The sequence below is a fragment of the Desulfonauticus sp. genome (assembly GCF_055126295.1).
Map to the genome: position 1 here is coordinate 1 of NZ_JBSRHE010000010.1, position 56625 is coordinate 56625.

At 40.0% G+C, this 56625-nt stretch carries 58 protein-coding genes, 2 tRNA genes and 1 pseudogene (1 of these 61 only partly in view); 37 read left to right on the forward strand and 24 right to left on the reverse strand.

Annotated elements, in window-relative coordinates:
• Window positions 1-719 (forward strand): sensor histidine kinase (locus ACTCIM_RS07285; RefSeq protein ID WP_472314754.1); only part of this gene is annotated, 719 nt, incomplete at its 5' end.
• Between the two features lie 12 nt (window positions 720-731).
• On the forward strand, window positions 732-2159 hold the full coding sequence (locus ACTCIM_RS07290) for a sigma-54-dependent transcriptional regulator (RefSeq protein ID WP_472314757.1): 1428 nt from the start codon (window positions 732-734) through the stop codon (window positions 2157-2159).
• An 11-nt stretch (window positions 2160-2170) separates the two neighbouring features.
• Here ACTCIM_RS07290 and ACTCIM_RS07295 read toward each other — a convergent pair whose 3' ends face one another.
• The 14 genes and pseudogenes from ACTCIM_RS07295 to ACTCIM_RS07360 all read right to left on the reverse strand — a co-directional run bounded on the left by ACTCIM_RS07295 (window position 2171) and on the right by ACTCIM_RS07360 (window position 13810).
• Window positions 2171-3421 (reverse strand): PEP-utilizing enzyme, encoded by a 1251-nt coding sequence (locus ACTCIM_RS07295; protein ID WP_472314848.1) that lies wholly within the window; start codon window positions 3419-3421, stop codon window positions 2171-2173.
• 45 nt (window positions 3422-3466) lie between these two features.
• Window positions 3467-4746 (reverse strand): annotated as a pseudogene (locus ACTCIM_RS07300) (PEP/pyruvate-binding domain-containing protein); the annotation flags it as partial.
• Between the two features lie 11 nt (window positions 4747-4757).
• A complete protein-coding gene (locus ACTCIM_RS07305; RefSeq protein ID WP_029965658.1) occupies window positions 4758-5111 on the reverse strand; it encodes a sulfite exporter TauE/SafE family protein in 354 nt (117 codons plus the stop codon).
• An 86-nt stretch (window positions 5112-5197) separates the two neighbouring features.
• The gene (locus tag ACTCIM_RS07310) at window positions 5198-5905 is read right to left on the reverse strand and encodes a hypothetical protein (RefSeq protein ID WP_472314760.1); all 708 of its coding nucleotides are present in this window, start codon (window positions 5903-5905) and stop codon (window positions 5198-5200) included.
• Between the two features lies 1 nt (window position 5906).
• Window positions 5907-7157 carry a sulfite exporter TauE/SafE family protein gene (locus ACTCIM_RS07315; protein WP_029965656.1) on the reverse strand — a complete coding sequence of 417 codons (1251 nt, stop codon included), beginning with the start codon at window positions 7155-7157 and terminating at the stop codon, window positions 5907-5909.
• On the reverse strand, window positions 7150-7530 hold the full coding sequence (locus ACTCIM_RS07320; RefSeq protein ID WP_472314762.1) for a response regulator: 381 nt from the start codon (window positions 7528-7530) through the stop codon (window positions 7150-7152). The genes ACTCIM_RS07315 and ACTCIM_RS07320 overlap by 8 nt, the downstream gene beginning before the upstream one ends.
• A gap of 3 nt (window positions 7531-7533) precedes the next feature.
• On the reverse strand, window positions 7534-7971 hold the full coding sequence (locus ACTCIM_RS07325; RefSeq protein ID WP_029965654.1) for a response regulator: 438 nt from the start codon (window positions 7969-7971) through the stop codon (window positions 7534-7536).
• Window positions 7961-9673 carry a sensor histidine kinase gene (locus ACTCIM_RS07330; RefSeq protein ID WP_472314764.1) on the reverse strand — a complete coding sequence of 571 codons (1713 nt, stop codon included), beginning with the start codon at window positions 9671-9673 and terminating at the stop codon, window positions 7961-7963. The genes ACTCIM_RS07325 and ACTCIM_RS07330 overlap by 11 nt, the downstream gene beginning before the upstream one ends.
• Window positions 9674-9994: 321 nt before the next feature.
• Window positions 9995-10071: transfer RNA gene (locus ACTCIM_RS07335), tRNA-Asp, on the reverse strand.
• A 9-nt stretch (window positions 10072-10080) separates the two neighbouring features.
• A tRNA-Val gene (locus ACTCIM_RS07340) sits at window positions 10081-10156 on the reverse strand.
• An 18-nt stretch (window positions 10157-10174) separates the two neighbouring features.
• Window positions 10175-10963: a glycosyltransferase family 2 protein gene (locus ACTCIM_RS07345; protein ID WP_472314767.1), complete on the reverse strand. Its 789-nt coding sequence runs from the start codon at window positions 10961-10963 to the stop codon at window positions 10175-10177.
• On the reverse strand, window positions 10954-12132 hold the full coding sequence (locus tag ACTCIM_RS07350; RefSeq protein WP_472314770.1) for a DegT/DnrJ/EryC1/StrS family aminotransferase: 1179 nt from the start codon (window positions 12130-12132) through the stop codon (window positions 10954-10956). The genes ACTCIM_RS07345 and ACTCIM_RS07350 overlap by 10 nt, the downstream gene beginning before the upstream one ends.
• 20 nt (window positions 12133-12152) lie before the next feature.
• Window positions 12153-12788, reverse strand: coding sequence for a dTMP kinase (gene tmk / locus ACTCIM_RS07355; protein ID WP_472314773.1), 636 nt, complete (start codon window positions 12786-12788; stop codon window positions 12153-12155).
• Window positions 12764-13810 (reverse strand): HD domain-containing protein, encoded by a 1047-nt coding sequence (locus ACTCIM_RS07360; protein ID WP_029965649.1) that lies wholly within the window; start codon window positions 13808-13810, stop codon window positions 12764-12766. Before ACTCIM_RS07360 ends, tmk begins: the two co-directional genes overlap by 25 nt.
• 107 nt (window positions 13811-13917) lie before the next feature.
• Here ACTCIM_RS07360 and ACTCIM_RS07365 point away from each other — a divergent pair, with 107 nt between their 5' ends.
• Genes ACTCIM_RS07365 through gap form a run of 6 tightly spaced genes read left to right on the forward strand, consistent with a single transcriptional unit; the run spans window position 13918 to window position 18529 of the window.
• On the forward strand, window positions 13918-14175 hold the full coding sequence (locus ACTCIM_RS07365; RefSeq protein WP_472314776.1) for a 4Fe-4S dicluster domain-containing protein: 258 nt from the start codon (window positions 13918-13920) through the stop codon (window positions 14173-14175).
• 3 nt (window positions 14176-14178) lie between these two features.
• Entirely contained in the window at window positions 14179-15324 is a 1146-nt protein-coding gene (locus ACTCIM_RS07370; RefSeq protein WP_472314779.1) for a 2-oxoacid:acceptor oxidoreductase subunit alpha, read from the forward strand.
• Between the two features lie 4 nt (window positions 15325-15328).
• A complete protein-coding gene (locus ACTCIM_RS07375) occupies window positions 15329-16159 on the forward strand; it encodes a thiamine pyrophosphate-dependent enzyme (protein WP_029965645.1) in 831 nt (276 codons plus the stop codon).
• Window position 16160: 1 nt separating this feature from the next.
• Window positions 16161-16748, forward strand: a complete 588-nt coding sequence (locus ACTCIM_RS07380) for a 2-oxoacid:acceptor oxidoreductase family protein (protein ID WP_464279564.1) — start codon at window positions 16161-16163, stop codon at window positions 16746-16748.
• A complete protein-coding gene (gene surE / locus ACTCIM_RS07385) occupies window positions 16733-17494 on the forward strand; it encodes a 5'/3'-nucleotidase SurE (RefSeq protein WP_029965643.1) in 762 nt (253 codons plus the stop codon). Before ACTCIM_RS07380 ends, surE begins: the two co-directional genes overlap by 16 nt.
• Window positions 17495-17527: 33 nt before the next feature.
• Entirely contained in the window at window positions 17528-18529 is a 1002-nt protein-coding gene (gene gap / locus ACTCIM_RS07390) for a type I glyceraldehyde-3-phosphate dehydrogenase (RefSeq protein ID WP_472314782.1), read from the forward strand.
• Window positions 18530-18631: 102 nt separating this feature from the next.
• Here gap and ACTCIM_RS07395 read toward each other — a convergent pair whose 3' ends face one another.
• Window positions 18632-19213: a VOC family protein gene (locus ACTCIM_RS07395; RefSeq protein WP_472314785.1), complete on the reverse strand. Its 582-nt coding sequence runs from the start codon at window positions 19211-19213 to the stop codon at window positions 18632-18634.
• A 90-nt stretch (window positions 19214-19303) separates the two neighbouring features.
• Between ACTCIM_RS07395 and metF the strand changes: the two genes are divergently transcribed.
• From metF to ACTCIM_RS07415, 4 genes are read left to right on the forward strand one after another with little or no spacing between them, the layout of a single operon-like run.
• On the forward strand, window positions 19304-20176 hold the full coding sequence (gene metF / locus ACTCIM_RS07400) for a methylenetetrahydrofolate reductase [NAD(P)H] (RefSeq protein ID WP_472314788.1): 873 nt from the start codon (window positions 19304-19306) through the stop codon (window positions 20174-20176).
• Window positions 20177-20197: 21 nt separating this feature from the next.
• Complete coding sequence (locus ACTCIM_RS07405) at window positions 20198-21223, forward strand: aspartate-semialdehyde dehydrogenase (protein ID WP_029965637.1); 1026 nt, start codon at window positions 20198-20200, stop codon at window positions 21221-21223.
• Between the two features lie 12 nt (window positions 21224-21235).
• Window positions 21236-22174 carry an aminotransferase class IV gene (locus tag ACTCIM_RS07410; RefSeq protein ID WP_029965636.1) on the forward strand — a complete coding sequence of 313 codons (939 nt, stop codon included), beginning with the start codon at window positions 21236-21238 and terminating at the stop codon, window positions 22172-22174.
• A complete protein-coding gene (locus ACTCIM_RS07415) occupies window positions 22174-23232 on the forward strand; it encodes a glycosyltransferase family 4 protein (protein WP_472314790.1) in 1059 nt (352 codons plus the stop codon). Before ACTCIM_RS07410 ends, ACTCIM_RS07415 begins: the two co-directional genes overlap by 1 nt.
• Before the next feature lie 18 nt (window positions 23233-23250).
• On the opposite strand, the gene ACTCIM_RS07420 is transcribed toward ACTCIM_RS07415, so the two are convergent.
• From ACTCIM_RS07420 to ACTCIM_RS07450, 7 genes are read right to left on the reverse strand one after another with little or no spacing between them, the layout of a single operon-like run.
• Window positions 23251-24900 (reverse strand): two-component system sensor histidine kinase NtrB, encoded by a 1650-nt coding sequence (locus ACTCIM_RS07420; protein ID WP_472314793.1) that lies wholly within the window; start codon window positions 24898-24900, stop codon window positions 23251-23253.
• Window positions 24901-25692 (reverse strand): FIST signal transduction protein, encoded by a 792-nt coding sequence (locus ACTCIM_RS07425; RefSeq protein WP_472314849.1) that lies wholly within the window; start codon window positions 25690-25692, stop codon window positions 24901-24903.
• The gene (locus tag ACTCIM_RS07430) at window positions 25685-26011 is read right to left on the reverse strand and encodes an FIST N-terminal domain-containing protein (RefSeq protein ID WP_472314796.1); all 327 of its coding nucleotides are present in this window, start codon (window positions 26009-26011) and stop codon (window positions 25685-25687) included. The genes ACTCIM_RS07425 and ACTCIM_RS07430 overlap by 8 nt, the downstream gene beginning before the upstream one ends.
• Window positions 26008-26673, reverse strand: a complete 666-nt coding sequence (locus ACTCIM_RS07435) for a PilZ domain-containing protein (protein ID WP_029965631.1) — start codon at window positions 26671-26673, stop codon at window positions 26008-26010. The genes ACTCIM_RS07430 and ACTCIM_RS07435 overlap by 4 nt, the downstream gene beginning before the upstream one ends.
• A 10-nt stretch (window positions 26674-26683) precedes the next feature.
• Window positions 26684-27547, reverse strand: a complete 864-nt coding sequence (locus ACTCIM_RS07440) for a GGDEF domain-containing protein (protein WP_464279571.1) — start codon at window positions 27545-27547, stop codon at window positions 26684-26686.
• A gap of 8 nt (window positions 27548-27555) precedes the next feature.
• Window positions 27556-27909, reverse strand: coding sequence for a response regulator (locus ACTCIM_RS07445; RefSeq protein WP_472314798.1), 354 nt, complete (start codon window positions 27907-27909; stop codon window positions 27556-27558).
• Window positions 27909-29351: an ATPase domain-containing protein gene (locus ACTCIM_RS07450; protein WP_472314801.1), complete on the reverse strand. Its 1443-nt coding sequence runs from the start codon at window positions 29349-29351 to the stop codon at window positions 27909-27911. Before ACTCIM_RS07450 ends, ACTCIM_RS07445 begins: the two co-directional genes overlap by 1 nt.
• A gap of 256 nt (window positions 29352-29607) precedes the next feature.
• Between ACTCIM_RS07450 and ACTCIM_RS07455 the strand changes: the two genes are divergently transcribed.
• From ACTCIM_RS07455 to ACTCIM_RS07490, 8 genes are all read left to right on the forward strand, one after another.
• Window positions 29608-29934: a hypothetical protein gene (locus ACTCIM_RS07455; RefSeq protein WP_472314803.1), complete on the forward strand. Its 327-nt coding sequence runs from the start codon at window positions 29608-29610 to the stop codon at window positions 29932-29934.
• Window positions 29935-29936: 2 nt separating this feature from the next.
• On the forward strand, window positions 29937-31892 hold the full coding sequence (locus tag ACTCIM_RS07460; protein WP_464279573.1) for an ATPase domain-containing protein: 1956 nt from the start codon (window positions 29937-29939) through the stop codon (window positions 31890-31892).
• Between the two features lie 4 nt (window positions 31893-31896).
• A complete protein-coding gene (locus ACTCIM_RS07465; RefSeq protein ID WP_472314806.1) occupies window positions 31897-33858 on the forward strand; it encodes an ATP-binding protein in 1962 nt (653 codons plus the stop codon).
• A 2-nt stretch (window positions 33859-33860) separates the two neighbouring features.
• Window positions 33861-34931 carry a flavodoxin-dependent (E)-4-hydroxy-3-methylbut-2-enyl-diphosphate synthase gene (gene ispG / locus ACTCIM_RS07470; protein ID WP_472314809.1) on the forward strand — a complete coding sequence of 357 codons (1071 nt, stop codon included), beginning with the start codon at window positions 33861-33863 and terminating at the stop codon, window positions 34929-34931.
• Window positions 34932-37001, forward strand: a complete 2070-nt coding sequence (locus ACTCIM_RS07475) for a methyl-accepting chemotaxis protein (protein WP_472314812.1) — start codon at window positions 34932-34934, stop codon at window positions 36999-37001. It abuts the gene before it with no gap.
• Between the two features lie 79 nt (window positions 37002-37080).
• The gene (locus ACTCIM_RS07480) at window positions 37081-38106 is read left to right on the forward strand and encodes a DUF1786 domain-containing protein (RefSeq protein WP_464279576.1); all 1026 of its coding nucleotides are present in this window, start codon (window positions 37081-37083) and stop codon (window positions 38104-38106) included.
• 13 nt (window positions 38107-38119) lie between these two features.
• Window positions 38120-38491 (forward strand): acyl-CoA thioesterase, encoded by a 372-nt coding sequence (locus tag ACTCIM_RS07485; protein ID WP_029965621.1) that lies wholly within the window; start codon window positions 38120-38122, stop codon window positions 38489-38491.
• On the forward strand, window positions 38488-39417 hold the full coding sequence (locus ACTCIM_RS07490) for a patatin-like phospholipase family protein (RefSeq protein WP_472314815.1): 930 nt from the start codon (window positions 38488-38490) through the stop codon (window positions 39415-39417). The genes ACTCIM_RS07485 and ACTCIM_RS07490 overlap by 4 nt, the downstream gene beginning before the upstream one ends.
• 16 nt (window positions 39418-39433) lie before the next feature.
• Here the strand turns inward: ACTCIM_RS07490 and ACTCIM_RS07495 are convergent, their stop codons facing one another.
• Both ACTCIM_RS07495 and ACTCIM_RS07500 read right to left on the reverse strand, forming a co-directional pair.
• Entirely contained in the window at window positions 39434-40864 is a 1431-nt protein-coding gene (locus tag ACTCIM_RS07495) for a UTP--glucose-1-phosphate uridylyltransferase (RefSeq protein WP_472314818.1), read from the reverse strand.
• Between the two features lie 12 nt (window positions 40865-40876).
• On the reverse strand, window positions 40877-42172 hold the full coding sequence (locus ACTCIM_RS07500; RefSeq protein ID WP_029965618.1) for an ATP-dependent 6-phosphofructokinase: 1296 nt from the start codon (window positions 42170-42172) through the stop codon (window positions 40877-40879).
• 172 nt (window positions 42173-42344) lie between these two features.
• Between ACTCIM_RS07500 and ACTCIM_RS07505 the strand changes: the two genes are divergently transcribed.
• From ACTCIM_RS07505 to ACTCIM_RS07585, 17 genes are all read left to right on the forward strand, one after another.
• On the forward strand, window positions 42345-42791 hold the full coding sequence (locus tag ACTCIM_RS07505) for an Hsp20/alpha crystallin family protein (protein ID WP_029965617.1): 447 nt from the start codon (window positions 42345-42347) through the stop codon (window positions 42789-42791).
• A 16-nt stretch (window positions 42792-42807) separates the two neighbouring features.
• Window positions 42808-43659 (forward strand): zinc metalloprotease HtpX, encoded by an 852-nt coding sequence (gene htpX / locus ACTCIM_RS07510; RefSeq protein WP_472314819.1) that lies wholly within the window; start codon window positions 42808-42810, stop codon window positions 43657-43659.
• Window positions 43652-44983 carry a trypsin-like peptidase domain-containing protein gene (locus tag ACTCIM_RS07515; RefSeq protein WP_472314820.1) on the forward strand — a complete coding sequence of 444 codons (1332 nt, stop codon included), beginning with the start codon at window positions 43652-43654 and terminating at the stop codon, window positions 44981-44983. Before htpX ends, ACTCIM_RS07515 begins: the two co-directional genes overlap by 8 nt.
• A gap of 162 nt (window positions 44984-45145) precedes the next feature.
• Complete coding sequence (locus ACTCIM_RS07520; RefSeq protein WP_472314822.1) at window positions 45146-45661, forward strand: RsbRD N-terminal domain-containing protein; 516 nt, start codon at window positions 45146-45148, stop codon at window positions 45659-45661.
• Window positions 45662-45692: 31 nt separating this feature from the next.
• The gene (dsrM, locus tag ACTCIM_RS07525) at window positions 45693-46715 is read left to right on the forward strand and encodes a sulfate reduction electron transfer complex DsrMKJOP subunit DsrM (RefSeq protein ID WP_472314824.1); all 1023 of its coding nucleotides are present in this window, start codon (window positions 45693-45695) and stop codon (window positions 46713-46715) included.
• A gap of 5 nt (window positions 46716-46720) precedes the next feature.
• Window positions 46721-48337, forward strand: coding sequence for a sulfate reduction electron transfer complex DsrMKJOP subunit DsrK (dsrK, locus tag ACTCIM_RS07530; RefSeq protein ID WP_472314825.1), 1617 nt, complete (start codon window positions 46721-46723; stop codon window positions 48335-48337).
• A 3-nt stretch (window positions 48338-48340) separates the two neighbouring features.
• The gene (gene dsrJ, locus ACTCIM_RS07535) at window positions 48341-48724 is read left to right on the forward strand and encodes a sulfate reduction electron transfer complex DsrMKJOP subunit DsrJ (protein ID WP_472314827.1); all 384 of its coding nucleotides are present in this window, start codon (window positions 48341-48343) and stop codon (window positions 48722-48724) included.
• Window positions 48724-49476, forward strand: a complete 753-nt coding sequence (gene dsrO / locus ACTCIM_RS07540; protein WP_472314828.1) for a sulfate reduction electron transfer complex DsrMKJOP subunit DsrO — start codon at window positions 48724-48726, stop codon at window positions 49474-49476. The genes dsrJ and dsrO overlap by 1 nt, the downstream gene beginning before the upstream one ends.
• A 13-nt stretch (window positions 49477-49489) precedes the next feature.
• Window positions 49490-50647, forward strand: coding sequence for a sulfate reduction electron transfer complex DsrMKJOP subunit DsrP (gene dsrP, locus ACTCIM_RS07545; protein ID WP_472314829.1), 1158 nt, complete (start codon window positions 49490-49492; stop codon window positions 50645-50647).
• Between the two features lie 86 nt (window positions 50648-50733).
• Window positions 50734-50925, forward strand: a complete 192-nt coding sequence (locus ACTCIM_RS07550; protein ID WP_464279582.1) for a ferredoxin — start codon at window positions 50734-50736, stop codon at window positions 50923-50925.
• Window positions 50926-51021: 96 nt separating this feature from the next.
• Window positions 51022-51750, forward strand: a complete 729-nt coding sequence (locus ACTCIM_RS07555; protein WP_472314830.1) for a YkgJ family cysteine cluster protein — start codon at window positions 51022-51024, stop codon at window positions 51748-51750.
• Window positions 51747-52118 carry a hypothetical protein gene (locus tag ACTCIM_RS07560; protein ID WP_029965605.1) on the forward strand — a complete coding sequence of 124 codons (372 nt, stop codon included), beginning with the start codon at window positions 51747-51749 and terminating at the stop codon, window positions 52116-52118. Before ACTCIM_RS07555 ends, ACTCIM_RS07560 begins: the two co-directional genes overlap by 4 nt.
• Window positions 52119-52139: 21 nt before the next feature.
• Window positions 52140-52760: a tetratricopeptide repeat protein gene (locus ACTCIM_RS07565; protein WP_472314831.1), complete on the forward strand. Its 621-nt coding sequence runs from the start codon at window positions 52140-52142 to the stop codon at window positions 52758-52760.
• A 159-nt stretch (window positions 52761-52919) separates the two neighbouring features.
• On the forward strand, window positions 52920-54242 hold the full coding sequence (dsrA, locus tag ACTCIM_RS07570) for a dissimilatory-type sulfite reductase subunit alpha (protein ID WP_472314833.1): 1323 nt from the start codon (window positions 52920-52922) through the stop codon (window positions 54240-54242).
• Window positions 54243-54299: 57 nt separating this feature from the next.
• Entirely contained in the window at window positions 54300-55463 is a 1164-nt protein-coding gene (gene dsrB, locus ACTCIM_RS07575; RefSeq protein WP_472314835.1) for a dissimilatory-type sulfite reductase subunit beta, read from the forward strand.
• Window positions 55464-55527: 64 nt separating this feature from the next.
• Complete coding sequence (locus tag ACTCIM_RS07580) at window positions 55528-55770, forward strand: dissimilatory sulfite reductase D family protein (protein ID WP_029965597.1); 243 nt, start codon at window positions 55528-55530, stop codon at window positions 55768-55770.
• A gap of 51 nt (window positions 55771-55821) precedes the next feature.
• Window positions 55822-56625 carry the 5' portion of a cobyrinate a,c-diamide synthase gene (locus ACTCIM_RS07585; protein WP_472314836.1) on the forward strand. 615 nt of this gene lie beyond the right edge of the window, so 804 of the gene's 1419 nt are visible here — the first part of the coding sequence; it begins with the start codon at window positions 55822-55824; the stop codon falls past the right edge of the window.

Sequence of the window (56625 nt, forward strand, 5' to 3'; positions counted from 1 at the left end):
TTGCTCGCAGTAAGTTGGAAGAAAGTAAGGAACAACTACAAGAGACCAAGAATTTGGTTTTATTGGGTAAATTAGCTGCAGGTATTGCCCACTCTATTAGGACTCCTTTAACTTCAGTAAAGATGAGAATATTTGCTTTGAAAAAATCTTTGACTTTAGAAAAAGAGCAAGAAGAAGATTTTGAAGTTATTACGGAAGAGATAAGACATATAGACAACATAGTAAGTAATTTTCTAGAATTCTCTAGAAGACCCAAGCCAAGATTAGAGCCTCTTAAGATTGAAGAAGTTGTTTCCTCTGCAATAAAGACTCTTTCTTATCGTTTTAATTTGTATCAAATAAAGGTAAATGTAGACATTGAAGAAAATTTACCTTTGCTCAACCTAGATAAGGAACAAATACAGGAGTGTTTAACTAATATTTTAAATAACTGTTGTGAAGCTTTAGAAGAAAAAGGTGGAAATATAGAGGTTATAGTAGAAAAGGGAGTTATTGAACCGGTAGGCAAAGTGGTAAAGATTGAAATTCAAGATAATGGACCTGGTATACCTATAAACTTGTTAAATAAAATTTTTGAACCTTTTTTTACTACCAAAGACCAGGGTACAGGATTAGGTCTTAGTATAAGTAAGCGAATAATAGAGGAGCATGGAGGTTGGTTGACTGTAAAGAGCACAGTGGGTGTGGGAACAATTTTTACCATAATTTTACCAGCTTAGGATATTATTGTCATGAGTTCCAAGATTCTTATTGTTGATGATGATAAGCAACTTAGAAAAAGTTTTTCCCGCCTGTTATCTTTGGAAGGATATGAGGTAGAGAGTTTGGGTAGTGCAGAAGAAGCTCTTGATTATTTGGCTAATACAGAAGTGGATTTGGTGGTTTTGGATTACAAATTACCGAAAATGGATGGTCTAAGTTGTCTTAAGACACTTAAAAGACTTTATCCTGAGCTGCCTGTTATTATTATGACTGCCTATGGCACCAGTCATACTGCCATTGAGGCTATGAAAATAGGGGCTTTAGATTATGTATTAAAACCTTTTGAAGTAGATGAGTTTTTGTTTTTAATTAAAAGAGCGTTAAAAAATATTGCTGCTAAAGAAAAAATAAATACAGTTGATTCTCTTCCTGTGTCTAAGGGAGAAATCCTAATTGGCAAATCTAGGGCCATGCAAGAGGTCTATAAAAGCATTGGTAAGATTTCTTCTACCCAGGCCAATGTGCTTATTTTAGGAGAGACAGGAACAGGTAAGGAGTTGGTAGCTAAAGCTATCCATCAATATAGTGAGAGAGCAAGCAAACCTTTTGTTGTTGTCAATTGTGTAGCTATACCAGAGACCCTTTTAGAAAGTGAACTTTTTGGCTATGAAAAAGGAGCTTTTACTGGAGCTAATAAAGTAAAGAAAGGCAAGGTAGAGTTAGCTCAAGGAGGTACTTTGTTTTTAGATGAAATAGGAGATATGCCCCTTGCCATTCAAAGTAAACTTTTACGTTTATTGGAAGCCAAAAGTATAGAACGGTTGGGCTCTAGTACTACCTTTTCTGTAGATGTGCGGATAATAGCTGCTACAAACAGGGACCTACAAGAAAGGGTGAAAACAGGAGATTTTAGGGAAGATCTCTATTATCGCTTGCAGGTCTTAACTCTTTATCTACCTCCTCTAAGAGAGCGCAAAGGGGATATTCCCCTTTTACTTGGTCATTATCTCCAGAAATGTAGTGAAGAACTAAAGATAGAAAAACCTTCTTTAAGCAAAGAGGCTTTGGATGTTTTAGAAAATTATAGTTGGCCAGGAAATGTGCGAGAGCTTAGAAATACCGTTACTAAACTTCTTATCCAGAGCAGTTCTAGAGTAATAGGAAGAGAAGAAGTAGAGAAGGTTCTTTTCACCGAGAGACCATCTTGCTTAGCCAAGCCAGAAGAGCTTCCAGCTTGGGCCTTAGCTATTTTAGAAAATCCAGAAATAGTAAATAAGTGGCAGGTTTTGACTGATTGTTTTCAAGTATCTGTGCTTAAATACTGCTTGGAAAAGTTTCAAGGCAATAAGTCACAGGTAGCTAGGTGTTTGGGGATTACCAGACCCACCATTTTAAATAAATTGGAAAATTTAGAACAATTACATTCTTTTTTGGAAAAGAATAAGACTACCAATTGAAGTTTTTCATTTTAGTTTTTTAAGATCAGAGAAATGTCCTTTTTTATTTTTTTTCTATAGTAATCTACCTGTTTTGAGTTGTTCATAATTATATCTAATTGTCTGGTATGGATTATAAGATAACCTAAGATTTTTAATCTTTTTACTATAGGCTTTACTTCATACCTATCTAATCTTGCATCTAATTTATCTTCTATAATTTCTACCTCAAAGTTATATTCCTTTAATATTTTTCCAATAAAGATAGCCCTTTTTTTCCTGCGTTCTAGGTCAGTAGCTCCTCCTTTAAATTGGAAACGAATAAAATTATCTTTAGTCCTTTCTCCAGCCAAAGTTTCTATGCCTGTGAAGTGAAAACCAAATCTAGACTGTAAATGACAGAAATCTTTACTAATCATAAAGTAATTTTTTTGAGAATAACTGGAAGCAACCAGGGGTTCTAAATCAGGGTTAAGGGTAGATTGAAAAATAAGGCTAGCCAATCCCTTGCCATCAGGTACAGGGGGGCCTTCCCAAGGAATGGCTGTAATGCCATGCCATATGGCCAGCATGGGGATAGATCTGATGTTGTCCAGAGTCACATATTTTCCTTTTACAGGTTTTTTAAATCCATCTCCCAGATTTAAAACCCACCACTGCATGGGCACACTGGTCTTTAATTGTTTGGCCAGAGTGCCAGTAAAGTCTTTGGCCTGGGAAGTGGAAAACATTTCTTGCACGGCCTTTTCATGAATAAAACGAGTAAGATCATGCAAGGTCTTGCAACCAGAAGGTTTAAAGTTGCTTTTTTGGGGAGAAAGTAAATTTAGAGGAGTTATAAAGGTATTGATTTTTTTTAGAGTTTTAAAAACAGGGCCTTCCAAATTAACTTGAGGCGGCTTCCATTGGTATTTTTGGGCAATTTCTGGGTTTATTCCAGCCAGAATACTTTTGAGCTGGGCTATTAAGGTTATTTCCTGTCCACTTTCCAGAGATGAAAAGGCTTTTTTAACTCCTACTAGGGCAGGAAGATTAAACTCTCTGGCCACATTGGCCAAGTGTCCATTGACACTTCCAAATTCAGCAATAAGCCCAGCTGCTTGAGGTAAAACCAAAGCCCACTTGGGAGAGGCTTCTTTGACCACTAAAATGGCCTGGGGAGGAAAGGTCCAAAGATCTGCATCTTTTTGGGCTTTGTAAACTTTGCCCATGGCTACTCCTGGGCTGGCCACTTCTCCTCCTTCCAAAAGCACCTGTAACTTGCTGGTTTTAATTTTTTCCAACTCTTCTTCAGTAAAGGAAGTATTGCTGGTAGAAAGGGGACGGCTTTGTAAAATATAAAGTTGATTTTGGGAAAGCGTCCACTCAATGTCTTGAGGGTAGTGGTAATAACTTTCTATTTTTTTGGATTCTTGAGCTAAGAAAATAACTTGTTGAGCAGAAAGAGAAGGCTGGTTTTGTAGAGAAGGGGAAATTTTACTTTTTTCAATTCCCCTTTCCTTTAAAAAATAACCCCTTGTTTTACTGCCAATTTTTTTTCTATAATTACAAAGCGTTCTTTATCTTTTTTTACTTTAAAAACATCGTTTTCAATTATTCCTTCTACAATTGCCTTGGCCAAGCCATAGCAACTGCTTATAATGATTTCATCGCTTAAATTGATGGGATTAGCAGAGTAAACAACTCCAGAGACCTCTCCGGCAATCATTTCCAAAACTCCAACACACATCATTACATCTTCATCTTTTAATCCCATCTTCAGTCTATAAATAATGGCGTGAGGGTTGTACTTACTGGCAACTACTTCCTTATAGGCCTGAATGATTTCTTCCTTAGATACATTTAACTTGCTGGTGTATTGTCCAGCAAAGGAAAGATGAGCTAAATCTTCTCCCAGGGCACTGCTTCTTACAGAGACCTTTAAATCTTTTTTATTTAGTTTTTGTTGCATGGTCTCAAAAGCAGTTAAAATATTTTGCTCCAGTTCAGAAGGCAAGGAAGTAGATATAATTAGCTCTTTTATTTTGCTTGCCTGGTGAAAAATAGACTCCAGGTCATTGGGGTCTATTTCTGTTAATAAAATCCTTATTCTATCCTTTAGACTAGCTTGCTCCATAAAGAGCTGATAAGCATATTTAGTAATGGCAAAACCGTAAGGTACTTTTATGTTAAGTTTTTTATACAGTTCTCCAAGATTAGCTACCTTTGAACCTACTTTGTCTTGTAAATCTATATCTATATCTTCCAAAAAAATTATTTGTTCACCTTTTGCTGGATGCTCATCAAAGGAAATATGAGTTTCAATATTTCTAACTATTTCTTCAAAATAGATGTATAAATCTTTATATTTGTTATTAGAAAGAATATTTAAACTTTCTATCATTTTATATATTGTAGTTACTAAAGATATGCAGCGAGAACGAATATAATTTAGGCTTATAGGAATGTTTTCAGATAAAGCTCTCTCTAGTTCGGACATTATTTGGAGAGCCTGATTGTTATAAGTTAGAATGGATTTGAATATTTTGTAGTTTTGGTAAGCAAAGTTTTCATCTACAACTTTTTCTTTTTTTTCTTTAAAAAATAAATTTTTAATAAATTTTAACATATGTTAGTGTTTTACTTTTTAAAAAATAAATAAATTGCGAGTCCTAACAGGACAAAGGCAAATATTTTTTTAAACATTTGCGTATCCACGTTTTCCAGAAGCCTTGCCCCCACTTGAGCTCCAATTATGCCGCCTATGCCCAGCAGGAAGCCCAGTTTGTAATTTACATTACTTAATTTTTGGTGAGCTAGTAAGGCAGAGATGGAAATAACCAAAATGGCTAAAAAAGAAGTCCCCACAGCTTGTTGGGCTTGATAGCCCAGGTAAATTAGCAAAGGCACCATTAAAAAACCACCCCCAAGCCCGGTAAAACTGGCAGCAATTCCCACCAGGATGCCTAAAAGAATAAATTTTAATTCATTCATGTTTCATTTCCTTCTCAAGTAAAAAGTTGGCTTGGGGCAAAGAGACTTTCTTTACCCCAAGCCAAAGAGAGTGGGAAGAGAAGAGGTTAATGTTCTACTTTTGCACCTTTTTTCATTACTAAACCAAATCCTTCAAAGAGATAGAATATTCCTAATCCAAACCATAAGGTATAAATCACATAAAAGACAAGAGCAAAGGTAAGTATACCTGCTTTGTTAGCCACTTTTTCAGGAACAATTCCCAAAAAGTTGTAGGCCAATTCCACTCCTCTTTTTTGCACTGAGTCTACCAAGTCTGCTTCTTTAACCTTTTTGTCCAGTTTTAGCTCAGTATTTATACCTTTGAGTAAGGACCAGTAAACAAAGAAAAGCTTTTTGGCTGGAACCCCATAGGTTTGTTCTAAGCTGGTGGTTTCGTTGTTGTAAAGAAGTTTTCCTTCCTCAATTATTCTATCTAAAAATTTATAGAGATTTACACTAAAAGTAAGCTCATTTCCATTTTGACGGATGTTTTCTGTATGAAAAGATAGTATTTTAGTAGTATCATTAATGATGTTTTCTTCTAGATTCAAAGTAAATTGATAGTTTGTATTAAAATTTAAAGTAATATTTTTCTTCTTTAAATCGTCGAAATAGTAAGAAGAACCTTTAGCCAGAGAATTGAATAAGTCATCTGCCTTGTCCAGGGCGTTTTTACCTCCAAATTTTGGTAAAAACATGACATAAAGAACTATAAAAAAGGCGACTAGCGTAATTAAACCTAGCCAGAAGTGCTTTTTATCTTTAATTAGCATCTTAAGCCTCCTCTCTTAACTGATTTAAATTGCCTACAAACTTACCTATAACCCAAAAGGCAAAGATACCTATAATAACAAAAAAGAGATAATTTCCTATTTCTGCCAGAAGTTTAGCTGTTTGAGGATTTATACTGATAACCTTCATGTCGCCTAACTTTCCAGGTAGAGCCATTAGGCGGTTGGCAAAACCAGCTAAGATAGCAGTGGCATAAAAGCCTCTGATATAAATACCTTTTACTACTTTGGTGGTAAGGGCTCCAATTTGAATTCCCAATAAAGAGCCCAAAAGCATACCCATGGCCAAGGTATAGAAGATATAACCGTAAATGGCGTATTGGGAAATGGAAGCAAAACCAGCTGTAAAGATTATTTGTAAGATATCTGTACCCACTGTGGTGAAAGAAGAGACGCCAAGTACATAGACAAACATGGGAAAGGTTAAAAAGCCACCACCTACACCCATAATAGCAGCGACAAAACCTACAATAGCACCGCAGATAGCTACAAACCAAAAGGATATTTTCTTGCCTCCAGGCACTAAATCTTCGTCAAAGGTAATCATGGGTGGTAAGTTAAATTTTTGCAGTTTATGGGGAAGACCTTCTTTCCCTTCTTGCTCACTAGAAGAACTAGAAACTTCTACCGGAGCCTTTTTACTTTTCATAAAATCCATTAGGGCATAAATACCTAGAAATCCCAGTAAAAATACATAGATAAGGCTGATAAAAGCATCACTCATAACAGGACTAAACTCGTAAATAACCCGATTTAAGACTCCACCCACAATTACTCCGCCAAAGGAACCAACCAAAAAGGCAATGGCTAGTTTGACAGAAACATTTCCTAGTTTTTTGTGGACTACAGTGCCCATAATGGCTTTAGCAAAGATGTGAAATAAGTCTGTCCCTACTGCCAGAATTCCCTTTATGCCAGCACTCATAAGGGCCGGGGTGATAACAAAACCTCCACCAGCGCCAATACAACCAGTAATTAGACCTGCACAAAGGCCTATGGCTATGGAGACCAAGAAGATATTCAAAGAATAAAAAGCAGGAGCATAGGCTTTTTTACCACCCAAAATTAAAGGTAAGTCATCTGCAAAGGCAATTCCACCAATAATAATGGGAATTAAAAGTAGTCCTAAAATGAAGAGCCGTTTTTTGCTAGACAGGATGTTTTTAGCCATTCTTAGTTCCCACCTAGCTTGATAAGTGGAAGCCATTAGTAATAGGTTATAAAGTTTACGCATCCTTTCCTCCTTTTTTAGGTATATTTTTTTCTATACACTCAAGTAGTTCTTCCAGTTCACAGGGTTTTAAAAGGTAATCACAGGCACCCAAATCCAGACCTTTTCTGGCAGCATCTTCAGAACCATGACCTGACAGCATGACCACAGAAAGGTTGGGCACCATTTTTTTTATAATGTTCAAAACTTCTAAGCCATCCATATCTTCCATTTTGAGGTCCAAAATTACTAAATCAAAATCTTCTTTTCTAAGCAGACGAATAGCTTCCTCTCCACTGTAAGCTCTGCTTACACTAAATCCTCTTTTGGTAAGCCTTTTGGTTAAAATTTCCACAAAGGCCTTTTCATCATCTACTAATAAGATTTTGGCTTTCATTTTTTAATCCCAAGATAAATGTGAAGTTTTTTCTTTCATCTGAGCTTCTAAAATTTTTTGTTCGTGTTCTTCTTTCTTATTCTTGGCTTGTTCGATTTTATCCAAGAGCTCTTCTAACTCACAGGGTTTCATAAGATAATCAAAAGCTCCCAATTTCATGCCTTCAATGGCTGACTCCACTGTACCATGTCCTGTAAGCATAATAACTTCAATTAAAGGGTATTTGATTTTTATTTCTCTTAAAGTTTCTATACCATCCATACCAGGCATTTTAACATCCAGGATGACTACATCGATATTTTTGTTTTGATTCAAAAAATCCATACACTCTTCTCCAGAGTAAACAGCATATAAGTTTTCAATGCCTTTTTTTCTTAATCTTTTGCTTAAAGTTTCCACAAAATCTTTTTCATCATCTACTAATAATAAATTAACTTTCATTTTCTCCTCCTTGTTTATTTATTGGTAAATAGATAGTAAAGGTTGTTCCTTTACCAATTTCACTTTCTACTTTAATATCTCCTCCCATCTTTTTGATTATTCCGTAGCAGATAGAAAGTCCCAGACCTGTTCCTTTACCCACTGGCTTAGTGGTAAAGAATGGGTCAAAAATTCTGGATAAATTGGCTTTGGGAATACCACATCCTGTATCTGTTATTTCACAGATTATTTGATTTTTTGCTCTTTTGGTAGAAATGGTAATAAGTCCACCTTTTTTTTCATCAATAGCATCAATGGAATTATTGATTAAGTTGAGGAAGACTTGCTGTAGCTCTGAAGGAGAAGCATATATTTCTGGCAATCCAGGACTTAAGATAGATTTAATTTTTATATTACTAAACTTGGCCCTTCTGGCAGAAAGAGAGATAACTTCATTTATAACTTCATTGATTTGGATTTTGGATACTCGACTGTCAATGCGCCTGGCAAAACTTAGGAGTTTGTGGGTTATTTCCTTACATCTTTTGCCCTGGGTTTTTATCTGTCGTAAAGAGCGAGAAAATTCTTCTATTTTTCCCCTATCTTGAATGCTTTCTTCCAGAATATCTTCCAGCCATCCTGCTTCTTCCACCATGATTGCCACAGGGTTATTGATTTCATGGGCAATACCTGCAGCTAACTCACCTAAAGAAGCTAGTTTGCCAGCTTCTATTATTTGTTCATTCATAATTTCTTTTTCTTTATCTATCTTTTTTATATGTCTGACTAAATTTCTGGTTATTAGATAAGATAGAGCTACTATAAATATAGTACTTAAAACTAGAGAAATTATTCCAATTTTTTGAGTAAAATATAAATCTCCAAAAGCTAGTTTTTTAGGTTGTTGGAAAATTAAATACCAATTTTTATTTTCTAACTTTGATATTAGATAGATATTTAACTCTTGTAGTTCATTTTTCTTTTCAAAATAGTTTATACCTTGCCTACTATCATTTTTTTGTAAAATATCTTTTATTATGTTAGATTGAGACTCTAAAATAGGATTTTCACTGGTCTGTAGTTTGCCGTCTTCATTTACAATATAGGCTACACCAGAATGTCCTATTTTTATATTTTCTACTATTTTATTGAAATAGAAAAAATCTATAGTTGCTCTGATTAAATAAGTTTTTTGATTAGCTGTTTTTTTTACAGATATTATAAAATGGGGTAGTTTTCTAAATCCTAAGAATACATCGCTTATATAAAATATGTTGTTTTTAGCCTCGTTATACCATTTTTCTTTTTTATAATTTATTCCTTTAAGTTTAAAAGGTCCTACATAGGAAATTTGATTTCCTTCATTGTCTATAACTCCTATGTCTACAAATACATTTCCATAATTACTTTTTAAATTGTCAAATATTTTTTTTAGGGTATCTTCACTTTTTAATTCTTCAAAACTATAAATGTCAGATATAAGCAAAATATTAGATATTTTTTCATTTAAAAAATTTTCAATGTAGATTTTATGTTTTAAAAATATTAGTTTGATATTTTCTAAAGTTTTTTCCTTATAGGAAGTGTTAAATTTAAGAGCAATAAAACCATTGACCAGTAAAAGAGGAATGAGCGAAACAAGTACAATCAAAATCCACACTTGTCTGGTTAATTTTTTATAATAGTGCTCTGAATGATAGCCAGTGGATTGAGTGGTTTTCACAGTTTTTTGCTCCTTGTTTGATTGGTTTTATCTTTTGGTTATCAATAACTGTGCCTGCTTAACTTATTGATTTTATTAGCTTTATTTTGAATGGAGGTGTAAAAAAATTTTACAAGTGTAAAAGAAAAATACAGGGAGGTGCTAGAAAGCTTTTTGACTGGGAGTTTAGAACTCTTGGGATAAGTAAAAGAGAAAGTCTAGGTAAGATAGATTAAGGTTTGTTTATGGTAGATGAGAAACCTGAAATATAGAAGCTAAACTATTGAAATAAAAGAAAAAAACAAAAAGCCACTATCCTTGGATAGTGGCTTTTTTTCTTGATGGCGGGGTCGACGGGACTTGAACCCGCGGCCTCCGGCGTGACAGGCCGGCGTTATTACCATCTTAACTACGACCCCTTGTCAAAGTGGTGGGCGGAACAGGGCTCGAACCTGTGACCCCCGGCTTGTAAGGCCGATGCTCTCCCAACTGAGCTACCCGCCCTCCGTAGGAGACAGCTTTTTATATATTAGCTTGCGAGTTGTCAACATTTTTTTGAGATTTTTTTTCTTTTATCTCTAATATTTTGATATATTTAAGAAAACCATAGAAAAAAGAGTTTAGAGCCAAAATAAATCCAGCCTGACCGTCACGAAAGCCCTGTTTGAAAAGATAGATTTTTAAAAAGCGAGTCAGCCCATGGCCCAGGGCCTTGAAGAGCCCACTGGAAACACCTTTACTGGCTAAATCCTTAGCTGCTTCCTGGGTATAGTAGTTTATTTTGTTTAGATGTTCGCTCAAATTGGCGTAAGGAAAGTGGATAATGTCTCCTTTTAGTTTTTTGGTTTTACCCTGGGGCTTAAAGCCATAGTGAGGCTCAGAAATATGAAGTTTAGTCTGAGGTAAAGAAAAGACCCTGAGCAGATAGTCTGGATACCAGCCAGAATGCTTTAAAAACCTGTCAAAGTAAAAGGACCTTCTGGGGCAGTAAAAGCCCACATAGTCCCGGGGATTTTGCAGGTGTGTTATGATTTCTTTTTGTAATTCCGGGGAAAGTATTTCATCCTGGTCCAGGGAGACTACCCACTGGGTTTTAATGTGTTTAAAGGCATATTCAAACTGTTTGCCCGGTCCTGGCCAGGGATTGACTAAAACTCTGGCTCCTAAGCTTTGGGCAATTTCTCTGGTAGCGTCAGTGCTTTCTGAGTCCACCACCAGGATTTCTTGGCAAAAACTCAAACTTTGCAAACACTTTTCCAGGTATTTTTCACCATTAAAGGTAAGGACCAGTCCAGTTGCTTTTACTGACACTTGGCTTGCTCCAAGATGGTCTTTACAGCTAAAATGACATCTTCAATATCCCTTGCAGTGAGTTTGGCGGAAAGGGGAAGGCTTAGGGTTTGCCTGCCTATTTTAGCTGCCACAGGATAGTCTTCTGGCCTCCAGCCAAAGGTCTTTTGATAGTAAGGATGTTCTGGCAGGCTTAAATAGTGTACTCCAACCCCTATATTGTGAAAGGTCATCTGTTCTAAAAAGGCATCTCTAGAAATATGGGTCTTTTGTTCGTCCACCAAAATAGTAAAGAGATGATAAGAGGGTTTCAGATAAGAGGGAAAAGGAGCAGGTAAGGTTAAAGGCAGGTTCTGAAAGGCTTCCAGGTATTTTTCCCAGACCTCTTTTCTTTTTTCCCAATACTTTTCCACTCTTTTTAATTGATGAATGCCAATTGCAGCTTGTAAGTCCATCATATTGTATTTAAAGCCAGCCTCAATCACTAAATAGTGCTTATATCCCTCATCTGAAAACCTGCGCCAGGCATCAGCACTCATTCCGTGCAGGGCTAAAATTTTTATGCGTTTAGCCAGTTCCTGGTGAGGAGTAATAACCATACCTCCCTCACCAGTAATAATGTTTTTGGTAACATAAAAGCTAAAACAGCCAAAATCTCCAAAGGTTCCGCAGGGTTTATCCTTATACTTGGCCTCTATAGCATGGGCACAGTCTTCAATGATTTTGAGTCCATATTTTTGAGCTATTTCTAAAATGGGGTCCATTTCACAGGGCCTGCCTGCAAAGTGTACGGGCAAGATAGCCTTGGTCCTGGGCGTTATTTTTTTTTCAATGAGTTCAGGATTGATATTAAAGGTATCCTCTTCCACATCCACTAAAACAGGAGTGGCTCCAGCATGAATAATGGCATTTACAGTGGCACAGAAGGTAAGAGGAGTGGTGATTACTTCATCTCCAGGACCAATGTCTGCTGCAATAAGGCTTAAGTGCAGGGCAGCAGTGCAGGAATTAACAGCTATGGCATAGGGAATATTTTTGTATTGTTTAAAGTCTTCCTCAAATCTAGCTACCTTGGGACCTGTACCTAACCAGCAGGTTTTTAAACTGTGTACCACTTCTTGAATTTCTTCTTCTTCAATGAGAGGAGAACCAAAAACCAGGAATTCTTCTTTAGAACGAATGGGTTGCATGGGAAGTTTCCTTTTTAAACCTAGAATTTTAGTTTGTTTTTTATCTTTTCCAGTAACTGGGCAAAAACCTTTTCTGGAGCAGGAGAGCCATCCAGGACAATAAAGCGTTCAGGATGTAAGGAAGCCAGGGTAAGATAACCTTCTCTTATTTTCTGGTGAAAATCCAAACTTTCTGCTTCAAACCTTCCTTCCTGTCTGGATTGTTTATTCTCTAAATTGCGCTCTAGAGCTCTTTTTAGACCAGTCTCTACTGGCAGGTCCAAAAGTATAGTAATATTGGGCTCCAAGTTGTTGGTAGCCAGGGCATTTAATTGGTAGAGCAAGTCCAGTTCAATACCCCTTCCATAGCCCTGATAGACCAGGGTGGAGTCCACATAGCGGTCAGAAATCACCACTTTGCCTTGGGCCAGGGCTGGTTTTATTACCTGTTGTACATGTTCTACCCGGTCGGCCAGGTATAAAAAAAGCTCACATTCCTTGCTTATACCTTGATTTTCCAGGGAGAGCAGGATCTTTCTAAGCTCTATTCCCAGTTTGCTTCCACCTGGTTCACGGGTTAAAACTACTTCCTTATTTTGTTCTTCTAGGTAGTGTTTTAGTTTTTTGGCTTGAGTGGTTTTTCCACAGCCTTCTATTCCTTCAAAGGTAATAAACATTGGTTTATCCTCGCAAGTTTGGCTTGGGAAGTTTCTTCAGAATTATCCTTAGGCCTAGGGGTTCTTTTGGGCCAGAAAAGTGGTCTGGAGAGTACTCGGTTATACTCAGACCAAAAGGGTTCTGTTTCTGAGTCTGGTTCGATATTTAAGCTCTGTTGCAGGAGATTGAGTTTAGCGTCCAGATTGTCTGCAAAGTGGAGCAAGATAGCCTCAGGCGTTTTGGGCCTTTTGGGTGAGCCAAATTCCAGTTCCCCATGATGAGAAAGGATGAGGTGCTTTAAGTGCAGGATTAACTCAGGTTCTTTTTCTTCCAGAGGAGTTAAAAAGGGCTGGAGCTTTTCCAGACCTAAAAATATATGTCCCAAAAGTTTTCCTTCATCTGTGTAATTGCGACTAAAACTGGATTCCAGTTCAAAGGCCTTGCCCAGGTCGTGTAAACAAGCAGCAGTAAGTAAAATGTCCCTGTCTATAAAAGGGTAGAGAGCACTTAACTGCAAACAGATTTTACACACAGCTAAAGTATGCTCCACCAGTCCTCCCAGGTAGGCATGGTGGATGGATTTGCCTCCAGGGGCCTGTAAAAAGGCCTTTTTTAATTCCTGGTTTTTAAAAACAGAAGTTAAGAGATTTTTCCAGAGGGGATAGTGGATATTAGCCCAGAGTAATTCCTTTAGTTCCTGAAAAATTTCTTCTGGCGGCTTTTCAGTAGCTGGCAAAAATTGGCTTAAGTCTATTTCTTCCTGACTTAAAGGAGTTAATTCTTCTATTTTTAACTGTAGCTCCTGTCCAAAGGCTTGCACTGTTCCTCTAATCCAAAAAAAACTTTCAGGGGCAATTTCTTCCAGTTGCAAGCTCAAAGGACTCCAGATTCTGGCTTGCATTTGCCCGCTTTTGTCCTGGAGTACAAGTTGCCAGTAAGGACCATTTTTGGCCATGAGTTTTTGGGCTGATAAGACCAGGAAGATGTCCTCTACTTTTTCCTGTTCTTTTAGGTCTGTCAGGTATTTTTTTTTCTCTTTCACTGTTGCCTATCTTATTTATTTGGACTAAGAAATTAACCACTCTTGTTCCTTGGGATTTAAACAAGGAAGTATAAAAGCGCAAGTTTTATCTTATTTTTGGGGGTAAAATGGCTAAAAAGAAAGGTGAAACCATTGTTACTGTTTATCCTGCCTGGTGTAAAGGCTGTGGTATTTGTGTAAATTTTTGCCCGGGCAAGGTGTTGGAATTTGATGAACATGGCAAGGCCTATGTGGCCAGGATGGAAGAGTGTATAGGCTGTGGATTTTGTGAATTACACTGCCCGGACTTTGCCATTTCTGTGGTTGCTAAGGATAAAAAGGATAATAAAAATAATTCTGAGCATAAAAACGAGGGAAAAAATTAAGTTATGGCTAGAAAACCTAAGAGAAAAGAACTTTTTGCTTTGGGCAATGAGGCTGTGGTGGAAGGAGCCCTTTTAGCTGGATGTAGTTTTTTTGCAGGCTATCCCATTACTCCTTCTACCGAAATAGCTGAAGGTATGGCTGCAAAACTTCCTCAACTGGAAGAGGGAGTTTTTGTGCAAATGGAAGATGAAATTGCCAGTTTAGGAGCAGTGATAGGCGCTTCTCTGGCTGGCAGAAAGGCTATGACTGCCACTTCTGGACCTGGATTTTCTTTGATGCAAGAACATATTGGCTATGCCTGTATGGCTGAAGTGCCTTTGGTTATTGTCAATGTTATGCGGGGAGGCCCTTCTACCGGCTTACCCACCAATCCTGCCCAGGGAGATGTGCAGCAGGCCAGGTGGGGTACGCATGGAGACCATCCCATTATTGTCCTTTCGGCCAGTGATGTGCAAGAGTGTCTACACATGACCATTGCAGCTTTTAATTTTGCTGAAAAATACAGGACTCCTGTTATTTTGCTTTTAGACGAAGTCACAGCACACACCAGAGAAAAGATCGTGCTTCCCAGACCTGAAGAACTTACCATTATTAATCGCACCATTCCCACCATGCCACCAGAGTGGTATGTGCCTTATGAAGAGACCATGCGGGGAGTTCCTCCCATGCCACCTTTGGGCTCTGGGTATCGTTATCATGTAACTGGTCTTACCCATGATGAGCATGGCTACCCTACGAGTAAAGCTAATGAAATAAGTGCCCTTATGCATAGGTTGTTTAGAAAAATAGACCAGTTTTTCTATGACATCCAGTTGGTAGAAGAAGTGGAAACAGAGGATGCAGAGGTGGTAGTGGTGGCCTATGGTTGTGTGGCCAGGTCTGCCAAGCTAGCCATTACCCAGGCCAGAGAGAGTGGTTGTAAGGCAGGACTACTTGTCCTAAAGACCCTTTTTCCTTTTCCCAGGACCTATGTAGAAAAGCTGGCTAGACAGTGTAAAAAGGTAATAGTCCCGGAAATGAACATGGGACAGATTTCCAGAGAAGTAAAAAGGGTAAATAATGGCCTTTCCAGGGTGGTAACTATCAATAGAGTAGACGGACAGATAATTACTCCTGGAGAAATCTTGAAAAAAATTTATAAGGATTAGGCTTATGGTTGAAACCACAAAACTTATTCATGAATATTTACGACATTCTAAAAAGTTTCCTCATGTTTATTGTCCTGGTTGTGGGCATGGTATTGTGCTTGGCTCTATTATTAGAAGCGTGCACAATCTGGGGTTGAGCAAAGATGAGGTGGTGTTAATTGCTGGTATTGGCTGTTCAGGCAGAATGGCTGTGTATGTGGACTTTAACACCATTCACACCACCCACGGTCGGGCTTTAACTTTTGCTACTGGGGTTAAGCTGGCCAACCCTAAGCTAAAAGTCATAGTGGTAATGGGAGACGGAGATGCCCTGTCCATTGGCGGTAATCACTTTATCCACGCTGCCAGGAGAAATATTGGGGTGACTGCTTTGGTTTTAAATAACAACATTTATGGCATGACTGGTGGACAGAGCTCTTCCACCACACCAGAAAATTCCTATTCCACCACCACTCCCTATGGTCATCTGGAAAGGGACTTTGATGTGGTCAACCTGGCCCTTGGTTGTGGAGCCAATTTTGTTTCTAGAACTACGGCTTTACATGCGCAGTTGATGGATAAGCTTTTAACTAAAGCTATTGAAAATCCAGGATTTAATGTAGTAGAGGTCTTAACTCCCTGTTTTACTCAATATGGGCGTAAAAATAAATTTAAAAATGTTGTGGAAATGTATTCCTGGTATAGAAAAAACACTATTAAAGTAGAAAAGTATAAAGAGCTGCCTGAAGAAAAAAGAGCAGGCAAGATTCCCATTGGAGTATTCTCAGACAAACAAGAGCCTGGTTTTGAAGAAAAATATGGTCAATTAAGGGAAAAGCTTAGGAGTAAAAAATAAGATGTCAGCTAAAGAATTTTATCTCAACCGCTTTGAAATACGCCTTTCAGGCCTGGGAGGACAGGGTATCTTAACTCTGGGCAAGATTATGGGACAGGCCCTGGCCCTGGAGCATGGTTTTTATGTAACTCAAACCCAGAGTTATGGTCCTGAAGCCAGGGGTGGGGCTAGCAGGTCGGATTTGGTTATTAGTTCTTCGCCCATCAGCTATCCCAAGCCAGAAAACTTAGATGTCCTGGTGGCCTTGAGTCAGGAGGCTTGTAATCTTTATTTTCGCAATCTAAAGGCAGATGGGCTATTGGTGGTGGATACCTTTATGGTAGAGCAATTGCCTACTAATAACTATGTGGGCATACCCTTTACTCAACTGGCCAAGGAAAAGTTAAAAGTGGTTCAGGCTACCAATGTACTTACTCTGGGAGCTTTGTGTTATTTACTTCCCTTTTTAAATAAAAATGCAGCGGCTAAAACTTTAAAGGAAGTTTTTCCAGCCAAAATAATAGATAAAAATATAAAGGCCTTAAATTTAGGTTATAGCAAAGCCAAACAACTCTATCCGGATATACCTAAAAAATGGTCGTTCTCCTAACCAATGATGATGGTATTCAAGCCCTAGGCTTGCGTGCCCTGTATAGGGCCTTGCTTGGAGCAGGCATAGAAGTGGTGGTAGTAGCGCCCCTTACTGAGCAAAGTGCAGTGGGACACGCTGTGACCATCTTTTCTCCTTTGAGGAGCAAGCAAATCAAAGAAGATGGTTTTCAAGGTATAGGGATTTCTGGTACTCCAGTGGATTGCGTGAAGTGGGCCTTAAATTTTTACTTTCAGGAGAAAAAACCAGATCTGGTAATCTCAGGGATAAACAATGGAGCCAATGTGGGCATTGATATCCTTTATTCAGGGACAGTGTCAGCAGCTACAGAAGGGGCACTGGCCAATATTCCCTCTTTAGCTGTTTCCATTGATGACTTTAGGCCTGCAGACCTGGAACAAGAGGCCAGATGGGTAAGCAGATTTATTTTTGAGGTAGATTGGCCAGCACTTCCCAAGCGTACGGTTTTAAACTTAAATTTTCCTGGAATAGGGGTGGAAAAGAGTAAGGGGTTAAAAATCTGTCCCCATACAGATGTAATTTATGAGGACAGGTATGAAAAACGTCTGGACCCCAGGGGAAGGGAATACTTTTGGCTGACAGGAGTTATTCCCTTAAAAAAGGTTAGACCTGATACAGACCGCTATTTGCTTTCCCAGGGGTATATTACTTTAACTCCTTTGCAACTGGACCTTACCAATTATCAGTTGTTAAGAGATAAAGATAAGTGGTTTAAGAATAAGTAAAACCTTAACTTTAAGAGAGTTTAGGAGGTTAAAATGGCTATAAAAGTTGGTTTAAATGGCTTTGGGAGAATTGGGAGGTACTTAACCAGATTACTTAAAAATAGACCAGAGTATGAATTGGTGGTGATAAATGCCAGAGCTGATAATGCCTCTCTGGCGCATTTGCTGCGCTATGACTCTGTGCACGGCACTTTTGAGGCAGAAATAACTCCCAATGAAGAGGGTTTTATCTACGAAGGCAAACAGGTGTATGTGACCAGAAAGGCTCCTGGCGAGTGGGAGTGGGGAAAATATGAAGTGGATTTGCTGATTGAAAGCACGGGCAAGTTTAGAGACAGAGAGTCCTGCGAAAAGCATCTTGCCTGTGGAGCCAGAAGAGTCTTGATTAGTGCACCTGGAAAAGAGCCAGATGTAACTATTGTGGTAGGAGTAAATGATAAAGATTTAAAGCCAGAACATAAGATTATTTCCAATGCTTCCTGTACTACCAACTGCCTTGCTCCTGCAGCCAAGGTTATTCAGGAAAATTTTCAGATAAAACACGGTATTATGACCACCATCCACTCCTATACCATGAGTCAGAGGATTTTGGATGGCTCTCATAAGGACTTGAGAAGGGCCAGGGCAGCTGCCATGTCCATGATACCCACTACCACTGGTGCTGCCAAGGCTGTTACCCAGGTTATTCCTGAGTTAAAGGGCAAACTGGATGGCATGGCTGTGCGCGTTCCTACCCCCAATGTTTCTTTGGTGGATTTTGTTTGCGAGGTGGAAAAGCCTACTTCTAAAGAAGAAGTAAATAAGGCCTTGCAAGAAGCTTCCAGGACCTATCTTAAAGACACCCTGGGCTATACAGAAGAACCTCTGGTCTCCATAGACTTCAACGGTTCCACTTATGGCGGAGTAGTGGATGGGCTGTGCACCACAGTAATGGACTCCACCCTGGTAAAAACTTTGATTTGGTACGACAATGAAGCAGGATTTACCAATCAACTCTTACGCCTGATGGATAGAGTTGCTAACTTTTTGAAATAATTTTATTTAAAAAAATCCCCTTTAGCCTGGAAGAACTAGAGGGGATTTTTTTATTTTTTCGTTTTTAGTTTAGAAGAAGAAAAAATGATTCAGGCAAGTTAATCAAGCTTTTTGGTGGCCATGAAAAAGTTCGCTTCCAGCTCCTGGATAAACAGGAGATTGCTTATACTTAGCCGGGGTTGGCCAAAAGTGGGGGTTGGGAAATTTTCCTTCTTTAAGGGCAGCTACAGGTTCTCTATCCAGATGTTGCTCTAAGATGGATAAGTCTATGTCAGGCAAGGGCCAGGAAAATTCCAGAGGAATGTTGTTGGGGTCAAAGGTATAAAGAGAATAGATATAACCGTGATTTAGAATCTCTGACACCCAGAATTGATTGTATTCCAGCTTGTCTTTAAGCACAAAAAGGTCTTCTTTGCTTTCCACACTAAAAGCCAGGTGGTCAAAACCTAAAGGCGTATTGGTAGGATAGCCGTGTTCTTTTTCTGGCAGTTTTTCTGCACCTGGCCATTCAAAGAAAACCACCAATTCTTTAGGGGAAATTTTGAAAAAATATTGGCGATAACTGGGGCTTCCCAGAGTCATAATGAGTTCAAATCCCAAAAGGTCTCGCCAATAGCGCACAGTTTTTTCCATGTCCTGGGTGATCAGGGCAAGGTGATTTACTCCTTTTATTTTGGGATACATAATAATCTCCTTGAATTTTTGGGACTAAAGGAATATCTATAAAGTTTATCTTTTTGAAGTCAATTTACTTTTAGAGCAAGGAGTTGAATTTTGCAAATAAGAGAGCTTTTAACTCAAAGGGATTTTTTTATTTCTCTGGAGTTTTTTCCACCTAAAGAAAAGGAAAAGTGGTCAGATTTTTTTGCAGAAGTGAAAAATTTAAAACAGATAAATCCTCTTTTTGTTTCTGTAACTTATGGAGCTGGCGGAAGTACCCAGGATTATACCCTGGAGATAGTAAAGATTTTAAAACAAGATTTTGCCTTGGAGCCCATGGCCCATCTTACCTGTGTGGGAGCTAAGGAAGAAAATATTACTTTCTTTTTAGAAAGTTTAAAAGCAGCTCAAGTGGAAAACATTCTGGCCTTACGAGGAGACCCACCCAGAGGGGAAGAAAAATTTATGCCTGATAGTGAGAGGTTTAAGCACGCCTCAGATTTGGTCCAGTTTATTCGGGAAAAAGAAGGACAGGGATTTTCTCTGGGAGTAGCTGGTTATCCTGAAGGACATGTGGAAGCTAAGAGTTTGGAAGAGGATTTAAACTATCTTAAATTAAAATTGGACCTGGGTGGAGATTTTGTAATTACGCAATTGTTTTTTGACAACAACCTCTACTTTGATTTTGTAAGTAGGGCGAGAAAAATAGGCATAGACAAGCCTATTATTCCAGGGGTTTTACCCATTATGAGCCTTAAGGGCATTAAGCGGATTGTAAACCTCTGTGGAGCCAGTATCCCTCAGGAACTTTTGACTGAACTGGAAGAGGCAGAGAAAAAAAAGGGAAGTGCTGGAGTAATAGAAGTGGGTATTAAGCAGGCTCAAAAACAGGTGCAGGGGTTGTTAGAAGGTGGTGCTCCAGGAGTACACCTTTATACCTTAAATAAGTCTCAGGCTTGTTTGGAGATTGTTAAAAATATTTTATAATTTATAAAAGGGGAGGAAAACATGGCAAAGTATCCAGTAGTGGCTGTAGTAGGAGCCACAGGAGCTGTGGGCAGGGAGATGCTCAAGACTTTGGAGCAAAGGGATTTTCCAGCCAAGGAAGTGCGTGCTTTTGCGTCTGCCAGGTCCAAAGGGACCAGGCTACCCTTTAAAGATACAGAACTGGTGGTGGAAGAATTAAAGGAAGATTCCTTTAAGGGTATAGATTTGGCCTTGTTTTCTGCAGGTGGCTCTACTTCCAAAAAGTTTGCTCCTTTGGCTGCCCAGCAAGGTTGTGTGGTAGTGGACAATTCCAGTGCCTGGAGAATGGAAAAGGACATTCCTCTGGTGGTGCCAGAGGTAAATCCAGAAGACTTGCACTGGCATAAGGGCATTATTGCCAATCCCAACTGCTCTACCATTCAGATGGTGGTGGTTTTAAAGCCCTTGCACGATGTGGCCAAGATAAAGAGGGTAGTGGTTTCCACCTATCAGGCAGTTTCAGGTACAGGCCAGAAGGCCATTCAAGAACTGGAAAACCAGGTGCGACAAATCTTTAATATGCAGGAAGTGGAGAAAAAGGTTTATCCCCATCAGATAGCCTTTAATTGTCTTCCGCACATAGATGTATTTTTGGAAAACGATTACACCAAAGAAGAAATGAAAATGGTTTTGGAGACTCAAAAGATAATGCACGCCCCAGAGATTAAGGTCACTGCAACTACTGTACGGGTACCAGTATTCTATGGCCACAGCGAATCTGTAAATGTGGAATTTTTCAACAAAATTACCGCTAAAGAGGCCAGAGCCATTTTAAGTCAGGCTCCTGGCGTAAAGGTCCTGGATAACCCCAGGGAAAATATTTATCCTCTGGCTATCTATGCTGCTGGCGAGGATGACACCTTTGTGGGCAGGATTAGGGAAGACGATACTGTAGAGCATGGATTAAATATGTGGATAGTAGCTGATAACTTACGCAAAGGAGCTGCCTTAAATGCTGTGCAGATTGCAGAGCTACTTTTAATCAAAGAATTAATTAGAGTTCCTTAAAAGGAGTAAAAATTGAAAATTGCTACAGATAAGGAAGTACTGGATAAGTGGCTAAGTTATAAAAGGCCAGGAGAAGAAAATATCCTGGCCTTTTACGAGCATAGACTTGGTTTTGTAGTAAAAAACCCAAGGCTTATGCTCATTCCCCTAGATGACCACCTGGTGCACAGAGGAGATGGTGTTTTTGAAACCATGAAGTTTAAAAACAGAAAACTCTATTTATTAAAAGAACACCTAGAAAGGCTCAAAAGGTCGGCCAGCTCCATTTATTTAGATCCTCCCTGTGCCTGGGAAAGGATAGGGGAATTGATTTTAGAGGTGGCTGCTACCACCAGGGAAAAAGATGGCATAGTTTCTCTTTTTATGGGGCGGGGCCCAGGAGGTTTTACTACTGATTTTAGGGAATGTCCTGAGTCCAGTTTGTATATAGTGGTACGCAGATACCCTTATAAACCTGAAAGTTTCTGGGAAAAGGGTGTAACTGCTTTTCGGGCTGAGACTCCAGCCAAGCAGTGTTATCTGGCCAGGGTAAAGACCGTGGACTATCTTCCCAATGTATTGATGAAACGGGAAGCTATTTTAAAGGGTTATGATTTTCCCTTATGTTTTGATGAAAAGGGCTTTTTAGCTGAGGGCTCTACTGAAAATGTGATTATGGTCAGTGAGCAGGGAGAAATCGTAGTGCCAGAGCTCAGTAATGCCCTGGCTGGCACCACTATGATGCGGGCCTTAGAGCTTTTAAAGGCAGAGCATCCCATTATTTTTCGGCCCATTCGGGAAGAAGAGCTTTATGCAGCCAGAGAGATTATCCTTTTGGGTACCACTCTGGATGCAGTAAGTGTGGTGCGTTTTAATGACAAACCTGTTTTTGATGTACGACCTGGTCCTTTGAGCAAAAAGATTCGCCAGCTTTTACTGGCAGACCAGGAAAGTTATGGAGTTCCCTTTTAATGGATTTTTCTGTAGTTCACCTGGATTTGGGCAAAGAATACAGAGGAGGGCAGCGCCAGGTCTTTTATCTCTTGAGTAGTCAGCTAGAAAGAGGGATAAAGGTTGCTTTAGCTGCCCGTAAGAATTCTTTCTTGTTGCTAAAAGTCCAGGAAGAACTTCCCCAGGTGCCTGTGCTTGCCCTGGGTGGAGGAGAGTTCAACTGGTTGAGCGCACTCAAACTTGCTTCCTGGATAAAAAAAAACAACTGTACTTTTTTACACACCCATGAAGCCAGGGCCGTGGGTTTGAGTTTTTGGGTAAAAAAACTTTATCCTCAAATTCGCCTCATACACACCCGTAGAGTTTCCTATCCCTTTCGAAATTGGTGGAGCAAAAAAAAGTACACCCTGGCTGAAGCCTGGGTAGGCGTAAGTAAGGAAATCTGTGCCTACTTAAAACAACAGGGTTTACCTGCTTCCAGAATCTTTTCCATTCCCAGTGCCCTGGAGTTAAAGAGATATCCTCTGCGCCAGAAAGAACTGTCCTCACCTGTAATACTGGGTATTATTGGCGCTTTGTCTTCCCAAAAGGGACATGAACTTGTTTTGCCCTATTTAAAGCACCTTCCCTTTGCTTATCGCTTGCTAATAGTAGGAGAGGGAGAGTTGCGCCCCAGACTGGAAGCCCAGGTGCGTCTTTTGGGGTTAGAGGAGCAGGTTCGCTTCCTGGGGTTTAGGGAGAGCAATAAGATTTTGCCCAAACTGGATGTGCTTTTGGTCCCCTCTAAAGATGGAGAAGGAAGTAGTGGCACCATAAAGGAGGCCTGGGCTAGCAAGGTACCAGTGATTGCCTCTGACTTAAGAGCCAACCTGGAACTCATTGAGCCAGGGGTAAATGGCCTTATTTTTAAACTGAGCCAGCCTGAGACTTTGGTTGAAGAACTGGTAAAGTTAATTGAAGACAAAGACCTGTACTTTCGTTTGACCCAAACGGGTTTTAAAGAGGTTTTGAACTTTCAGGTGGATAAAATGGAAGCAAAATACTTCCAACTCTATACCTATCTTCTAGCAGAAGGTTAAGGCCACGGTTTAAAAAATTTAAGAATTGAGAAGCGCATCAATAGCAGTAAAGAGTTTGCGCAGGGAAAAAGGCTTCTGGATGTAAATGAATTCTCTTGGATTTAACTCCTGAATGAGTTCTTCTTTTTCTGGATAGCCACTGGTAAAAATAGTTTTTATGCGTCTTCTCTTTAGGGCCCAGGCAATGAATTCCAAGGCATTGCCGTCTTTAAGCATAATGTCGCTGATAATAAGCCCCAGTTCCTTTTCCTTTTCTTTAAAAATTCTTTTGGCTTCGCTGATAGAAGAAGCAGTGTAAACGGAAAAGTTTTTCTCCCTTAAGGCTTCTGCGGTAGCTTCCCGAATAATATCTTCATCTTCTAAAAGTAGCAGGGGACATTCTCGCAAAGCTAATACTTCTTCTTCCTTGTCCTGGGAAGCAGCAGAAACGCTTGTGGGGTCAGCTTTAAAGTAAAGTTTAAAAGTGGTTCCTTGATTGGGCCTGCTTTCCACTTCAATAAGGCCTTGGTGTTGATAGACTATTTTGGAAACCATAGCCAGGCCCAGGCCTGTGCCCTTGCCTTTTTTCTTGGTGGTAAAAAAGGGTTCAAAAATGCGCTCTTTAATCTCTTCTGGAATGCCCTGGCCTGTATCCTTGACCATGAGCAATACCTGGTCTTGAAGAGGAGAATTGTTTTCCGTGCTTAAGTGGATGTTGCGGGTAATTAAGGTGATTTCTCCTCCTTGGGGCATGGCATCTCTGGCATTGATGAGCAGGTTCATAACCACCTGTTCCAGCTGGTTGCTATTGCCCCAGATAGACCAGAGTCCAGGCTGAAAGTCAGTTTTAAAAGTGATATTTTCGCCCAGGAGGTTTTGCACCATGTTTAAGACATTGGTACACAGCTGGTTCAGGTTGATACTGGTTTTGGGTTCCAGTTCTTCTGGGCGGGAAAAGTTTAAAAGCTGGCGGGTAAGCAGGGAGGCTCTATCTATGGCCTTGAGACTTCTTTCCAGGTATTTAATGTTCTCAGGGTTTACGAGTTTTTGCAGGCATATTTCCAGATTGGTTTTCAGGGCAGTTAAAATATTATTGAAATCATGGGCCAGGCCACTGGTGAGACTGTCTATAACCTGGAGTTTTTGAGCCTGTAAGAGTTGTTGTTCGGTTTGTTTTTGGGAAGTGATATCCCGCACAATGGCAATAACTTCTTTATTGCTTATCCTAACCAGCCTGGCTTCAAAGAATTTGTTCTGCTTGGTCTGCTTGATTTGGTATTCAAAGCTATAGGGAGAGTGTTTTTTTACTTCTTCTAAGGCATTTTCAAAAAGTTTATTCACCCCTTGCACTGGAATGGTTTGAATTTTTTTCCCTAAAAGTTTATGGGGTGGCAGCAGAAAATGGGCAGAAACACTGCCCTTTATATCCAGGATTGTGCCTGTAAAATCCAGGCGAAAAATAATATCTGGAAAGGATTGAAAAATGGCCATGAGATTGGTGTTGGCTTCCTGGAGTTCTTTGGAGCTTAGAGCCAGGGCATTTTCTATAAGATACCTATCTTCTTCAAATTGATAATAGGTTTCATTGATGCGTTTAAGCAAGTCTAAACAGGGGCTTTGTTCTGGTACTTCTTTTAAAATTTTTTTTATCTGTCTTAAAAGTAGAGGGTGCCAGGGCTTAGTTTCCATTTATTTTTCTCTTAATACAGTAATGGTCATGGTTTCGTTGTGTAATTCACAACAGGATTGAGTCTCGAGCGGAGCAATTTCTCCATAGGAATAAAAACCAATAAAATTCTTATGTCCTAAAACCTCTTCTACTGCTTCCAGCTCTTCCTCAATCCTTTCTTTTAAAACAAGTTTTCTTCCAATACAACTGATTAAAAGGGCCAATTCTGAATTTTTTTGTTTAGCTCCAGTAGCAGCCATACTTGCCCCTTCTAAAAGGTTATCATGACTGGCTCGCATTAGTTGCACATAACTTCCTTCAGGAATGTCACCTGCAAATATTAGACTCTTTTCCTTTTTATCTATTCCTATAATGGAGCGCACCAGTATTTTTTGCTCTCCTTTAATGAGGGCCAAGGGAAAATAAAGGGCAGAAGATGGTAGCTCCTGGGCGTATTTTCCTAAATAAGTACTATAAAGGTCCAGGGCCACAGTATTATCCAGGGTATATAAAATATTGTCTTTACTTTTAGTAACTAGCCGTACCGGGCCAAAGGGAATAAATCCACCTGCAGAGCCGCAGGTGATAGAAAGGTTATTTCCATATAGACCCAGACCCAAAATACAGTTGTCTTGGATTTTCTGGTCATAGACCAGGAGGGTTTGTTCAAAGCGGGTACAATCTCCAGCAAGGCCTCCGCTTATGTTGATAGAAGGGGGCAAATCTTCTTTTAACCCTTCTAAAAGTTGACTGGCGTTAATATTTAGGCCCTTGCTTAAGAGAAAAATGTGTTTAAGCTGGGAGTTAAGCAGTTTTTTTTTGAAGGGCTAGCCCAGCCTCATAGCTGGAATTAAAGCCGTCTAAGTTGACCTTGACCAGTTTAAACTCAGTCTTTTCAAAAGAAATGGCTGCACTCACCAGAGAAGATTCTTTGACCTGGGTCTTATAGATTTCTCCAGCAGTAGAGCAGCCCATGATTCTGGCCTGAGGATAGTGCTGGATTAAAAATTCCACTCCCTTTTGGGCCAGAAGTTCCCGCTCGCCAAAAATTAGGACCAAACTCGCCTGCTTGAGCTTGGGAGTTTGGCTGGGGATGAGTTCCTGGTTCCAGGCAATAATTTCGCTTTTCATGATTTTAGGTAAGTAAGGATATTTTTGATGTATTTGTCTATTTTATCTATATTGGCCTTATCCTCTGCACTATTGGCCAAAAAAACAATAGCCAGGGTAGGTTTATTGTCTTCCAGAAAAAACCTTTTTATCTGGCCTTTAATCGCAATATCTTCTTTATTGGGCAGGGAAAATTTGAGCTCTACTTCATCTTCTGGGCTTAACTTATTTTTATCCCCTTCTTCCTTTAAAAGAAAAGCTGCTCCACCTCTGCTTAAGTTGAGCAAAACGCCTTCTATTTCCTTTTCTTTTTTTAAGCTGGCAGGAAAAAAACAATTTACCCTGGGCACCTTGCGAAGATTGAGGGCATCTATTTTAAAGGGCTCTCTTAAAAAGAGCATTCCCGTGGGTTTAAAGGTAAAATAAAAGGGAGTGGTAATACAGGAATAGATTTCTCCATCTACCAGCAGGCGCAAAGTAAGGTCTGGTTCAGCCTGTAAGATTCTTTTTATGCCCGCAAAAGGGGGCAAAGTGGTGAGTAAGAAATTATCTGGATACCAGCCCAGGTAAAGGGTCTTGATAGTGCCTTTGGTGGGTATTTCAATTAAAATTCTATCGCCAGGAGTGATTCTCTTTAGGACAGAGTAGAGTTTTTGTTTTTCTTTTTCCAGATTTCCCAGCATATTTTTGGTCTTAAAGGTTAAGGTTAAAGCTTATGTTCCGTCCCTTTTTTTTAGCTTCATAAAGGGCTTTGTCTGCTAGGTCAATGAGTTCGTGTAAATCTGTAAAACTGTGTTTTAGGGTAGCTACCCCCACACTTACCGTAATGCTTAAAGCCAGGCTGGGACTTAAGTGAAAAGGCTGGTTGGCGATGTTTTCCCGTATGCGCTCAGCCACGAGCATGGCTCCTTTGGCATCTGTTTCTGGGAGCAAGATTACGAACTCTTCTCCACCATAACGGGCAGCAATGTCCACATCTCGAATGGAGTCCAGGATTCTGCGGGCGGTGCGAATGAGCACCTGGTCTCCAATGGAGTGGCCATAGACATCGTTGACTTTTTTGAAATAATCCAGATCCAGCATGAGTAGACTAAGAGGCCATCTGTGTCTTCTGGAGCGAAGTAGTTCCCTTTGGCCCTGTTTTAAAAAATAACGGCGGTTAAAAAGTCCGGTTAGGGGGTCAGTAATGGCTTCTTTTTCCAAAAGTAAGGACAGGGTCCTGGTCTTTAAAAGGGTTTTTACCCTGGCTAAAAGTTCCAGGTGCTCTATGGGCGTGGTGAGGAGTTCGTCTATTTCGTGGAAAAGATGGTTTTGATAAGAGCGAAGGTTTTTTTTGGTGGTAAGGAGTAAAGAGGGTAAGAATAGGGGGTGGACCTGGTTTTTTAGTTTGCGAATTTCTTCCTGGTAAGCTCGAAACCCAGGTCCATCTACTATAAGCAAGTCCTGTTCTGGAGGGAAGTGGTCGTTTAGGAGAAACACCTGGTAGTGCTGGGATAGATACTCTCGCAAAAGTTTTTTGTTTTGCTCGTTTTTTAACATTAAAAGGATTTTTTCCATAAGCTACCTTATTGTCCCAGAATAGTTTGTACCAGAGTTAAGAGTTGTTTAGGAGAAAGGGGTTTTATCAGTACCCCTCTGGCTCCTTCTTTTATGCTGGTGGCATCTAGCTTGTCAGTGCGGGTAGCAGAAATGAGCACAAAGGGGATGTCCCTGGACCTTAATTCCTGGCAGTAGGACCAGATGTTGTTGTCAAAACCACTTATGTCCAGCAAGGCTACTCCCATGTCCTCATCCTGGAGGAAGCTTTCCAGGTCTTTGTAGTTAGCTGCCAGGCAGGAAGTTATCCCGTGCTGGTGGAAAAATTGAGACATAAGCTCCAGGTTTTTTTGGTTTTTGTTGAGGATGAGCACCTTTTTCATTACTTCTCCTCCTTCCTGAACACTGGAGTGCCACTTAAAATATTCTGGAGGTTGTTTAGTGGCTCGCCTACTTTAATGCCATAGCGGGTAATTACAAATTCGCGCAGGGTCTTTTCAAAATCCCCCAGGCGTTTTTTGAGTACACCAATGGCTTTTCTCATGGCTCCTTCTATTTCCAGGTAGCGCAAGAAGATAACATTATCTGCCAGATAGCTGATGTCAAAACTGGAAATGGTAAAGTCTCCAGTGATGTTTTTCACTTCACTGGGCAGTAATACTGTAACTCCCATCTGGGTGAGGTACTTGCACACAGCATGCAACTCAGAGATAAGCTCTTTGCCACGAATGGACTGGCTATAACCAGAGGTGGAGTCAATCATTACCACTTTGGTCTTGTTCTTTTCCACATCCTTACGGAGCATATCTGCAAAGGCGTCTGGAGTGTAAATTTGAGGCTCTATCTTTTTAATTTCCAGGGTGCCTTTTTCCATCATATAACTTGCTGCTATGTTTACCTGTTCACACCGACGGATAATCTTTTCTTTGGTTTCCTCAAAGGTATAGACCACAGACCTTTCTCCCCTACCTGCAGTTTCCTTGATAAACTGCATGCCCAAAGTGGTCTTACCCACTCCAGAAGGTCCGCTTAAAAGGGTTACGGTGCCTCTTTCAATGCCACCCATTAACAATTCGTCTATTTCTGGGACTCCAAAGGACAGAGTGTCAAAGGTGGGTGGGGTTAGGTAGCTTTCTTCTAAAGTGATTCTGGGATAGATGAGTACGCCCTGGTTTTCCTTTATGTCCATGGAGTGTTTACCTGCTATAAAGTCCGAGCCCCTGAACTTGCTTACCAAAAGATAGCGGTCCTGGTCTTGCACCAGGATTTCCAGAATGCCATCACTTAAAAAACGCAAGTCATCATCTGGAGCATCTGGGCTGGCTTCAGAGGTAAAGAGTACAGTAGCCCCGCTTTCAGCTAAAAAACGCAAAAAGGACAAAACCTGTTTTCTAAACTGAAAAACATCTGGAGCCAGATATCTAAACTGGGTCATGGAGTCTATAACCACTCTGGTGGGTTTTAGCTTTTCCACCCTTTCTTGAATGGCCTTAGTGGTGGGTTCCCTTTCCACTTCTGCCGGGGAAAAGATGTCATAGCTTTCCATTTGCGTAAAATAGGAAGACTCAGGGCTTAAGTCCAGAAAATCTACCTTTTTTAGCTGCAGGCCCAGATTTTGGGCATTTTCCCGAATTTGTTCCTCTTTTTCTCCCAGACTGATAAAAAGGCAATTTTCCTTGTGTTTGCTGCCTTTTTCTAAAAAGTGCAGCCCCAGGGTGGTCTTGCCACTTCCAGGCCCTCCAGCGATAAGATAGGCCCTTTTTGCAATAAATCCGCCCTTTAAAATTTTATCCAGACCTTCAATACCTGAAGAGAGTTTTTGCATAAACCTCCTCCTTTAATTTATTTTGGTCTTTAGAATAAACCAAAAGGGAAAAATTTGTCAAAGAAAAATGAGAAGTTGAATAGTATTTTTTTTGTTTTGGCCCTGGTAGGTTAATTTTTTTTTATCCCTTAAGTTTAAAAATAGTCAGGATACTACTATTTTAGAAGGTGAAAAAAACAAAAAAGTGGTTGCTAAAAGATTTTTTTTTAGTTAAAAAAAGATATAACTTTTTTTAGTATATTTTCGAGGTAAAGTCATGGATGGGGATGTGTTGGTTATTTATGGCAAGATATTTAAGGCCCTAGGGGAAAAGATGGAGGTCTTGATTGGCGAAAGTGCTTCCATTTCTGTGCTTCGAGCTTCCTGGCGGCTGGTAAAAAAGGAATACCCCTTTTTAGCCCATCTTAATCCTTCTTCTCTGGACTTAGGGGTGCTTAAAACTACAGAGGTTGCTTCTAAAGAGCTGGAAAAAGGACTACAGGAGTTTTTAAATACGGTGCTGGAGTTGTTTTCTGACCTGGTAGGAGGAATTTTAACCCAAAAATTAGAAGAAGTACTTTTGAAGTGTAAAGGGGAAAAGTAAAGATGTCTGAGCTTAAACTAAATCCTACTTGTATTCCTCTTTTGGACCACTTTTTACAAGGAGGAATTCCTGCTTATTCTTTAAATGTAGTAGCAGGATTGCCAGGGGCTGGAAAAACCATTTTTGTCCAGAATTTGGTTTTTAATTACCTTAAAAAACATCCTGGGGCCACTGCCCTTTACTTCTCCACCATTTCTGAGCCCACCTTAAAAATAGTGCGCTACTTATCTACCTTTAGCTTTTTTGACGCAGATATTTTTGGAGAAAGGGTGTTTTACTTTGATTTACATGAATATGTGGTCAAGCACACTTTAAATGCAGTTTCTGATTTTATCTGGAAAAAAGTAGAGGAAAAGGAGCCTTCCCTCTTGGTGATAGATTCCTTTAAGGCCATTAGCGATATGGTGCGCAATGAACCTGCCTTTAGACTCTTTTGTTATAACCTGTCCATGCGTTTGGCTACTTCCAGGTGTACTAGCTTTTTGGTAGGTGAATACTCCAGAAGGGATATGGAGCAGGATTCTGAATTTGCCGTGGCAGACGGCATCTTCTATTTGGACCGCAGTACAGACAAGGTAATCAGAAACCTGGAAGTGCATAAGTTAAGAGGCCAAAAGGTCTCTCTTGCTCCTTTGCCCTATACTATCTCCAGTGAAGGGATTCGGATTCTGGGCTGGGGCTATAATCTGGAAGCAGAGGAAAAACAACCCCTGGGACTGGGTAAAAAGGAAAAGACGAACATTTCTGGTCTGGATAAAATCCTGGAAGGTGGGTTTAGAAAAGGGCAAGGAGTGCTTATTTCAGGCACTTCTGGAAGTGGCAAGACCTCTTTTAGTTTAAATCTGGCCTATCACTACGCCCTGCAGGGGAAAAAAGTGGTTTATTATTCCTTTGAAGAAGCTCCAGAAGTGTTTGAAGGCTTTTTAGCCCAGGTGGGGCTGGATTATGGGCAGGTAAAGGACAACCTTGTTTTTAAGCACAGGTACTTGAGTCAACTGGTTTTAGAAGAAGAAATGCTTAACTTACAGGAGATTTTAACGGGTAAGGAAGTGGATGTGCTTTTTGTGGATTCCTTATCCATGCTCTTACATTCAGTGAAAGACTCTTCAGAAATCAGGACCTTTTGTTATTATTTGCAAAAATGTCTTTATGAGCAGGGAAAATTGGGCTTTTTTACCAGTGATATTCATTTTGGGCGCAATGATTTATCCCGGAGTGGAGTGGAAGAGACCATCTTTGATGTGGTAATCCATCTGAGTTTGTCCAATGGTTCGGGATTAAGAAAGCACTTTCTGGAAGTTTACAAGTATCGGGGCGGTTATGCCAAAAAGGGTATTTTTCGCTGGACCTTGGCTGAGAACAAAGGGCTCAGGATTTTTGATTTTACAGTGCCCTTGAGGCTGCCTGCACCTCCTCAAAACAAATTTTTCCTTTCCCAGTGGACTATCTCCTATCCCAGGCTTATCGTGGCCAAAATAGAATCCAAACTACTTGGCCTGCAGGTAGGGGCAAAGTTTTTGGCTGAAGGCCTGGAAAACGGAGAAGATATTTATCTTTTGGGCTTTTTTGAAGAAGAAGACAGGGTAAAGCAGGATTTGTCTTCCTTTGGTTTGCCGGATTCAGCTCAACTAAAGTTTTTAGGCCCCCTGTATAGATTTAATCAAGACCCAGAGGTCCTGTGTTTTGAACTGTTGAAATGCTTAAACGAACAAAATAAACCTGCCAGGGTTTTTATCCCCTTGCTTCCAGAGATGTTTTCTCTTTCCAGGGCCTGGCTTAAGTGGTTAAATCCCTTTTTGCAAAGTAAAGGAGTGGTGTTGTGGATAAACTTTTTGTCTGAGCAAAAACTGGCCCTTTGGCCCGGGCTTGCTGATTTGGTGTTGTCTGTAAAGAAAAGAACCGAAAATTTAATATTGAAAAATTTGGATAGAGAAGAAACCCTGGAGCTTAGTAGTTAGTTGTATGGTGGAGTATCCAGAAAGTTTTAGCAAACTTATTTTTGGTTTACATGCTTTAACCCGCAAGCTCATTGCTTCCTTAGACTATGAAAATTTTCTGCTTCAGTTGATAAAGTTTGTATTAAAAGAAGGAAAAGGAGATGTAGTTGTTGCTTTTTTAGAAGAGAAGCAGGATTATCTTTATTTTTCTTCTAGAGGTGATATAGATAAAAGGGTAGAACAAGAAATACTTACCAAAATAAAGTCCCTTTACTTTAAGTTAAAAAATAAAAAAATAAGCGTAGAGCTAAAAAAGGATATTTTACACCTTACAGGTAGTAAAATTGAAAAGATAGAAAGTAATTTTTTCCTTCCTCTTTTTGGAAAGGAAAAAGGGGAAATTATAGGACTTATTTATTTTGGGGCGCAGGAAAAAAATGCCTTTGACCCTGAGGATATCCAGTTTTATTATGCCCTGGCTGAGTATATTTCCTTTGCCCTGAGTTTACTAAAGGACCTTTTGGATGAAGAAAGCAAGAGGTTAAAGGTAATCTTTAGCGAGCTTCCCTATGGAATGGTTTTATTTGAAGAGGGAGGCAAGATAATCGTGAACAATGAATTGGGGGAAAAGCTTTTAACCCTTTTTTGCAAAAGGGACATGGAAAAGTGTTATCAGTCCATTGGCCCCTATTCCTGGGATTTTTTGCTGTCCAGGGGAGAGCAGGGAGTAGAGCTGGAAGCAGAAGAAAAGGTTTTTGTCAGGATAAAGTGTAAAGAGGTTATCTATCGTCAAAAAAAAGCCTATCTGGTGGTTCTGGAAGATATCTCCAGGGCCAAGGAAGTGGAAAAGCAGATGATAGGCCAGGAAAGGCTGGCTGCCGTGGGTAAACTTGCAGCTGGAATTGCCCATGATTTTAACAATATTTTAAATATTATCATGGGTTATGCTGAGTTGGTAAAAAGGGATAGCAACCTTTCCTCCAAATCTTATGAACGCTTAAATGTTTTAGTAGAGCAAAGTGAAAGGGCTGCTGCTCTTATTCGCCAGATTTTAGATTTTAGCCGCAAGAGTATGTTAAACAGGTCTTTGCTTTCTTTGGTTTCTTTTATCAAAGAACAGGTCAAATTTTTCCAACGCATTTTTCCAGCTAATATTCAGTTTAAGCTGCAAATCCTGGAAGAAAACCTGATTGTCAAGGCAGATCTGGCTTCTTTGCAACAGGTGATTAACAATATTGTGATTAACTCTCGGGACGCCATGCCTGAAGGGGGAACAATTACCATTACTTTAGACAGAGTAGAAACTACTGACCAGGAGAGATTACATTATATTATGCCTGGGGGTAAGTGGGCTAAGATAGAGATAATGGATACAGGTAAAGGTATCCCTCAAGAGGTGTTACCCCACATCTTTGAACCCTTTTTTACCACCAAAGAAGTGGGGCAGGGTACAGGACTGGGACTGGCTCAGGCCTATGGAGTGATTAAGCAACACGATGGTTTTATTTTTGCCCGCAGCAAAGAGGGGCAGGGCACAGTAATGACCATATATCTTCCTTTGTATGAAAAAAAAGAGCCCAGGTCAGAGGAATTAAAAGAAGAAGCCATTATTCAGGGGCAGGGTGAACTGGTTTTGGTGGTGGATGATGACCCGGATTTTTTGGATTTTTTAGCCTTGCTTTTAAAAGACCTCAATTTTGAAACCATTACAGCTCAGGATGCTACCGAAGCTATGGACAAGTTTTTGCGCTATCAAAAGCAGATTAGCCTGGTGATAAGCGACTTGGTTTTACCGGACCAAAGCGGGCTTGATTTTTTGTCCAAAGTTCTTTTGCTTAAACCAGACTTAAAGACCCTACTTATCTCTGGCTATGCCTCGCCAGAAATAAAAGACCCTGAACTAAAGGAAAAAATTTATTTTCTAAGCAAGCCCTTTGGCCTTAAAACTATCTCTTTTGTTCTTAGGAAAATTTTGCTAAACCCCTAGGCATGTCCAAGCGCACTAAAAAAATCTGGGTAGGTTGGGTAAGTATTGGAGGGGATAGCCCCATTCGGGTGCAATCCATGACCAACACAGATACCAAGGATGTGGCTTCCACTGTCAGGCAGATTTTAGAGCTGGAAGAAGTGGGTTGTGAACTGGTCAGAGTGGCAGTGGTGGATAAAGAAGCTGCTCAAAAACTTGCTTTAATAAAAAAACAGATAAACATTCCTCTGATTGCAGATATTCACTTTGACTATAGGCTGGCCTTAATGGCCCTGGAGCAAGGAGTAGATGGCCTTAGATTAAATCCAGGTAATATTGGAGGAGAGGATAAGGTCGATAAGGTAGTAGAAAGGGCCAAAGAGTATAAAGTGCCCATTCGCATTGGGGTAAATGCTGGCTCTTTGGAAAAGGACTTGCTCCAACAATATGGCCCTACACCTGAGGCCATGGTCAAAAGCGCCCTAAGGCATGTAAAACTTTTAGAAGAAAGGGATTTTAGAGAAATCAAGATTTCTTTAAAGGCCTCTTCTGTGCTCAAAACCATAAAGGCTTACCAGCTTTTAGCCAGAAAAGTGGATTATCCCTTGCATATTGGCATTACTGAAGCAGGCACCTTGCTCAGGGGGACAGTTAAATCTTCTGTTGGACTGGGCATTTTACTGTATGAGGGTATTGGCGACACCTTAAGGGTCTCCCTAACAGACTCGCCAGTAAAGGAAGTCCAGGTGGCCTGGGAAATTTTAAGGTCTCTGGAACTTAGGAGCAGAGGGCCTGAAATTATTGCCTGTCCTACCTGTGGGAGAACAGAGATTGATTTAATCAAACTGGCCCAGGAGGTAGAAGAGGCCTTAAGGGGAGTGAAGGAAGTTTTTACCGTGGCAGTGATGGGTTGTGTGGTCAATGGGCCTGGAGAAGCCAAAGAAGCAGATATTGGACTGGCAGGCGGAAAAGACCTTGGTATTATTTTTGTTAAGGGTAAGGTGAAAAAAAAGGTAAAGGGCAGAGAAAACTTGCTCAAGAGTTTTTTAGAAGAAGTGGAGATTTTTCTGCAGGAAAGAAAAAAGGAGGGCTAGATGTTTTCTAAAATGAAGTTTACCACCAAATTATATGTTTCTGTCGCTTGTTGCCTCTTTTTTAGTATAGTCATTTTGACTTTATTCTCCGTGTATAAATCCAAAAATTCTTTATTGTCCCTGGGAAAGGACTCTGTTGCCAGTACAGGTGAGGCTATTTATCAAACAGCTCATATGTTACATGGTATTTTACAGGATAAACTAAAAGAAGACTTAAAGATTATGGAGCAGGAAATAGAAAATATTGGTAGTTTTTATCTGGATAAAAATAACCTGATAAATACTACTATTGTAAATCAAGTAAGCAAAGAAAAAGAAGAAGTTAGCATTCCTGCCCTGGTTCTGGGAGGCAAAATTGTTTTTAACAATTTTGAACTGGTAGATAAAGTCAAGGAAATGGTTGGAGGTACTGCTACCATTTTTCAGGTATTGCCTGGAAAATTACTTCGAGTTTCGACCAATGTGTTAAAACTGGATGGAAGCAGGGCTGTGGGTACTTATATTCCAGATACCAGTCCAGTGTATAAAACCGTAATGGCTGGAAAAACCTATTATGGCAAGGCCTTTGTGGTCAATGATTGGTATCTAACTGCCTATAAACCCATGAAAGATGCTCTGGGAAACATTGTGTCTGTAATTTATGTGGGCGTAAAAATACTTTCTCCTGAGTTCAAGCAATTTTTAGCCCAGACCAAAGCAGCTGGAGTGGGTTATTGTTTTATCTATGATAGCACGGGACAATTCCTTTACCATCCCAATCCAGAGGTGTTGAAGAAAAATATTTTTCAGCTTCCTGGCGACATTGGAGAGGCTTATAAAAAGGCCAGGGATAAAGATTTTGTCAATTATACCTGGCAAGGAGAGAAAAAGGTTTCTTATGTGCGTTATTTTGAACCCTGGGATTGGTATTTTGGAGTGGGACTTACGGAAAAACAAATGATTAAAGGCCTGGATGTGGAACTTTTAGGGAAAAACTTGCTCGCAGGAATTGTTTTACTGGGTGTAAGTATCCTGGTTGTATTTGTGATTATTCGTTTTATCAATAAGAGCTTAATGCAGGTAGCTGCTTTAAGTGAAAAGGTAGCTCAAGGAGATTATAGAGTTAGTTTTAGTTATGCAGCCAATGATGCTATTGGTATTTTGGTCAATTCCTTTAACACCCTGGTAAAGCATACTAAAGATATGTTAAGGGAGATAATTGAGGGTACTGAACAGGTCTCTTTGGCTTCTTCAGAAGTAAATCAGGTGGCCAGGGAAGTTGCTGACAGTTCAAAAGAGATGAAACAAAAGGCCAATAAGGTAACAGAAGCTACGGCTGAAAATGTGGACAATCTCAATTCTGTTTCTGCAGCCATGGAACAACTGGCAACCAATGCCAATACCATTGCCTCTGCTGCCGAGGAAATGAGCGCAACTATTACGGAAATAGCTTCCAATACAGAAAAGGCCAAGGAAATTACTTCTTCGGCGGTAAGTAAAGCTGGAGTGGTTTCCAGCAAGGTGAATGAACTGGGAGGTGCTGCTGCAGAGATTAGTTTTGTGACTGAAACCATTGCCGCTATTTCTTCGCAGACCAATTTACTGGCCTTAAATGCGACCATAGAAGCAGCCAGGGCAGGAGAAGCAGGCAAGGGCTTTGCAGTGGTGGCCAATGAAATCAAAGAACTGGCCCAGCAAACCGCCAAGGCCACAGAAGATATTAAGGAAAAGGTCCAGGGGATTCAGGGAGCCACTGATATTACAGTCAAGGAAATAGAAGAGATAACCACTATTATTGCCGAGATGGACCAGATAGTTTCCACCATTGCTGCTGCCATTGAAGAGCAATCAGTTACTACCAGGGACATTGCTGATAATGTAGGACAGGTTTCCATGGCTGTGGGAGAATCCAATGAGAGCTTATCCAGGGTGGTTGAGCAAACCAGGGAAGTACAGGCAGAAGTGGAAGGCGTGGCCACAACTTCTGATGATTTGAGTAGAAACAGTGGCAGTTTAGAACAAAGTGCCAAAGACCTTGCTTCTTTATCTGCGAGATTAAAGGAATTGGTGAGCAGGTTTAAGATAGATTAAATAGTAAAGGTGTTTACAGGCAAATAAGGAACCGATAGCTTATCTATCGGTTCTTTATTTTTTATTAAAAGAGGGAAAAATGAACATACTTTGTTTGGACATTGGCAGTGGTACTCAAGATGTGCTTTATTATTTTCCAGATAGAGAGATAGAGAATTGTCCCAAATTTATTTTACCTTCACCAGCTCTGAATCTGGCCAGGCGAATAGAAAAACTAACCCAACAGAAAAAAAATATCTATCTTTACGGGCAAAATATGGGAGGAGGATTTAAGTTTGCTTTAAAAAAACATTTACAGGCAGGTCTAAAAGTAGCAGTAGAAAAAAACTCCTATTTTGCCCTGGGTGATGACCTGGAAAAGGTCAAAGCTTTGGGCGTAGATATGGTAGAAAGGGCGCCTTTAGGATATGTACCTGTATTTTTAAGCGATTTTGCCTATGATTTCTGGCAGGCTTTTTTAAAAGTAGTGGACCTGGAGTATCCAGACTTGATTTTGGCAGCAGTGCAGGACCATGGATTTTTCCCCAACTATAGCAATAGAAAAGGCAGGTTTGAACTCTGGATGAAGTTTTTAAAGGCAGGTGGTAATATCTATGATTTACTTTACCAGACTCCACCCAAAGAGTTTACCAGGCTTAAAGCCCTAAAGGATGCAGTGGGCAGTGGCCTGGTGGCAGATACAGGCGCAGTGGCCCTGTTAGGTGCCCTGTTTGTGCCGGAAGTGGAGAAAAAACAGGAAAAGGAGCCCATTTGTCTGGTCAATGTGGGCAATAGTCATATTTTGGCCTTTTTATTGTTTCAAAATAAGGTTCTGGGGATTTATGAGCATCATACTGGATTGCTTACACCCGAAAAGTTCTGGAAGCAGCTTACCAGCTTTAGTTGGGGCGAGCTTTCCAATGAAGAAGTTTTTGCTGATGAGGGACATGGTTGTGTGCATTTGGGAGAAAGGATAAAAAATCCACCTGTATATGTGCTTGGACCTAAAAGGAGTTTGCTGGCCAGTTTTCCGGTAGAGTTTTTGGCTCCAGGTGGGGATATGATGCTTGCTGGTTGCTTTGGCTTGCTCAAGGCTTATTTTAAAAAAAGAGAAGAATTAAGCTAAAGGGAAGAAGATAATGGAAACATATACTCTGGTTCGTCCAGAACACTTAAACCACTACGGTTATCTTTTTGGGGGCGTAATGCTCAAGTGGGTAGATGAGCTGGCCTGGCTGGCTGCTTCCAGGGAGTATGCTGGTTGTCCCCTGGTGACTGTAGGCATGGATGAAATTCGATTTAAAAAAAGGGTGGCAAGTGGCTCTATTTTGCGTTTTGTTATTGAAAAGCTTAAGCAGGGCAGAACTTCTGTTACCTATGAGGTAAAGGTTTTTGCTGATGCTCCAGGAGCGAAAGAGGAAGAGTTTGTCTTTGAAACCAGAGTCACTTTTGTACATGTAAATGAAAAAGGGGAAAAGACACCTTTGCCCCTGAAAAGGGAGAGTTTATGAAAACGGGAATAGCCCTGGGTGCTGGCGCTGCCAAAGGTTGGGCCCATATTGGAATTTTGGAGACCCTGGAAGAAGCAGGTATTTCTTTTGACTATGTAGCTGGGACCAGTATTGGAGCCCTGGTGGGCGCAGTTTATGCTGCTGGGGCCTTAAAGGAGTTTAAGCAAGACATCCTGGAAATGGACTGGAAAAAGGTCCTTTTTATGCTGGATTTGGTTTTTCCCCGCAATGGCTTACTTGACGGCAAAAAGGTGATTTCCTTTTTAAAAAAATACTTACCCCAGGAAAATATTGAGGATTTACCCGTGCCCTTTGCTGCTGTAAGTACTGACATTTACACAGGCAAGGAAATAGTCTTTACCAGAGGAAATCTCATTGAAGCGGTGAGGGCAAGCATTGCTGTGCCTGCTATTTTTACTCCAGTGGTAAAAGATAAGATGTGTTTGGTGGATGGAGGTCTGGTTAACCCTTTACCTGTAAGCGTGGTAAGGGAAATGGGCGCAGAGTTTGTTTTTGCCGTGGACTTAAACTATCGTACCAAAAGGTTTGACCTGGAAGAATACAAGGAAAAAAAAGAACCAAATGGTTTTAAAAATGAACTCTGGAATAGAATCAGTGATAAACTAAAAAAGAATTTGCCTAAATTTGACTTTCCTCTTTTAGAAGAGGTTAAAAGTTGGATTTTAAAGGTGGAAGAAACTCCCCATATTTTTGAGATTATGCAGACTTCTATTACTATTTTAGAGGAAAAATTAACAGATACCTTGCTAAAATTATACGCTCCAGATGTGTTGTTTAGGCCTCCTCTGGAAAAAATAAAATTTATGGACTTTCATAAGGGAAAGGAAGCCATTTCCATAGGTAAGAAAAACGCTCAGTCCTGGCTCAAAAAGGAAAAAAGTATTCTTTCTAAGTTACCTAAATAAGATTTCAAATTTTATTTTAAAATATTATTTCTCCTTCCAGTATCTTATTTTCCAAGAATACTTGTTGTTGAGTGGTATTTTTTAGGTTTACCTTTCCTTTAAAGGTGATATTTTCTCCAAACTTAAAATCTCCTTCAACCTTGATTTGACTGCAATTTTCTATTTTTACAGGAGAAGTAAAACGCTGCTCAAAGTCTTTGAAATTGGCGTAAAACTGTGGGTCCAGTTCAATAAGAGGCACGCATTTTTGTTTTTGATTAACTACAATATTGGCCTGCTCGTCTACCAAATAACAGTTGGAACGGATTAAAAGTAAATCACTGGTAGTTTTAACAGGAGAAAATCTGGTTCTGGGTACTACTAAAGCTTCTGCCCCATCAAAGGCAGAGATGGCTGAGCCAATAGCTGTTTCCAGTTGAATCACTCTGGGAGTGTTCTGGTCTTCAGGGTCTAAAGTCTTTTCATTGATAATGAGGTCCAGGGGCATGAGTTTGTGCCTGATAAACACTTCTCGTATTTTTTTCAGGTTGAGCCACAGGGAATTGGTATTAAAAAAAGAGTAGAGGTTGATATCCTGGAATTCTTCTTGTTCATTGCTGGGGCACTGGGCAACTTCCCGTAGAGCCAGGCGGTAATTTTTTAGAAGCCTGCAAAGGTGCCCTCCTTTTTTATCCAAAGCAGTCCTCTTGGTTACTTCCATAAGAAAGGAGAGCTTTTCTTCTACTAAATAGCCTAAAATTTCCGGGGCAATGGTTGCTCCCAGGTTGTCGCAATTGGAAACAAAGGCGTATTTATAGCCTTTTTCTAGGAGGGTATCCAGGAGTTTGGTGGTAACCAGGGCCGTGTAAAAATCTCCATGCCCTGGTGGATTCCACTCCAGGTTGGGATTGGCGGGATATTTTACAGGCGTTAAGTCCTTTTTCAGAATTCTAGGATATTTGTGCTGAACAAAGCTTGGGGGAAGCTCAGCTGGATTTAAGTCATCAGGCAAATATTTACTGCTTTCTTGATGAGTGTAAAAACTGTTCATAAAAATTAGGGGCAACTTTATGTTGTAGTGAGAACGCAAATTTTCTACTTGTTCCAGAATTATTTCTATAAAGTTTTTGTTGTTTTTAGCTTTAACCAGACCTTTAGGAATTTTTAAGCCCATACTCGTACCCAGGCCCCCGTTTAATTTAAAAATCACCAGTTTTTTTAATTTTTTTTCACCTAGAGAGCGGTACTTTTTTATCTGGGAAAGGGTTTTAAGTTCACTTTCTTTAATGGGAAGGATTTCTTTTTTGGTAAGTTTACCCTGGCTTCCATAGAGCAATTGGGAAAAATAACACTTGAAAAGATTAATGACAATGGGCGGTAGATTGTGCGCTTCCATCTTAAGGGCAAAGGGTTTGAAATAGGTGGCCAGTTCTGTTCTGGGGTCAGTAATACAGTCCATTGAAGTCATTTCTTTCTCCTTTTAGAGCATTTTAGCTGGTTGTCCTGTAGAAGATAGTACAGCACTCCAATAGTTGGAATCTGGATTGAGTTTCCTTCTTTTTTGGGTAACTAAAGAAATGGGCAGGTAGATGTAGCGGTCTTGGAGTTTGCTTACCAGCATGTTGGTGCGTCCGCTCATGCCTGCATGTACAGCGTGCTGGCCTAAAAACCCGCAATATACCCGGTCATTGGCATTGGCCGGAATAGAGCGAATGATATAGCTGGGGTCGATGTATTTTAAGGTATAGGGAATGTTTTTACTGGCAAAATATTTTTTTATTTCTTCCTTTATAACCTGGCAGATATCTCCCAGGATTTTATTGCCAGAAGGATCTGTTCCCAGGTCCTGAAAAAGTTCTTGGCCTGCGCCTTCAGCAACTACAATTACAGCATGTCCGCGCTTTTTTAATCTTTTTTCTAAATTTACCAGAAGGCCATTTTCTCCATGCAGGCTAAAGGGTACTTCTGGGATGAGGACAAAGTTTACTTCCTTTAGGGCTAGAGTTGCCTGGGCAGCAATAAAACCAGATTCTCTACCCATGAGCTTGACTATGCCAATGCCGTTGGGAGCACCCATGGCTTCTGTATGGGCGCAGCGAATGGCTTCAGTGGCCTTTTCCACTGCTGTGTCAAAACCAAAGGTTTTAGAGACCAGGTGAATGTCGTTATCAATGGTTTTAGGTACACCAATTACGCTTATTTTTAAATTTCTCTTTTTTATTTCCTGGAAAATGGCTCTGGCTGCTTTCATGGTGCCATCACCACCAATCATAAATAAAATGTTTATATTTAACCTTTCCAGGCTATCTACAATTTCTTCTACTGGCTGATGGCCACGAGAAGAGCCCAAAATGGTCCCCCCAAACTCGTGGATTTCACTGACTACATCAGGAGTTAGCTCCACAAGCTCGTGTCCATACTGGGGAATAAGCCCCTGGAGTCCGTATTTTATGCCCACTACCGAGGCTACTTTGTAATTATGATAACAGGTCATCACAATGGAGCGAATTACATCGTTTATGCCTGGACACAGTCCGCCACAGGTTACAATGGCACACTTGGTTTTGGGAGCATCAAAGTAGATTTTTTCCCTTGGCCCTGCTTCTTCACAGACGATTTCCTCTGGCCCTTCTCCCTTTTCGTCTAACAGTTCTCTGGGAATGGGCAGGGTTAGTTTTTTATCTTCAGGAATAAATCTACAACTAGCCAGAGGTGAAGGTATTTTAGCTGGTCCCAAAACTTCTACCAGGGCATTTAATCTCTTTTTTTGAGCCATGTTTTTCCTCCCAGGGGTTAAAATCTAAGTTATTTAAATAAAGGGATTAAAAAAAAATAGCAAGGACTAAACAAAGAAAGAGTCTTTTCTATTGACACCTCTAGCCAGGTGTTTAAAGTTTTATAAAGTTTTTTGTTTAATTTTTAAAGTAAGTTAAGAGGAGAGGTTGATAATGGCCAAACTTATTTTAAACCCCTGGTTAGAGCTACAGGATATGCGAGATGAGATTTTAAAACTCATGGAAGCCATAGAGGATGTTCCCTCCAAACAAAAGGAAAGGGATATTTATGGAGTGTGGAAGCCTGTAGCTGATGTTTACGAAGTAGAAGATGGTTTTGTAATTGAAATAGAAGTGCCAGGAATCAGTGAGGATAAGATTAACCTGGAATTAAAGGGCAGTGAACTTAGGATTTACGGAGAAAGGCGTCTGGAAAAGGATGTGAGTGGTAGTGAGTATCACCTGCTGGAACGCTCCTATGGACCTTTTGTCCGTAAGTTTACCCTGCCTGACTATGTGGAAAAGGATAAAATAAGCGCCAGGCTAAAAGATGGAGTCCTGGTTATTACTTTACCCAAGAAAAAAGACTTACAGCGCAATATTAAGATAGAAGTAAAATAGGAGGTGCAAAAGAAAAATGCGTAATCAACTAAAAACTCTTATTTTTCTTTCTTTACTTACTGGTCTTTTACTTCTGTTTGGTCAACTTATAGGAGGAAGACAGGGTTTAATTATTGCCTTTATCTTTTCTTTACTTATGAATGTGGGAAGTTATTGGTTTAGTGATAAACTGGTGCTGGCCATGTATGGGGCTAAAGAAGTGGCTTATGAGGATGCTCCTTTTTTACACCAAATAGTAGAAGAATTGGCCAGAAATGCAGGTATTCCCAAGCCTCGCATTTATATTACCCCTCAAGAAATACCCAATGCCTTTGCTACAGGCAGAAATCCCCAAAATGGAGTGGTGGCTGTAACTGAGGGTATTTTGCGCTTGCTTTCTCCAGAAGAGTTAAAGGGAGTTTTGGCCCATGAAATAGGTCATATTAAAAATAGAGATATCTTGATTCAGACCATTGCTGCTACCATTGCTGGAGTTATTATGTTTGTGGCCAATATGGTGAAATGGGCTGCTTTTTTGGGTTTTGGTGGAAGGGATGAAGAAGAAGGAAGTAATCCCATAGTAGCTTTGGTCCTGGCCATAATTGCTCCCATTGCAGCTACTTTGATTCAACTGGCTATTTCTCGTTCCAGAGAGTATCTGGCAGATGAAACAGGTGCTAAATTAAGTGGCAATCCAGAGTACCTGGCCAGAGCTTTGGAAAAGCTGGATGCTTATTCCAGGGGCATGGTGGCAAGAGATATCAATCCAGCTACAGCCCATATGTTTATCGTCAATCCCTTAAGCGGAAGTAGCTTGCTGAACCTGTTTAGCACTCATCCACCCATTGCAGAGAGAGTAAGAAGACTCAGGGAAATGCGTTATGTTTAAACTTAGATTGGGGTTAATTGTTTTTCTGGGGATTTTGCAGTTTAGTACTCTGGTCTTAGCTAGGGAAAATCCTCGCCTTACTCCAGTGGTAAAAGCCATTGAAAAAACTGCTCCTGGAGTAGTGAATGTCTATACGCAAAAAATAGAGGAAAGGAGTTTTAATCCCTTTGACTCCTTTTTGGGCAACCCTTTTTGGGAGGAACTGTGGCCAGAGTTTAAGCAGAGGGTTCAAACCCAGAGCCTGGGCTCTGGGTTTATTGTGGATGCTAAAAATAGATATGTGTTAACCAATGCGCATGTAATAGAAGGTGGGACCAGTATTAAAGTTCGACTTTTGGACGGAAGAGAGTTTGAAGCAGATCTGGTGGGTTCTGACCCTGACTTTGACCTAGCTATTTTACGCTTAAAGGGAAAGGGAGAGATACCTCAGGTAACCCTGGGTAATTCTGAGGATATTCTCATTGGGGAAACAGTTATTGCCATTGGCAATCCCTATGGCTTTGGGCATACTGTAACTACAGGAGTGGTTTCAGCTTTAAAGCGCAGTATTCGTACCCAGGAAGGTATTTTTACTGACTTTATTCAAACTGATGCACCCATAAATCCTGGTAATAGTGGTGGTCCCTTAATCAATATTTTAGGTGAAGTAATAGGAATAAACACGGCTATTTATAAAAATGCCCAGGGGATTGGCTTTGCTATTCCCATCAACAAGGCCAAAAGGGCTATTCAGGAGCTTTTGCAAAGAGGTTATGTGCAACCTGTTTGGCTTGGAGTAAGTGGCCAAAATTTAACCCCTCAAATTGCTGCTTATCTGGGCTTAAAAGAGGTAAGGGGGCTTTTGCTTACAGAAGTTTATCCTCAAAAGCCAGCAGACCTGGCTGGTCTTAAGCCCGGAGATGTGCTGTTGCAAATAAATTCCTACCTAATCGAAGATAAAGACCAGTACATTGACCTGCTGCGCAACTTTACTTCCCTGGAGAAAGTGAAGTTAAAGGTATGGCGCAAGGGTAAGATATTTTCTCTATCTACTTCCCTGGCTCCTTTTAGTCAAAAAGAAGCCCTGGAACTTTTAGCTAAAAGATGGGGATTTGGAGTGAGGAAAAGTGGGGATAAAAGTCTGGTGGTAGAGCAGGTTTTCCCAGGGTCTCCTGCCAGTAGGCTAGGTTTACAGCCTGGGGATGTGTTGCTAAAAATAAGTGGAGTTAGAATTAAAACTCAGGAAGAATTGGCTTTGCTTTTCAGCCGGTTGCGTTTAAAAAATACAGTTTTGCTTTTGGTTTTGCGTGGGGATAGGGCCTATTATGTGCGTTTGAGAATTTAAATGTTTTTTTAGATATGGGCAGATTAAAAGCCAGGGGAAACAAGTTTCCTCTGGCTTTTTTCTTTTGTTAAGTTTTTCTCAAATTGTCTTGACGATGAAGCCAGGCTAGTTTATTAACCCTTTCCAATCTGGCGCCATTAAAACCTTGGGAGTATCAAATAGATGAAATTTTATTCTTTGCTGAAAGAAAAGAAAAAAAGCATTTTAAATGAATGGTTTGACGACCTGTTAAGTAGCTATCCTGAAGAGTCTGCCCAGTTTTTTCGCTCCAATCCCAATCAGTTTACCAATCCTGTAGGCAATACCTTTCGTCTAAATTTAGAAAAAATTTTTGATGAATTGCTCTGTGAGAAGTGTTCAGAAAAACTTCCTGAATATGTAGATGGTATTGTGCGCATTAGGTCTTTACAGAGTTTTGCGCCTTCTATGGCCTTGATTTTTGTTTTTTCCTTAAAAAAAGTGGTTTGGCAAAATTTAAGGTCAGAGATAAAAAAATATAATCTTTATGAAGAATATTACACCTTTGTAAATAAACTGGATGAACTAATAGGCTTGGCCTTTGACCTTTATATGCAATGTAGAGAACAAATTTGGAGTCAAAAAGCCAATTATATGAACTCTAGGGTGCATAAGCTCTTGGAAAGAGCTGGTCTTATAAAAGAGGTTGGGGAGTTGTAAAAAAATTAAAACGTAAGAGGGGTATTGGTAAATGAAAGCGATTTATTCACTCTTCCTAGTCTTTGCTTTGGTTCTCATCGCCCTAATTGGGGCAGGAGGGCTCGGCCTGCATTATTTCTTTGGGGTGATTGTCCCTTATGTGGCCGTGCTCTTTTTTGTGGTAGGTTTTATTTTAAGGGTTGTGCGTTGGGGTAAGTCTCCTGTTCCCTTTAGGATTCCCACAACTGCTGGGCAGGAGTTTTCTTTGCCCTGGATTAAACAAAACAAAATAGACAACCCTTCTACTACCTTGGGTGTGGTTTTGAGAATGTTTTTTGAAGTGGTTTTGTTTAGGTCACTTTTTAGAAACACCAAGGTGGAACTTTATGACGGGCCCAAGTTGGCCTATGCTTCTTCCAAGTGGCTTTGGCTTTTTGCCTTGCTTTTCCATTATTCTTTCTTGACTATTTTTGTAAGACACATGCGTTTCTTTACTGAACCTGTGCCTGCCTTGTTTCAGTGGATAGACAAGGTAGATGGATTACTTCAAATTGGAGCACCTACCCTTTATATGACTGATGTAGTTATTTTAGTAGCTCTTATGTATCTACTTTTAAGGCGTATTTGCGTGGCCAAGATTAGATATATTTCTTTGCCCGCAGATTATTTTCCTCTTTTCTTGATTTTAGGTATCGCTGTTTCTGGTATTATGATGCGTTATTTTGTAAAGACAGATGTTGTAGCTATTAAAGAGCTTACCATGGGATTGGTTACCTTTCATCCCACTATACCTGAAAGTGTAGGCACTATTTTTTATATTCATGTATTTTTGGTTTCTACTTTGCTCATTTACTTTCCAATAAGTAAATTAATGCACATGGGTGGGGTATTTTTAAGTCCTACTCGTAATTTGGCCAACAACAGTAGAATGAAAAGGCATATTAATCCCTGGAATTATCCTGTTAAGGTTCATACTTATGAAGCTTATGAAGATGAATTTAGAGAAAAAATGGTTGAGGCTGGGTTACCTGTAGAAAAACCTTTAGAAGAACAGCCATCTGAAAGTAAGGAGTAGTACCTATGGCTCTACCAAATGCAAGAAAATTATTTTCTCAAATTTCCCACAGGATGCCCAAAAGAGAATGGATGGACATTCCTGTGGAAATTAAACCAGGTCGTTATTGTTACCCTGCTAACCCCAAAAGCCTTGAAACTGTGGGCATGCCCCATGCCAGGCAGTGGAGTCCTCTGGATGAGGATTGGAAACTGCCTGAAAATTGGATGGAAATTGTAAGACAGGGCATGAAGGAGCGTTTGGAAAAGTTTCGTTCCTTCAAGGTCTTTATGGATATTTGCGTGCGCTGTGGTGCATGTGCTGACAAGTGTCACTATTTTATTGGTACAGGCGATCCTAAAAACATGCCTGTACTCAGGGCTGAGCTTTTCCGTTCCATTTATAGAGGTGAATTTACCAAGGCAGGTAAGATTTTAGGCCGTTTTGCTGGGGCAAGAAAGCTTACTGAAGAAGTTATTAAAGAGTGGTGGTATTATCTGTATCAATGTTCTGAATGCCGCCGCTGTTCTCTGTTCTGCCCCTATGGTATTGACCAGGCAGAAATAACCATTATTGGCCGTGAGCTTACCAATCTTTTAGGCTTGAATACAGACTGGATTGCCACTCCTGCTGCCAATTGTTATCGTACTGGTAACCATCTGGGTATTCAGCCCCATGCCTTTAAGGAAATGCTGGAATTCTTCTGTGATGACATAGAAGAGATTACTGGTATCAGGCCTGAGCCCAGTTTTAATAAAAAGGGAGCAGATATCCTTTTTATCACTCCTTCTGGAGACGTTTTTGCTGACCCAGGTACCTATACCTGTATGGGGTATTTGATGCTCTTCCATTACCTAAAGGAAGAGTATGGCTTGGAAGTAACCTGGAGTACTTATGCTTCTGAAGGTGGAAACTTTGGTTTCTTTACCTCCCATGAGATGATGAAACGCTTAAATGCCAAGATGTATATGGAAGCCAAGCGTTTGGGTGTAAAATGGATTTTGGGTGGTGAATGTGGACACATGTGGAGAGTAATTCATCAGTACATGGATACCATGAATGGTCCTGCTGATTTTCTGGAGGAGCCAGTAAACCCCATTACTGGTACTAAGTTTGAAAATGCCAAGTCCACTAAGATGGTTCATATTACTGAATTTACTGCTGATTTGATTAAACACGGTAAATTAAAACTGGATAAGAGCCGCAATGACAATCTTATCGTAACCTTCCATGATTCCTGTAATCCTGCTAGAGGTATGGGACTTTTTGAAGAGCCTCGTTATGTAATTAAGAGTGTATGTAATAACTTTTATGACATGCCTGAAAATACTATTCGGGAGCAGACCTTCTGTTGTGGAAGTGGTGCTGGTTTAAATGCAGGTGAGATTGAAGAGCTTAGGTTTTTAGGAGGTCTTCCCAGGGCCAATGCAGTAAAACACGTACATGAAAAATATGGAGTCAACATGCTTGCCTGTATTTGTGCTATAGACAGAGCAGCTTTGCCTCCTCTTATGAATTACTGGGTGCCTGAAGTGGATGTCACTGGCGTGCATGAACTGGTTGGAAATGCTTTGATTTTACCAGGCGAGCAAGAAAGAGAAACCAATTTGAGGGGAGAGCCCCTTCCTGGGAAGGAGGAGTAGAAAATGTACGATGGTGGTAAAATTATAACCGGTTTAATTATTTTTGTGGTCTTATTTACCTTTCCCTTTTGGTACAATGTGGGCAGTGCTGCCTACAAACAGCCTAAACTGGAATTGCCAAAGGATGTAAAAGAGTGTGTAGAGAGCAAAGAATTTATGCGAGTTGAACACATGCAGCTCTTAAATGAATGGCGAGATATGGTAGTGAGAGAACATATTGAAGATTATAAGAGTAAACTTACAGGTAAAGAAGTGGAAATGAGTTTGACCAAGACCTGTATGAAATGTCATGACAATAAGGCTAAGTTCTGTGATCAGTGTCATAACTCCTTGGCAGTATCTCCCTATTGTTGGGACTGCCATGTGGCACCAAAGGGGGATAAGTAATGAAAGCAAATAGAAGAAAGTTTCTAAAAATAGCAGGATTAGCTACTTTGGGCTGGAGTATTTGTCCAGGCCTGGTGAAAGCTTCTTCTGAAGGTGGTGAAGGGGGAAGCCATATTAGATGGGGCTTGGCCATTGATACTCAAAAATTAACTGATGAAATTATGGAAAAGGCTATTCTGGCCTGTCATAAGAACCATAATGTGCCTCATATCCCTGATAAAAGGGAAATTAAGTGGCTCTGGAAGACCACTTTTCACAAGGCCTTTCCTGGACAGATGTTAGATAATTTACATGCAGGAGAGTATGCAGAAAAGGAAACTCTGGTTTTATGCAATCACTGTTATAATCCTCCCTGCGTTAGAGTCTGTCCCACCAAGGCTACCTTTAAGAGAGCTGATGGGATTACCATGATGGACTTTCACCGTTGCATTGGTTGTCGTTATTGCATGGCAGCCTGTCCTTATGGTGCTCGTAGTTTTAACTTTTATGATCCCAGGAAGTTCCTGAAAGCAGAGGAAACTGTGTTAGAGTTCCCCACCAGGACTAAGGGTGTGGTGGAAAAATGTCTCCTCTGTTATGAGCGTTTAGATGAAGGTAAAAAACCCTACTGTGTAGAGGCTGCTGAAGGGGTAATTTACTTTGGCAATCTCAATGACCCTGAATCTGAGATTAGAAAGGTATTGGCTGAAAGGTATGCCATTAGACGTAAACCTGAGTTGGGGACATTTCCTAGCGTGTATTACTTAATATAAGAGGGGAGAGGTCATGTTAGAAAAAGCAATTAAAGGAAGTAAGCTTTATTGGGGTTGGATTGGCCTTCTTTTGTTAGGTGTGGCCACAGGTTTCTTTGCCTACACCTTTCAAATGAAAGAGGGCTTGAGTATTACTGGAATGAGTAGAGATGTGTCTTGGGGATTTTATATTGCCCAGTTTACCTTTCTGGTTGGTGTAGCTGCTTCAGCAGTAATGATGGTTATTCCCAAGTATTTGCACCACTATCAGACCTTTGGCAGGGTGTTGATTCTGGGAGAATTTTTAGCTGTAGCAGCGGTTTCCATGTGTTTACTTTTTATTGTGGTGGACTTGGGTCAACCCCAAAGAATGCTCAATGTTCTTTTGCATCCCACTCCCAGGTCTATCCTGTTTTGGGATATGATTGTTTTAAATGGTTATCTTTTCTTAAATATTTTAATTGGTTGGGTTACCTTGCAGGCTGAAAGAAAAGGAGTTGAGCCTCCTAAGTGGATTAAACCCTTTATTTATCTTTCTATTCCTTGGGCTGTTAGTATTCATACAGTAACAGCTTTTTTATACTGCGGTCTTCCCGGTAGAGGTTTTTGGCTTACTGCTATTTTAGCTCCCAGGTTTTTGGCTTCTGCTTTTGCCTCTGGTCCAGCCTTTTTGATTTTACTTTGCTACATTGTAAAGATTTTTGCTAAATGGGATCCAGGTAAAGAGGCTATTCAAAGTCTGGCCAAGATTGTTACCTATGCTATTATTACTAACCTATTTTTCCTTTCTTTAGAAATTTTTACTGTTGGCTATAGCCAGATTCCAAGTCATTTACTTCACTTTAAATACTTGTTCTTTGGTTTAGAGGGCCATGCTACTTACGCTCCTTGGATGTGGGTGTCTGTGGTTGCAGGCTTGCTGGCTGTCTTGATTTTGCTTTTTCCTCAAAACAGAAAGTCTGACAATGTCTTGGCTATGGCTTGTGTACTTGTTTTCTTAAGTACTTGGATTGATAAAGGTATGGGAATGATTTCTGGTGGTTTTGTTCCCAATCCTTTAGAAGAAGTAGTAGAGTACATTCCTACTAAGTTGGAATTGTTAATTACTTTGGGAGTTTATGCTGCTGGTTTCCTTATTTTGACCATTCTTTATAAAGTGGCTGTGGGTGTAAAAAAAGAGGTTGATGCCTAAAGTTTTCATTGACACAAAGAAACTTTCTACTTTAAAAGTAGTAAGTTTCTTTAACTAAACAAAAACTATTTTTGGAGGTTTTTACAATGGCATGGAAGGTAACTGTAGACGTTGATAAGTGTGTAGGCGATGGCGAATGCGTAGATGTTTGCCCTGTTGAAGTTTACGAACTTCAAGATGGCAAGGCCGTTCCTGTAAATGAAGAGGAATGCCTTGGTTGTGAGTCTTGCGTAGAAGTTTGTGAATCTGGTGCTATTACTGTAGAAGAGATTGACTAATACTTCTTTTAGGGCTTCCCTAAAAGGATTTTAGGGAAGCCCTTCCTTTTTCTCTGTCTGGAAAAATCTTTTTTAAATAAAAGTTGGGAGTTGGTGATGGATTTTGATTTTACCCCTTATTTTTCTCGTTATGAAGAAATATTAAAGGGGTTGGATAAGATTTTTGTTAAGGTAAAAGAAGAGTATTCGCAGGAAGTTAAATGCGCTGAAGGATGTTGTGATTGCTGTTATGCCTTGTTTGATTTACACCTTGTAGAAGCATTATACTTAAATCATCATTTTAAGCAATTAACCACAGAAAAAAGAAATAAAATTTTAATAGAAGCAGATAAAGCGGATCGAAAAATACATAAAATTAAAAGAATGGCTTTTAAAATGCAAAAAGGTGGTGCTTCTGAGGAAGAAATTTTTGCAGAAGTTGGAAAGCAAAAGGTAAAATGTCCTTTATTAAACGAAAAAAATAAATGTGAACTTTACACCTATAGACCTGCTACTTGCAGGGTATATGGTATTCCTTTGAATATATATGGGAAGGCTCACTCCTGTTCTCTAGCTGGATTTGAAGGTGGAAAGCAATATCCTACTGTACATATGGAAAAAATTTATCAAAGTTTGTTTTTGTTAAGTCAAGAAATTGTGCAGAATCTAAATACTAGATATACAGCTTTACATACGGTATTGGTGCCAGTATCCATGGCTTTATTGACTGAATATGATGCTAATTATCTTGGGATTATCAGGTCTAAAGATAAACATTTAGAGCCTGAAACGGAAAAAAAGATTACTCCAGGAGTTTGGACTTTAGGGGAGCAAGAAGAAAAATGATAGACTATGTTGAACTTACTCCTGAACAAGAAGAGCAAAAAAGAGCTATTTATAATTCTTTGTCTGAAAGAAGGAAGCGTTTTATAGACCGCATTGGCTATGATAAGTGGAATCCTTTTCAAGAACCAAAGGATCCCAGAAAAGTAAAAAGAGATGTTACCAGAAGAACTGTTAAGCAACTTTTTGATGAGTTTCTAATGGAAACAAATACAGCCGAAGAAAGTAATGCCTTTAAGCAAGGTGTTTTGGAAATATGTAGAGGGTTAGTAAATAGAGATGAAAAAATAAAAGGAATGTATTCCTTTTGTGTTTGGTATTCGGAATTATTAAAAAAAGAAGGAAAAACTTTAGATGAGGATGAATTTTAAAAGAATATAAAGGAGTTAAAAATGAATATTGACGAATATATTGAAGATTTAAAGCTTAAGATAGCTAAAAGTCCTGACTGTGCTATACATCACTACAATTTAGGAGTTGCTTATTTAAGTAAAAGAGAGTTTGAAAGAGCTAAAGATGCTTTTAAAAATGCTATTATGTGTAGTTCAGAGATGGCAGAAGCCTATGTGCAGTTAGGTGGTATTGCCATGCATGAAGGGGACCTGGATAGTTGTTATATGTATAATAAAAAGGCAAGTGAGATTAGACCTCGTTTTGCTGTGCCCTATGGAAATATGGGGTTTATTTACCTGCAAAAAGGAGAGGTTACTAAGGCCATAAAAACTCTAAAAAGGGCTATTTCTTTAGATCCCAAGTTTGTACAGGCCTATACTACGCTTTCTAGTGCCTATCTGATAGATGGAGATGTAGAAAGATGTATTGAACATGCTACCAAGGCTATAGAATTACAACCCATGTTTGGCCCTGCTTACAATAACCTGGGGTTAGCTTATATGGAAAAACAAGAATATGAAAAGGCTAAAGAGTATTTTACAAAGGCCCAGGAAACAGGTTATGAAGTGGCTCCAGAGGTCTTGGCTGACTTAGAAGAAGCTTTAAAAAATAAAGTCTAACCTTTTATTTTAGATTGACAAATAAAAATTATTGTGGGAAAAATCACAAAGTTAATCTAGATTGTGGATATCTCCCTTTTTGTCCTTGTAGGCAAAGGGATTTAGGTTATAGGTGGGAATTTAAAAAAGGTATTAACCACTATTTTAAGGAGGATTGAAATGCCTAAACATGAAACCCCATTGTTGGATCAGCTGGAAAGCGGTCCATGGCCAAGCTTTGTCTCTGAGATTAAGAGACAATCTGAGTTCAGGCACAAAAATGCCGAAGCAATGGAAAAGGCAGGTAAGCCCTATCAGATTCCTGTAGATGTTTGTGATGATCTGTTGGGCGTATTGGAAATGTCTTATGAAGATGGTACCACTCACTGGAAGCATGGTGGTATCGTAGGTGTATTTGGTTATGGTGGTGGTGTTATTGGTCGTTATTGCGACCAGCCAGAAAAGTTTCCTGGTGTTGCTCACTTCCATACCATTCGTGTGAACCAGCCTGCAGGTAAGTACTATACTACTGAATACTTGAGACAACTTTGTGATTTGTGGGATTTTAGAGGGTCTGGTATTACCAATATGCACGGTTCCACTGGTGATATCGTTTTACTGGGTACCAGAACTGAGCAATTGGAAGAAATTTTTGGTACTTTGACTCACGAAATGAATCAGGACTTAGGTGGTTCTGGTTCCAACTTGAGAACTCCTGCTTGTTGTCTGGGTGAATCTCGCTGTGAATGGGCTTGTTATGACACTCAAGAGCTTTGCTATCAGCTCACCATGGAGTATCAGGACGAGCTGCACAGACCTGCTTTCCCCTACAAGTTTAAGTTTAAATTCGATGGTTGCCCCATGGGTTGCGTAGCTTCTATTGCTCGTGCTGATATGTCTTTTATTGGTATTTGGAGAGATGCTATCAAGATTGATCAAGAAGCAGTTGCTGCCTATATTGGTGGTGAATTAAAGCCCAATGCTGGCGCTCATGAAGATAGCGCTCCTTTTGATATTCAAAAGGAAGTTATTGATCTTTGTCCTACTCAGTGTATGTGGATTGAAGATGGCAAGCTCATGATTGACAACAAAGAATGTAATCGTTGTATGCATTGTATCAGGGTAATGCCCAGAGCTCTTAGAATTGGTGATGATAGAGGACTTGCTATTTTCTGCGGTGCTAAAGCTCCTATCTTGGATGGTGCTCAGATGGGCTCCTTATTGGTACCTTTTATCAAGGTAGAGCCTCCTTATGATGAAATCAAAGAAGTTATTGAAAATGTTTGGGATTGGTGGATGGAAGAAGGTAAGAACCGTGAGCGTCTTGGTGAATTGATGAAGAGACAGGGCTTGCAGAAACTCCTGGAAGTTACTGGTATCAAGCCCATGCCTCAGCACGTTCAGGAGCCAAGACACAATCCTTACATCTTCTGGAAAGAAGAAGAAGTACCTGGCGGTTGGCAGCGTGATATTAACGAATATAGAAAACTCCATCCCAGATAATAGATATTGTTTCGGGTTGGTTGGTTAATTTAAAGAGAAAATAATAGGAGGTTTAAAATGACCTTTGTTCCTTCTGGATATTACAATCCTGATAAGCCCATGGAAGGCAGAATTACTGATATCGGTCCCAGATATTATGCCGATTTTCTGCCTCCAGTTATTAAGAAAAATAAGGGTAAATGGTTGTGGCATGAAATTATTGAGCCAGGCATTTTAATGCACAAGGCTGAAAGTGGTGATGAAGTTTACACTGTTCGCTGTGGTTCTCCTCGTTTACTTAGTGTGGAGACCATTAGAGAGCTTTGTGATATAGCTGACCAATATTGTGGTGGCTATCTTCGTTTTACCACCAGAAACAATGTTGAGTTTATGGTGGAAAGCCTGGAACAAGCCAGAAAACTCAAAGAAGAATTAAATTCTCGCAAGCATCCTGGTGGAAGTTATAAGTTCCCTGTTGGTGGAACCGGTGCTGGTATTACCAACATCGTTCATACCCAGGGTTGGATTCACTGTCATACTCCTGCTTCTGATGCTTCTGGTACTGTAAAGGTAGTAATGGACGAACTTTTTGAAGAATTCCAGAGAATGAGACTTCCTGCTCAGCTCCGTATCTCCATGGCATGTTGTCTTAACATGTGCGGTGCTGTACACTGTTCTGACATTGCTATTTTGGGTTATCACAGAAAGCCACCTATCATTGACCATGAATGGTTGGAAAACTTGTGTGAGATTCCTTTGGCTGTAGCAGCTTGTCCTACTGGTGCTATTCGTCCTACCAAGACCAAAATCACCACAGAAGCTGGAGAAGAAAAGGAAGTAAAGACTGTTGCCATTAAGCAAGAAAGATGTATGTTCTGTGGTAACTGCTACACCATGTGTCCTTGCTTGCCTCTTTCTGACAAGGAAGGCGACGGTTTAGTTATTATGGCTGGTGGTAAGCTTTCCAACTGTATTTCTGCTCCCAAGTTCTCCAAAGTAGTTGTGGCTTTTATTCCCAATAATACTCCTCGTTGGCCTGAACTTGCTCAGACCATGCGCAAGTTGGTTGATACCTATGCCAAACATGCTAAAAAGTATGAGCGTTTTGGTGATTGGGCTGAGAGAATTGGTTGGGAAAGATTCTTTGAACTTTGCGAACTAGAGTTTACTCACCACTTGATTGATGACTTCCGTGATCCTGCTTACTATACTTGGAGACATACTACTCAGTTTAAGTTCTAATTGATTATTTATATAGGGCGCCCTTTTTAAAAGGGCGCCTAAAACTTTAAAGGGGTTTTTGGTTATGGATAAAGCTGAAGCAAAACAAAAAATAGTAGATTTTTTAGAATCTAAAAAAGGTAGCAAGACCAAGTTTTATTTTAATGATTTTACCAAACTTTTACCTGATATGAAGAGCAGGGAAGTTAAAAAACTTTTAACTGAACTGGTGAACGAAGGTAAGTTGGAATTCTGGTCCAGTGGCAGCACTACCATGTATGGTTTGGCTGGTGCTGGTAAGCAGCATGCTACTGAAGAGGGAGAATAATTTTTTCTCTACCTGCTTGAAGGTAGAAGTTTAAGGGCAGGTAGAGGATAAATGGGTTTTCCGCGTTTTTTGCTTGCTGGCCTTAAAGGTGGCTCAGGGAAAACCCTGGTAAGCCTGGGGATTGGCAAGCTTTTAAGAGAAAAAGGTTATAAGGTTAAGGCCTTTAAAAAGGGTCCAGATTATATAGATGCCAAGTGGCTGAGTTTAGCTGTTGGTGAAAAGGCATCTAATCTGGACCCTTTTTTGTTTCCCAGGGAAAAGGTCAAGAGCTTATTTTTCAGTTTTGCCTCTCACTTTGACCTGGCTTTAGTGGAAGGCAATCGGGGCTTATTTGACGGCAAGGATATTCAGGGTAGCTTCTCCACTGCTGAGCTGTCCAGGTTGCTTAATTTACCGGTAATTGTGGTAGCTGATTGCACCAAAGTCACTAGGACCATGGCTGCCATTGTTCTGGGTCTCAAGTCCTTTGAGCCAGGTTTAAATCTGGCTGGCATAATTTTAAACCAAACAGCAGGACCAAGGCACAGGCAGATTTTAAGAGAAAGTATTGAATATTACACTGATGTTCCAGTACTGGGAGCATTACCTAAACTTAAAAAAAATCCCATTCCAGAAAGGCACATGGGATTAGTTTCCGACCAGGAATATGACTTAGAAATAGAAGAAGTTTTTAGCAACTTGGCCAGGATAATAGCTGAAAATGTGGATGTGGAAAGGGTTTTAGAAATAGCCAATACTGGAGATGATGTTGATTCTGTTTTGGCTGTAGAGCCTTTGGATTTTACTCCTAGCTCTATAAAAATAGTAGATATTGGGGTAATGTTGGATAAGGCCTTTTGGTTTTATTATGAAGAA

Bases quoted from the DNA above. Each gene is read 5' to 3' on its own strand.
- ACTCIM_RS07290 (WP_472314757.1), top strand. From the start codon at position 732: ATGAGTTCCAAGATTCTTATTGTTGATGATGATAAGCAACTTAGAAAA.
- ACTCIM_RS07305 (WP_029965658.1), bottom strand. From the start codon at position 5,111: ATGAATGAATTAAAATTTATTCTTTTAGGCATCCTGGTGGGAATTGCT.
- ACTCIM_RS07310 (WP_472314760.1), bottom strand. From the start codon at position 5,905: ATGCTAATTAAAGATAAAAAGCACTTCTGGCTAGGTTTAATTACGCTA.
- ACTCIM_RS07315 (WP_029965656.1), bottom strand. From the start codon at position 7,157: ATGCGTAAACTTTATAACCTATTACTAATGGCTTCCACTTATCAAGCT.
- ACTCIM_RS07320 (WP_472314762.1), bottom strand. From the start codon at position 7,530: ATGAAAGCCAAAATCTTATTAGTAGATGATGAAAAGGCCTTTGTGGAA.
- ACTCIM_RS07325 (WP_029965654.1), bottom strand. From the start codon at position 7,971: ATGAAAGTTAATTTATTATTAGTAGATGATGAAAAAGATTTTGTGGAA.
- ACTCIM_RS07350 (WP_472314770.1), bottom strand. From the start codon at position 12,132: ATGCAACCCATTCGTTCTAAAGAAGAATTCCTGGTTTTTGGTTCTCCT.
- tmk (WP_472314773.1), bottom strand. From the start codon at position 12,788: ATGTTTATTACCTTTGAAGGAATAGAAGGCTGTGGAAAAACCACTCAA.
- ACTCIM_RS07365 (WP_472314776.1), top strand. From the start codon at position 13,918: ATGGCTAAAAAGAAAGGTGAAACCATTGTTACTGTTTATCCTGCCTGG.
- ACTCIM_RS07370 (WP_472314779.1), top strand. From the start codon at position 14,179: ATGGCTAGAAAACCTAAGAGAAAAGAACTTTTTGCTTTGGGCAATGAG.
- ACTCIM_RS07375 (WP_029965645.1), top strand. From the start codon at position 15,329: ATGGTTGAAACCACAAAACTTATTCATGAATATTTACGACATTCTAAA.
- ACTCIM_RS07380 (WP_464279564.1), top strand. From the start codon at position 16,161: ATGTCAGCTAAAGAATTTTATCTCAACCGCTTTGAAATACGCCTTTCA.
- surE (WP_029965643.1), top strand. From the start codon at position 16,733: ATGGTCGTTCTCCTAACCAATGATGATGGTATTCAAGCCCTAGGCTTG.
- gap (WP_472314782.1), top strand. From the start codon at position 17,528: ATGGCTATAAAAGTTGGTTTAAATGGCTTTGGGAGAATTGGGAGGTAC.
- ACTCIM_RS07395 (WP_472314785.1), bottom strand. From the start codon at position 19,213: ATGTATCCCAAAATAAAAGGAGTAAATCACCTTGCCCTGATCACCCAG.
- ACTCIM_RS07405 (WP_029965637.1), top strand. From the start codon at position 20,198: ATGGCAAAGTATCCAGTAGTGGCTGTAGTAGGAGCCACAGGAGCTGTG.
- ACTCIM_RS07415 (WP_472314790.1), top strand. From the start codon at position 22,174: ATGGATTTTTCTGTAGTTCACCTGGATTTGGGCAAAGAATACAGAGGA.
- ACTCIM_RS07420 (WP_472314793.1), bottom strand. From the start codon at position 24,900: ATGGAAACTAAGCCCTGGCACCCTCTACTTTTAAGACAGATAAAAAAA.
- ACTCIM_RS07430 (WP_472314796.1), bottom strand. From the start codon at position 26,011: ATGAAAAGCGAAATTATTGCCTGGAACCAGGAACTCATCCCCAGCCAA.
- ACTCIM_RS07435 (WP_029965631.1), bottom strand. From the start codon at position 26,673: ATGCTGGGAAATCTGGAAAAAGAAAAACAAAAACTCTACTCTGTCCTA.
- ACTCIM_RS07440 (WP_464279571.1), bottom strand. From the start codon at position 27,547: ATGGAAAAAATCCTTTTAATGTTAAAAAACGAGCAAAACAAAAAACTT.
- ACTCIM_RS07445 (WP_472314798.1), bottom strand. From the start codon at position 27,909: ATGAAAAAGGTGCTCATCCTCAACAAAAACCAAAAAAACCTGGAGCTT.
- ACTCIM_RS07450 (WP_472314801.1), bottom strand. From the start codon at position 29,351: ATGCAAAAACTCTCTTCAGGTATTGAAGGTCTGGATAAAATTTTAAAG.
- ACTCIM_RS07455 (WP_472314803.1), top strand. From the start codon at position 29,608: ATGGATGGGGATGTGTTGGTTATTTATGGCAAGATATTTAAGGCCCTA.
- ACTCIM_RS07460 (WP_464279573.1), top strand. From the start codon at position 29,937: ATGTCTGAGCTTAAACTAAATCCTACTTGTATTCCTCTTTTGGACCAC.
- ACTCIM_RS07465 (WP_472314806.1), top strand. From the start codon at position 31,897: ATGGTGGAGTATCCAGAAAGTTTTAGCAAACTTATTTTTGGTTTACAT.
- ispG (WP_472314809.1), top strand. From the start codon at position 33,861: ATGTCCAAGCGCACTAAAAAAATCTGGGTAGGTTGGGTAAGTATTGGA.
- ACTCIM_RS07475 (WP_472314812.1), top strand. From the start codon at position 34,932: ATGTTTTCTAAAATGAAGTTTACCACCAAATTATATGTTTCTGTCGCT.
- ACTCIM_RS07480 (WP_464279576.1), top strand. From the start codon at position 37,081: ATGAACATACTTTGTTTGGACATTGGCAGTGGTACTCAAGATGTGCTT.
- ACTCIM_RS07485 (WP_029965621.1), top strand. From the start codon at position 38,120: ATGGAAACATATACTCTGGTTCGTCCAGAACACTTAAACCACTACGGT.
- ACTCIM_RS07490 (WP_472314815.1), top strand. From the start codon at position 38,488: ATGAAAACGGGAATAGCCCTGGGTGCTGGCGCTGCCAAAGGTTGGGCC.
- ACTCIM_RS07495 (WP_472314818.1), bottom strand. From the start codon at position 40,864: ATGACTTCAATGGACTGTATTACTGACCCCAGAACAGAACTGGCCACC.
- ACTCIM_RS07500 (WP_029965618.1), bottom strand. From the start codon at position 42,172: ATGGCTCAAAAAAAGAGATTAAATGCCCTGGTAGAAGTTTTGGGACCA.
- ACTCIM_RS07505 (WP_029965617.1), top strand. From the start codon at position 42,345: ATGGCCAAACTTATTTTAAACCCCTGGTTAGAGCTACAGGATATGCGA.
- htpX (WP_472314819.1), top strand. From the start codon at position 42,808: ATGCGTAATCAACTAAAAACTCTTATTTTTCTTTCTTTACTTACTGGT.
- ACTCIM_RS07515 (WP_472314820.1), top strand. From the start codon at position 43,652: ATGTTTAAACTTAGATTGGGGTTAATTGTTTTTCTGGGGATTTTGCAG.
- ACTCIM_RS07520 (WP_472314822.1), top strand. From the start codon at position 45,146: ATGAAATTTTATTCTTTGCTGAAAGAAAAGAAAAAAAGCATTTTAAAT.
- dsrM (WP_472314824.1), top strand. From the start codon at position 45,693: ATGAAAGCGATTTATTCACTCTTCCTAGTCTTTGCTTTGGTTCTCATC.
- dsrK (WP_472314825.1), top strand. From the start codon at position 46,721: ATGGCTCTACCAAATGCAAGAAAATTATTTTCTCAAATTTCCCACAGG.
- dsrJ (WP_472314827.1), top strand. From the start codon at position 48,341: ATGTACGATGGTGGTAAAATTATAACCGGTTTAATTATTTTTGTGGTC.
- dsrO (WP_472314828.1), top strand. From the start codon at position 48,724: ATGAAAGCAAATAGAAGAAAGTTTCTAAAAATAGCAGGATTAGCTACT.
- dsrP (WP_472314829.1), top strand. From the start codon at position 49,490: ATGTTAGAAAAAGCAATTAAAGGAAGTAAGCTTTATTGGGGTTGGATT.
- ACTCIM_RS07550 (WP_464279582.1), top strand. From the start codon at position 50,734: ATGGCATGGAAGGTAACTGTAGACGTTGATAAGTGTGTAGGCGATGGC.
- ACTCIM_RS07555 (WP_472314830.1), top strand. From the start codon at position 51,022: ATGGATTTTGATTTTACCCCTTATTTTTCTCGTTATGAAGAAATATTA.
- ACTCIM_RS07560 (WP_029965605.1), top strand. From the start codon at position 51,747: ATGATAGACTATGTTGAACTTACTCCTGAACAAGAAGAGCAAAAAAGA.
- ACTCIM_RS07565 (WP_472314831.1), top strand. From the start codon at position 52,140: ATGAATATTGACGAATATATTGAAGATTTAAAGCTTAAGATAGCTAAA.
- dsrA (WP_472314833.1), top strand. From the start codon at position 52,920: ATGCCTAAACATGAAACCCCATTGTTGGATCAGCTGGAAAGCGGTCCA.
- dsrB (WP_472314835.1), top strand. From the start codon at position 54,300: ATGACCTTTGTTCCTTCTGGATATTACAATCCTGATAAGCCCATGGAA.
- ACTCIM_RS07580 (WP_029965597.1), top strand. From the start codon at position 55,528: ATGGATAAAGCTGAAGCAAAACAAAAAATAGTAGATTTTTTAGAATCT.